We start from the raw sequence: 56,917 nt of genomic DNA, 5'->3' as shown, positions 1-56,917 counted from the left end.
AGGCGGCCGTGGCCATCGCAGCGCAGCTGATCGCCGAACGGCATCGTGCGACGGCGACACCCCTCCACGCGGGAACCGGCCCCATCCACCGCCGGTAGCGAGGTGCTCCGCTCAGGACCCGAGGAACCTGGGCGCGCGCTTCTCGGCGCGGGCCGCGCGGCCCTCCTGCAAGTCGGAACTCTCCCACGCCCGCATCATCGCCGCGGCCCGATCGTCGGGCGCCGCATCGCGGGCACCGTCGCCGTTGAGGACGAGCTTGTAGTGCTGGAGCGTCAGCGGGGCGAGGTCGGCGATCGTGTGCGCCCAGTGCTGGGCATCGACGAGATCGCCGATGCGGTTCGCGAAGCCCAGCGAGTGGGCTCGATCGGCACCGAGCGGGTCGCACCCGATCAGCATTCCCCGGGCCTGCCCCGCCCCGACCAGTGACACCAGCCGCCGGATCGTCCACTCGTCCACGGCGACACCGATTTTCGCAGCCGGTATGCCCGCGATGGCGTCCGGTGCCATCACGCGGAGATCGGCGGCCATCGCCAGCTGCAGCCCCGCGCCGATCGCCGACCCGTTCAACGCCGCGATCACGGGCACCGGCGCGGTCTCGATCTGCCGCAGGGTGCCGACGAGGATGTCGAGGAAACCCTTGTCGTACACCGGACCGGACAGGTCGGCACCGGCGCTGAAGACCGGCCCCCGACCGGTCACGACGATGGCGCGGGCACCCGCCCCGAGCGCGGCGTCGAATGCGTCGGACAAGCCCGACAGCATCTCCTCGTTCAGGGCGTTGCGCTTGTCTACCCGGTCCAACTCGATCGTGACGACCGATCCGTCGGTGGTGGAGTGGATCATGGGCCACCACCCTACCGACCACACCTCGCATCGGCCTGACAGCGGCACGGCGTGACAAGGTGGTGGCGTGCAGATCCCCCCGACCGGCGCACAGCCCGCCCCGCATACGGATGTGTTGATCATCGGCGGCGGACAAGCCGCCCTCTCGGCGGCCTACTTCCTCCACCGCTTCGGGCTCGGCGATCGGTACCAGATGCTCGACCACGCCCCCGGGCCCGGCGGCGCCTGGCAGTTCCGGTGGCCGACGCTGACCCTGGCCACCGCCAACCGCGTCCACGACCTACCGGGCTGGGGTCTGGTCGAGGCGCTCGGTCTGGACTGCGACGAGCTACCGGCCGCAACTGCGGTCCCCGCCTATTTCGGCCGCTACGAGGAGAAGTTCGGCCTCACCGTCCATCGGCCCGTGCATGTGCGCGCCGTGCGACGTGAGGGCGACGGCTTCCGCGCCGAGCTGGGTGGCGGCGGTTCGGTCACGTCGAATCTGATCGTCAACGCCACCGGCACCTGGGACCGGCCGTTCATCCCGCACATCCCGGGTGCAGCCGACTTCCGCGGCCGACAGCTGCACACACACGACTACACGTCGCCCGAGGAGTTCGAGGGCAAACGCGTCCTCGTCGTCGGTGCGGGCATCTCTGCGATCCAGTTGCTGATCGAGATCGCCCGGGAGGCACCTGGGAGCGAGACGTTCTGGTGCTCGCGGCGCGAACCGGTGTTCAACTCCGGGCCGTTCACCCCGGAACAGGGACGCGAGGCCGTCGCCCGTGTCGAACGGCGTGTGCGCGCCGGGCTGCCCCCCACGTCGGTGGTGTCGGTGACCGGGCTGGCGCTCACCCCGACGATCGCGGCGGCGAAACGGGACGGGATCCTGACATGGCGCCCGATGTTCACCCGGATCACCGAGACCGGCGTGTGCTGGGACTGCGACGGCGGGACCGGTGAGGGCCTCGATCGCGCGCGCGTACCCGACCACCTGGACCTCGACGTCATCTTCTGGAACACCGGATTCCGCAGCGCCATCGACCATCTCGCCCCGCTGCGGCTGCGCGCGCCGGGTGGGGGGATCACCATGACCGGGCGCCTCGCGACCGTCGTCGACGCCGATCCGCGAATTCAGCTACTCGGCTACGGCCCATCGGCATCCACGATCGGCGCCAATCGCGCCGGGCGTGAGGCGGCGCGGGTCGCGGCCGAGTTGCTCGGCGTGTCCGCGCACTGACCCGACGGCGGGACGGTTTGCCCGCTCTTGACAAGTTGTTGTGTTTTCACAACACTAAGTCACGTGAGTCCAATACGCCGTGGGGAAAAGCTTCCCATCTACAACCGCATCGGCGTCCTTCGCGCCGAGCGTCGGATGTCGCGGGCCGAACTCGCCGCCCTCGTGGGCATCAACGTGCAGTCGGTGGGCGCACTCGAACGCGGTGACAACTATCCCAGCCTCGACCTCGCCTTCCGTATCTGCGACGTCTTCGACCTCCCCGTCGAGGCGGTGTTCAGCCGTCGAGAGTTCGGGGCGATGTCGGCGGCGCTCTACCACCGCGAAACATCCCCGAAGTCACCAGAATCACCACCCGTCCACACCATCCACACCGACGACACCGGAGGTGAACGATGACCGACCCCTACTCGGCCATCCCCGAGGAGGCAACCCCCGCGCTCTGGCGACGCTATGAACAATGGCGCGGTCAGCGGCATCAGGAATTCAATGCCAAGAACTCCCACCGTCTGACCTCGTGGCGCACCCGGCGCACGTTCCGGCGCCTCGTCGTGGCGCAGGTGTTCTTCGCGACCGTGCTCCTCTTCAGCTCGATCATCGCGTTCTTCACATCCGGGTGGTTTCTCCTCCCGTTCATGATCGGCCTGTTCGGGATCATCACGACGCTCTACCTGCTCCGCATCGTCACGGGCTCGATCGCCGACACACCGGTGACGGCACTCGACGAGATCCAGGTGGCGCAACGCAACTCGGCACGCTCGATCGGCTTCACCGTGCTGTACTGCCTGATGTTCATCCCGTACGCGGTGCTGATCGTCCTCAGCTTCCGCGACGAGGTACCCGGGCAGGCCGTCTACGGCTCGGCGATCCTGCTGATCACCCTCGTCCTGTCCGCCATCTGCGTGCCGACCATGCTGACCGCCTGGTGGATGGCCGATCCCGACCCCGAAGACCTCGAAGCACTGTCATCCGACCCGACAACCATCCCCAGTGAGGAGGGTGCGCCGTGACCGCACCACTGATCGTCGACGGGCTCCACAAACGCTACGGAGACCTCGTCGCATTGCAGGACATGACCTTTCATGTCGAGCCCGGTGAGATCTTCGGCTTCGTCGGCAGCAACGGCGCCGGCAAGTCCACGACGATGCGCATCATCCTCGGCGTGCTCGCCGCCGACTCCGGCGAGGTGCGGCTCGGCGACCGCCGCATCGACCTCGACCTGCGCCGCCGGATCGGTTACATGCCCGAGGAGCGCGGCCTGTACCCGAAGATGAAAGTCGGTGAGCAACTCACGTTCCTGGCGCGCCTGCACGGCATGTCCGCCGCCGAGGCCGAGGAGTCGGTCCGGCGCTGGACCGACCGGCTGGGCGTCGGCGCGCGCTACGACGACAACGTCGCCGATCTCAGCCTCGGCAACCAGCAACGCGTGCAGCTCGCCGCCGCACTGGTCCACGATCCCACCGTCCTCGTGCTCGACGAGCCGTTCTCGGGTCTGGACCCGGTCGCCGTGGACGTGATGAGTGACGTGTTGAAAGAGAAAGCAGCCGAGGGCATTCCGGTCATCTTCTCCTCGCATCAGCTCGACCTGGTCCAGCGGCTGTGCAATCGCGTGGGCATCATCGCCAAGGGCCAGATGCGTGCGCTCGGCACCGTCGACGACCTTCGCGCCCGCGACGGGGTCAGCCTCGAGATCACCGGGCCGCGTGCCGACATCGCCTGGGCCGAAGGCCTTCCGGGCGTGCGGAACGTGGAGTACGGCGAGACGACCCGGCTCCTCATCGACCCGCAGACCGCCGACGATCAGCTGATCCTCTCCACCGCGCTGCAACACGGTCCCGTCCACCGCTTCGCGACCTCGACCCCGTCCCTGACCGACCTGTTCCGAGAGGTGGTTTCCGCATGACCACGCTACGCGACACCCCGCCGACACCCGCCACCGGCGACACCAGAGCCACTGCCGCACAGGCCATTCGTCTCGTCGCCGGCCGCGAGATCACCACGCGCGCCAAGACCAAGTCCTTCGTGGTGAGCACCGCACTGCTGATGGTCGTGATCATCGCCGGTGCCATCATCATCAACCTGTTCTCCGGCGGGGACGACACCGAGAAGGTCGCCGTCGTCGGTCAGCCGTCAGCGGTCACCGAGTCCATCGTGTCCGTCGGCGAGGCGTCGGGCACCACCATCGCCACCGAACCCGCCGACACCGTCGAACAGGCGCGGGATCGCGTGAACAGCGGCGACGTGGCCGCCGCGCTCGTGCCCGGTGAGGCACCCGGGTCGTACGTCATCATCACCAAGGACAGCCTCGAGCCCGCGCTCGAGGGGCCCATCAGAACCGCGGTGTCGCAGGCGAATCTGACGGCGGCACTGTCCGAACGCGGCGTCGACGCCGCCACCCTGCCGACCGTCGACATCAGCGTGACCCAGACCGAGCCGGACAAGCCCGATGAGGGACAGCGTCTGCTCATCGCCATGGTCGGCGTGGTGTTGCTGGTCACGGCGATCATGATGGGCGGCACGATGGTCGCCGTCGGCGTCGTCGAAGAGAAGACGTCGCGGGTCGTGGAGCTGTTGCTGGCGACCATCAAGCCGCTGCACCTGCTGTGGGGCAAGATCATCGGCATCGGCGTCGTCGCCCTGGGCCAGGTGGTGCTGCTCGGCGCCACCGCGTTGATCGCCGGTACCGCGACCGGAATACTCACCCTCCCGGGTGCCGCCCTCGGGATGTTCGCGGCGGTGATCGCGTGGTTCCTCCTCGGGTTCCTGTTCTTCTCTTCCCTCTACGCGGCGACCGGGGCCATCGTGTCCCGACAGGAAGAGCTGAACTCGTCGTCGGCTCCGCTGACGTTCCTCGCGGTCGCGGTCCTGTACTCAGGCATCTTCGGTGTCCAGGCGATGGATTCGACGCTGATCGAGGTGCTCAGCTGGATACCGCCGTTCAGCGCGGCCCTGATGCCGATGCGCATCGCCACCGGCGACACCGATGCCGTGCAGATCATCGTGACGTTCGGTCTGATGGGTGCGGCGTGCGCCGCCGCCACCTGGATCGCCGCGCGGATCTACCAGCGCTCCATCCTGCGCACCGGATCGCGCATCGGGTGGGGTGAGGTGCTCAAGCTCGCCCGCTGAGGAGCGAGCTTCACGAAGGGTCCTGTTGCAATGCGTGACAGGACCCTTCGTAACGCCCCCTGCTGGTTGAGAGCCCCGAGCGAACCCGCCGGGCCGAGCAAGCGACGAAGGAGCGCGTCGAGGTGGAGGCGCCCGCCCTCCGCTGGTTGAGCCGGCGCCCTCCCCCCGCTGGTTGAGCCGGCACCGAGCGAAGCGAGGCGCCGAGTCGAAACCACCTGGCGACCCGAGAAACTCAGCTAGCGACAATCAGGCCGGAGCAATTTCGCACTCCAAGATTTGTTTCGTCTGCCAGTGCCGTCCCCACCCCAGCTACGCCGACTCGTGAATCCGCAAGCGTCGCAACCAGTCACGACAATGATCCGATCTACTGTCGAGACTCATCAGGGTTTGTCGGTGGTCGGGTTTACATTGGTCTGTAGCGGATCACCCTGGTCAGGGTGGGTGACGAAACAGGCGTCGGGGGGCGTTGTGAGGATGTGGACCGATCTACCGGGCGAGTTCGTCGCCGGGGTCGATCCTGCCCGCGCGGCCGAGACCGACATGGTCATGTTGATGGGCGGCCTCGACGCCACCCGACGCGGAGAGTCCTATCTCGCCTGGCATCGATATCAGACGATCGCGGCGATGACCGACCGGCTCGTCACCACCAGCGCCTCAGGCTTCGTGATGGACGGCCACGCCGACTGCGCCGCCCGGATCGCCCGCCAAGGCGCGGTGTCACGACGGCAGGCCGAAATCTTGATCGACGAGGCAATCGCCCTGCGTGACCGGCTCCCCGACACCGCGGACACCCTGCGTGACGGGTTCCTGTCGCAGTGGCAGATCCGGCTGATCCTCTCCCGCACCGAGCTGATCCCCGCCGACGACCCCATCATCCCCGCCCTCGACGCCGAGATCGCCGGTACTCTGCGCCGCCGCAGCGGTGTGTGGGATCGGGCGCGGTTGCGGGACATGGTCGACCGCCTGGTGTTCCGCCACGATCCGGATGCGGTACGCCAACGCCGCAAAGACGCGATGGACCAACGTGGGGTGTGGACGCACGAACTGCCCGACGGCACCGCCGAACTCACCGCCGTCATGTCGGCAGAGAACGTGCGGATCTCAGCCAAAGCCGTCCGCGTCCTCGCTGATGCGGTATGCAAACGAGACGGGCGCAAGCGCGGGCACCGCCAGTCCGATGCGATGTTCGCGCTGTTGACCCGCACGGCATTCGAGTGCCAGTGCGCCGACGACGAGCCCTGCATTGCCGACATTCCCGACCCGCAGAGTGTCCTCGACGCGGTGCGCGCCGAGATAGTGATCCATGTGGTCACCGACGCCGCCACCCTCGCGGGGGCGCCTGGGGTGGGGTTCCTCGACGAGCACGGCATCATCAGCGACGAGCACGTCCGTGACCTCGCCGCCCGCCCCGACGCCACCCTCACCCCGGTCACCCCGGCCCGCACCCAACCCACCTACGTCGCCACCAACGACGACGATCACCGGCGGACCGCCCAACGCCCGGCATCAGCCGAAGACACACGAGCCGACGACGACAACGGTGGCGCCACAACTCGATCGGACGGTGAGCCCGGCGACACCACCGCATCAGTAGCAGTGGTTTACCCGGCAACCCATCCCGGCAACGGGTACCGGCCCACCGCGTCGTGCGCTGATTTCGTGCGGGTGCGGGACGGCTATTGCACCGAACCCGGCTGCACCCGTTCGGCATTTGCATGCGATCTCGACCACGTCACCGAGTACGACCACACCGACCCTGCCCGGGGTGGGGCGACGTCGAGTGAGAACCTCAACGCCAAGTGCCGCCCCAGTCATCTCCTCAAAACCCACGGTGACTCGGTCGACGTGCAATACCGCGACGAAGACGGACGCCTGGTCACCGAATACGAGACCCCTGAAGGGGTCACCCTGCCCGGGGATGCCGAAACCCTCGAAGACACCTTCCCCAACCTGCGGCGAATCCGGTTCGAACAGGCCGCTCAAGCCCCACCCACCCCACACATCATCGCCTCCGTCGACAACTCGGAGCGCACCACCAGCCGACTGGACGCCAAACTGGCCCGCCGGCGACAAGAGCGCGCCCGGAACAGGAAAGCCCGCGAAGAGCTCGACCGCCTCGACCCACCACCCTTCTGACGATCTCATCCCTCGCGGGACGGCCAGCGAAGCTGGATCGGGCCAGTGCAGTCCTCGTGTGCGGCAGGTGGTTTCGACACGCTCGACCAGCAGGGGACGTTGCGGGACTAGATCTGGCCGAATCGGCGGAGCGCCTCTTCACGCTCGGCCTTGTGATCGACCATCGGCTCGGGATAGTCGTCGGCGTCGATGTCGCCCACCCACCGGCGGACGTACTCGCCGTCTGGGTCGAACTTCTTGGCCTGGGCCTCGGGGTTGAACACCCGGAAGTACGGTGCCGCATCGGTTCCCGTGCCCGCAGCCCACTGCCAACCGTGGTTGTTCGACGCCATGTCACCGTCGATGAGTTGATCGAGGAACCATTCCGCTCCCCACCACCACGGCAGGTGCAGATCCTTGACGAGGAAGGACGCGGTGACCATGCGCACCCGGTTGTGCATATAGCCGGTCTCGGCCAGCTGACGCATCCCGGCGTCGACGAGCGGGAAGCCGGTACGCCCGGCCTTCCAGGCGTCGAACCGCTCGTAGGCCTTCTCGTCGGTATCCAGATCGATGCCGTCGAACTGGCGATTCCAGTTGTGCCACAAGCTGTGTGGCCAGTGATAGAGCACATCGGCATAGAAGTCACGGAACGCGAGCTCGCGGAGATAGGCTTGCGCTCCCCCCGACCTGCCCAGATCCGCGGCGAGCGTGCGGGGATGGATGTTGCCGTATTTGAGGTACGCCGACATCCGGCTGGTGCTGTCCCCGGCGGGATCGTTGCGGCCGGAGTCGTAGTCGGCGAGATCGCCGTCGACGAATTCGGCCCAGCGCTCCGTGGCCGCATCCTCGCCCGCGGGGATGGAGAGCGTCGTCGGCGCGGCAGGGACCCGGATGCGTCCGGTCTTCGTCAGATCCGATGGGTCGACGATCTTCTTCGCCGGCACCGACGAGTCGGCGGGTGCGCGCCACCCGTGGTCACGCCACCGCTTCGAGTACGGCGTGAACACCTTGTACGGCGACCCGTCGTCTTTGGTCACCCGACCCGGCGAGACGAGGTACGGCGACCCGGTCGCCACGAGTTCGACGTCGCCGAGCGCGTCGGCGACGGCCTCGTCGCGTCGTCGGCCGAACGGCGCGAAGTCCTCGGAGATGTGGACCCGTTCGGCGTCGACCGCCCGGGCCAGCTTCGGGATCTCATCCTCGGGGCGTCCCCGGACGACGAGCAGCTTGCCGTCGAGTTTGTCGTCGATCTCGCGCAGCGAGTCGAACAGGAAGGCCAGGCGCCGCTCACCCGAGGACTTCTCCAGTCGCGGGTCCAGCACAAAGCACACGAGGACCGACGAATCGGTCCCCGAGGCGGCCGCGGCGAGCGGCGGGAGGTCGCTCAGGCGCAGATCACGCCTGAGCCAGACCAGTGAGGTCGCGGACGTCAGCCCACTCCGAGCAGGTCGATGACGAACACGAGCGTCCGTCCCGAGAGACGGTGGCCCGCACCGGCTGAGCCGTAGGCGAGCTCGGGCGGAACGGTCAGCTGACGGCGTCCGCCGACCTTCATGCCGGGGATGCCCTCCTGCCAGCCCGGGATCAACCGGTCCAGCGGGAAGTTGGCCGACTGGCCGCGGTCCCACGACGAATCGAATTCTTCGCCCGTCTCGTAGTCGACCCCGACGTAGTGAACGTCGACGATGCCGCCGCGGGCGGCTTCGGCACCCTCGCCGACGATGAGGTCGGAGATGGTCAGGTCGGCCGGCGGGGGTCCCGCCTGGAACTCGACCGTGGGCTTCTCGGTGCTGGTCACTGGACTCTCCTTTGAGTCGGGTGTGCGGCGGTCAGACGTGTCCGGCGAGAGCGGTCGCTCAGCGATCGCCCATCTGGACGTAGTCGCGTTCGGTGTAGCCGGTGTAGAGCTGACGCGGACGGCCGATCTTGGTGGTCGGGTCCTCGTGCATCTCGCGCCAGTGGGCGATCCATCCCGGCAGGCGTCCCAGCGCGAACAGCACTGTGAACATGCGGGTGGGGAAGCCCATCGCACGGTAGATGACACCGGTGTAGAAATCCACGTTCGGGTACAGCTTGCGCTCGATGAAGTAGTCGTCGTTGAGCGCGACCTCTTCGAGACCCTTTGCGATGTCGAGCAGATCATCCTGCACGCCAAGCGATTCCAGGATCGTATCGGCGGTCTTCTTCACGATCGCGGCGCGCGGATCGTAGTTCTTGTAAACGCGGTGACCGAAGCCCATGAGCTTGACGCCGGCTTCCTTGTTCTTCACCCGCTTCATGAAGTCCTTGGTGTCGCCACCGTCGGCGCGGATGTCGTCGAGCATCTCGAGCACGGCCTGGTTGGCGCCGCCGTGCAGCGGACCCCAGAGTGCGTTGATGCCGCCGGAGATCGAGGTGAACAGGTTGGCCTGCGACGAGCCGACGAGGCGGACCGTCGAGGTCGAACAGTTCTGCTCGTGGTCGGCATGGAGGATGAACAGCATGTCGAGCGCCTTCGCGACCTCGGGGTTGACCTCGTAGGGCTCCGCGGGGAAGCCGAAGGTCATCCGCAGGAAGTTCTCGACCAGGCTCAGCGAGTTGTCCGGGTAGAGGAACGGCTGACCCGCCGACTTCTTGTACGCGTAGGCCGCGATGGTCGGCAGCTTCGCGAGGAGGCGGATGGTCGACAGCTCGACCTGCTCGTCGTCCTTGGGGTCGAGCGAGTCCTGGTAGTAGGCCGACAGCGCGTTGACCGCACTCGACAGCACCGGCATCGGGTGCGCGTTGCGGGGGAAGCCGTCGAAGAAGCGCTTGAGATCCTCGTGGAGGAGCGTGTGGCGCTGGATCTTGGTGGTGAAGTCCTCCAGCTGCGCCGGAGTCGGGAGCTCGCCGTAGATGAGCAGGTAGCTCACCTCGATGAAGGTCGACTTCTCGGCCAGCTGATCGATCGGGATCCCGCGGTAGCGCAGGATGCCGGCGTCACCGTCGATGTAGGTGATGGCCGACTTGGTCGACGCGGTGTTCACGAAGCCACCGTCGAAGGTGGTCAGATTGGTCTCGGCCAGGAATTTGCCGAGCGCGACCGAGTCGGTGCCCTCGGTGGCCTTCAGGATCGGGAGCTCCAGCTGTCCACCGGGGTAGGTGAAGGTCGCTGAGGCCGTGTCGGACGCCTGGTCGGCTGGGACTGTTTCAGCAGACACACGAACCCCTTATTCAGATCAGAGATTTTTACAGTGTCCGGGTAGGACACACAGGTACAACCTAGTCGCTTCTCAGCTCGCCCGCCCACGGAGGGTCGGCCCCGGGCCTCGACACCGTCACCGCAGCCACGTGAGCTGCGAATTCGGCCGCTTCTCGCCACTCTTCGACGGTCAGTGAACGCACCGCGTCCGGGGAGAGCCGACCGTGCCGGTCCAGGTGGTGGACAAGGCCTCCGAGGACGCTGTCCCCCGCGCCGATCGTGTCGACGACGTCGACGGACGGCGCCGGCGCGGTCACCTCACCGACCGCTGTACGAACAGTGATGCCCGATGCCCCGGCTGTGGTGACAACCGCTGCCACTCCGTCACCCAGCCAGTCCGCCGCCGAACTGCCCGCAGGCCCGTCGCCGAGCCAGGCCGCGTCCTCGTCGGAGAGTTTGACCAGGTCCACCGACGACATCCAGCTGCGGAAACGGCGTCGGTAGTCGTCGGGGTCGTCGATGACCGCGGGCCGGATGTTCGGGTCCAGCACCACGACTCGACCCTCGGCGCGGCAGCGACGCATCAGGTTCTCGTACACCGTGGCACCGGGTTCGAGCACGAGCGACAGGGTCCCGAACGTCACCGCCGCGACGGTGGGCGGCAGCGCGCCCGGATCGGTGACCGCCCGGTCTGCGGTCCCCTCCACGTAGAAGGAATAGCGTGCCGATCCGTCGTCGGCGATCGTCGCCAGAGCCAGCGAAGTGGGCTCGTCGCGACGTTGGACCAGCGCGGTTCCCACCCCGGCAGCGCGGAGCGCATCGACGATCGCATCGCCATAGCTGTCGGTGGACACCGCTGAGAGCAACGACACCGCACTCCCCAACCGCCCCAAGGTGATTGCGACATTGAATGGACCGCCGCCCAGGGCGGGCTGCAGGGGCGCCAGGCCTCCTCGGTTCGCCTCGTGACGACTTCCGCCCTGCTGCACGACATCGACCAGCGACTCGCCGCAGACGACGATCTCTCTCACGGTCTCTCCTCGCATTCGCATGGGCCACCGGGCACGGCACCTCCACCGAGTCTGCCACCGCAACGCGGGCGCACGTCTGGACTTCGCGGGGTGGGACACCATGTCGCCCGGGGTAGATTCGATCCATGCACGAGCTGCCGGCGGGCCCCGACGCGGTGGTCCTCGACTTCTCGGCCGATGACGCCCCGTCGGCCGCGGTGCTCGCCGCGACCAGGGCGTTGCGCGCCGCGATCGATCGCGGCGAGCTCGCCGAGGTGACCGATCTCGTGCCCAGCGCGCACACCCTCCTGGTCCAGGCGAATCCGGGTCGCGGTGTGGACGAACTCGGTGTCCGCCGCGCGCTGCGACACCGCGGAACCGACGCCGAGCACGACAACGACGAGCGTGTTTCCGACGAGATCGTCATCCCGGTCGAGTACGACGGCGCGGACCTCGCGGATGTCGCTGCGGCACTGGACATGACGAGCGACGAGGTCGTCGAGGTGCACTGCCACACCCGATGGCGCGTCCAGTTCATGGGTTTCGCACCGGGTTTCGGCTATCTCGTCGCCGACGACGAGGCATCGCACCCGTTCGACACGGTGGGTCGACGCCGGGAAGCACGCACCAACGTTCCGGAGGGGTCGGTCGCGATCGCCGCCGGGTACAGCGCGGTGTACCCGAGGTCGAGCCCCGGCGGCTGGCAGTTGCTGGGCCGCACCGATGTTCGCCTGTGGGACGCGCACGCCGATCCCCCCGCCCTGTTCACCGCGGGCCGGATGGTCCGCTTCGTCGACGCCGGGCGCGGACGCAGATGACCTCGCTGACCGTTCTCGCGACGGGGCCTCTGGCGACCGTCCAGGATGCTGGGCGGCCCGGGTACGCACACCTCGGCGTCCCGCGGTCGGGGGCTGCGGATCGTGCGGCCCACGCTCTGGCCAATCGTCTTGTGGGCAACGCGGAGTCGGCGGCGGTGGTCGAGACGACGCTTGGCGGGTTGCGGATTCGCGCCGATTCCGACGTACTGGTCGCGGCGACCGGGGCGGACACCGTGGTGCGTCGCAACGGGATTCCCGCGGGGCTCGCCGCGGCTCTCGTGCTTCGTGCCGGTGACGAGCTGTCGCTCGACGCGCCCACCTGGGGGTTGCGCAACTACGTCGCCGTGCGGGGCGGTATCGACGTCGAACCGGTGCTGGGCTCGCGGTCGACCGACACCCTCTCCGGACTCGGGCCGCCTCCACTCGACACCGGCGCGCTGTTGCCCCTGGGTCGCGCCGCCGATGACTGGCCCACTGTGTGGTCCGCCCCCGCCGACAACGAGCACCCGCAGGTCGTCGTTCTGGACTGCCACACCGGCCCCCGTGCCGACCATCTCGCTGCACCGGCCGACGTGTGCGTCGGATCCTGGGTGGTCGGAACCGACAGCAATCGCGTGGGCGTGCGGGTCGACCGCGCCGAGGGCTCGGGGCTTCCCCTCCTCACGCACCGTGACGACGCCGCGGAGCTCCGTTCCGAGGGCATCGCCCACGGGTCGATCCAGGTCCCGCCGAGTGGCCGTCCGGTCATCTTTCTCGCCGATCACCCGGTCACCGGCGGCTATCCGGTGGTGGCGGTCCTCACCGCCGAGGCGGTGGATCTCGCCGCGCAGGTCGCTCCCGGATCGGAGATCCGATTCCGGCAACGCTGATCGGAGATCCGATTCCGGCAACGCTGATCGGAGATCCGATTCCGGCAACGCTGATCGGAGATCCGATTCCGGCAACGCTGATCGGAGAATCGACGTTTCGGGATCGCCGACCGAGGGAAGCCATAGACCAGCGTCCCGATAGGAGGTACGAGCGTGAGTGATCCGTCTGTGAACGACCTGTCGACCGTGCAGCTCGTCGAACGTCTGCAGCAGCAGACGACGACCCTGGTGAAGACCGAGCTGCAGCACGCGGTCGCGGAGATGAAGGGCAAGGGCACCCGGATCGGGGTGGGCGCCGGCATCTCCGGTGCGGGCACCTTGCTGGTGCTGTTCGGCCTCGGCACTCTTGTCGCGGCAGCCGTGTTGGGGCTGGCGAACGCGGTACCGGCGTGGCTGGCCGCGGTGATCGTGGGGGTGATCCTGTTGGTCATCGGCGGGGCCGCCGCCGCGATCGGAGCCAAACGGGCCAAGTCCGCGGTGCCGCCGGCCCCGGAGCGCACCGTCGAGAGTGTCCAGCGCGACGTGGCGACTGTGAAGGAGCACCTGTAGATGAGTGAGACACCCGAGAACAACACTTCGGCCGACACCCCGCCCCCGGTGGAGCAGCAACGCCAGGAACTGGCCGAGACCGTCGACGCGCTGGCCGCCAAGCTGGATGTCCCGGCGCGGGTGAACGACGCGGCGTCGAGGACGGCGCACACCGCACAGGTGAAGGCCCAGGAGAACTCGACCGTGCTGATCGGCGCGGCGGTGACCGCCGTGCTGGCCGTCGGCACCATCGTCATCGTCCGTCGTCGACGCCGCTGACCTCCGACCACGATCCGCCCAGGGTCCACCACCGAATGAGCGAGGAATTCGCATGAGTGCCGTATCGAAGGCGATGTACAAACCGATGTCCTTGGCGACCAGCGTGCTCGGCGGTATCGCCGCGGGCGCGGTGTTCGGTCAGATCTGGAAACGGATCTCCGACGACGAGTCGGCACCCGATCCGAAGGACCTCGAGCGCTCGAACACCGAGGTCCTGGTGGCTGCCGCGTTGCAGGGTCTCGTCTTCGGACTCGTCAAGGCCGCGGTCGACCGGGCCGGCGCACGTGGCTACCGGGCCGTGACCCACGAGAATCCCGAGTGACCGACAGTTGACACCGGGGTGAGACGAACCTAGGGTTTCGTCTCATGACCGAGGTTATGGACGCTGCGACGGAGGCCTGTCCCGTTCACACCGACGACGCGGCGTCGGCACACGAGTACGAGCCTCTCGGTCCGGATTCGCTGACCTGGCAGATCTGGGGCACCTGGACGGGAATGTTCCAGGGTCTGTGGGCCGGGTCGATCCAGAACATGCACCCCAAACTGGGCGCCGCGGTGTGGGACCACTCGGACTTCTTCGGCGAGCGATGGCAGCGTCTGATGCGGTCGCTGTATCCCATCAGCGGGGTGGTCTTCGATTCCGTCGTGCCCGGCGCGCAGACCGGGCTGGAGGTACGCGACTACCACCGGACCGTCAAGGGGACGATGGACGACGGGTCCCGCTACCACGCGCTGGATCCCGATGTCTTCTACTGGGCCCACGCCACGTTCTGGTACGGCAACGTCCGGCTGTGCGAGCGATTCGGCCCCTTCCTGACCGAGGACCAGAAGCGCCAGCTGTTCGAGGAGTCGAAGGCCTGGTACGCCCAGTACGGCGTGTCGATGCGTCCCGTGCCGGACACCTACGAGGACTTCCTGGAGTACTGGGACTACATGTGCCGCAACGTGCTCCGCGATCACGTCTCGGTTCGCACGGTCCTCGACATCACCCAGTTGCCGCCGCCGCCCTTCCTCGGCTTCATACCGACGTGGCTGTGGGACCGGTATCTGGTGCCGCAGAACCAGAAGCTGTTCATGTGGCTGACCACCGGGTTCTACGACGAGCCGGTTCGCGAGATCCTCGGCCTCGAGTGGACCGACACGGACGAGCGACGATTCCGGTTGCTGGGCAAGGGCATCAACCTCGTGATGCACAAGCTCCTACCCAAGCGGGTGCTGCGCCATCCGCGGCCGCGCGACGCATGGGACCGCGTCACCGGAAGAGTCGCCGCGGACGCACCGATCGTGCACACGCCCACGCGGAACCTGCCCCCGGAGAGCGAGCGCGACAACCCGATGCACTACTGCCCGGTGACCGCCGCACGGCGGGCGTCCTACCCCGGCGTGCTCACCGCTGACTGAGACCCACGAGTCTCCTACTGCTGACCCTGGCTTCGTCGCATGGCCTGCCGGACCCGTCCGGCCTCCCGGGTGGCGTGCGGGTTCGGACGTCCGGCCCGCGAGCCTGCCAGTTTCGCACCGATGTGCTCGCCCACGGTGATCGGTGAATAGCGGCTGCCGGCCCCGACGCACGACGGCAAGGTCGTGATCATCGCGTCGAGGTTCCCGTCGTGGAAGTAGGCCGCGGATCGGCGCCGTTCCACCGTGCCGTCGACGACGGGTGGCTTGACCCGATGCAGGGTCGAGGTCCATCGCTCGTTGGTCCAGCGCGCCATCAGATCGCCCAGATTGATCAGCAGCGCACCGTCAGCCGGACTCACGTCGTGCCATTCGCCGTTCTGATCCAGCACCTGTAGGCCTCGCACCTGGTCGGCCCACAGCACCGTCACGATGCCGTAATCCGTGTGCTCGCCCATGCCGGTCAGCTCGCCGTCGAGTTCGATCTCACCCGGCGGCAGGGCGTAGTTGTTCATCCGGAGCACGTCGAGGGAATGGTCGGTGAATCCCTCGAAGAAGTCGGCCGGCAGGTCGAGGGCGTCGGCAAAGATCCTGGTCAGTGTGTGGGCGACGCGGCGGGCCTCGCTGAAGTACGCCGAGACCGCCGCCTGGAAATGGTCGACGGCCGGCCAGGTGTTGGTCGCGTACTGGTCGGCGGGCAGGTCGAGTTCGGGGTATTGCGTTGCCTCGACCCCGACGTTGTAGGCCTCGAAGAAGTCGTTCATGCGTCCCGCGGACTCGACGCCCAGCGAGAGTGACAGGGATTCCGATGTCGGCGGCGCGTACCCGCGATTGATCTCCGGCGGTGTGCGGTAGGTCTTCTTCAGTTCGAGCGGAAGGGCGAAGAAGTCGTCCATGACCGCGGTGAACTCGTCGATGACCGCAGCCGGGATCTCGTGCCCGACGACCTGGATGAAGCCGACCGAACTCGCCGCGTCGTCGAACCTCGCCGCCACCACGGCCCGGTCGGCGGGATCGCCGTTGCGTGTGTACGGCGAGATGTCGATGAGCGGCACGTCGAATCCGGTGGCGGCGGCGGTCATGGCGTCCATGGTGGCACCGATCGCCGGGTCGCGCTGGTCGGCGAACCGGGCCCTCAGGTGCGCTGACCGGCGCGATAGTGCACGAACGCCGGGATCATCAGTGCGGCCACGATCGTCGCGATCACGACCGCGATGCCCCCGAACGCCGTCGCCGCGGCGACCCCGATCGAGGCGGCCGCGGCGCCGTGGGCGACGTCGGCGATCCGCGGGCCGCCGGCCACCACGACGATGAACACGCCCTGCAGTCGGCCGCGCACCTCGTCGGTCGCGGCCGCCAGCAGGATCGTCTGCCGGAACGCCGCGGACGCCATGTCGGCCGCCCCACCGATCATCAGCAGCACGACCGCGACGACGAGCATCGGCATGGCGGCGCCGTCGGCGAACGACACCGCGATCCCCGTCCCGGTGATCGCCAGACCCCAGATGATGATGCACACGATGACCGCGAGACCCTGCCGCTGCACGCGGGCGACCCAACCCGAGAAGATCCCGCCGACGACGGCTCCCGCGGCGATCGCCGTGAACAGCAAGGCGAACGCGATGCCACCGCCTTCGGGGCCACCGAAGTACTCGTGGGCCATCTGTGGGAACAGCGCCCGCGGCATGCCGAAGATCATGGCGATGAGGTCGACGAGGAAGGATGCGAGGAGGATCTTGTGCCCGGCCAGGTACCGAAGGCCGTCGAGGACCGAGCGCAGGCCCGCGACCTTCGGCGCTGCCTCGCTCTCCGGTCGCAGGGACGGCAACATGATGACGGCGATGAGCGTCGGCACCAGGAACAGTGTGTCCACGAAGTACAGGAGCGAGTAGCCGAGAACCGGGATCAGGGAGCCGCCGACCAACGGCCCCGCGATGGCGCCCGCTTGCATCACCGTCATGTTCAGCGACAGCGCGGCGGGCAGGTCCTTGGTGTCGAGGAGTCGAGGTAGTACCGCCGTCCGCGTGGGCTGGTTCACGGCGAAGAAGGCCTGCTGAACGCCGAAGAGCACCAACACGATCCAGACGTTCTGCCCGCCCACCGCGGCCTGTGCCCAGAACAGTGCGCTGCAGACGATGAGGCCGATGGTCGTGATGATCAGCAGGGTCCGACGGTCGACGACGTCGGCCAGGGCCCCGCCCCACAAGCCGAAGACGACGAGCGGGACCAGACCGAACACCCCGGTCAGCCCGACGTACGCCGAACTCCCCGTGACCTCATAGATCTGAGCGGGTACCGCGACGACACTCAGCTGCGCGCCGATCACGGTGACGATGTTCGCGAGCCACAGCCGCCGGAAGTAGTGATTGCGCAGCGGCGCGGTGTCGGCGAGAAGGCGGGCCATTTCCACGATGCTATGACCGCCGCCCGGGGGCGGGTCACGCAGGCCGACGACTGCCCTGTGGAGAGTGACGTCGGCGATGCCGCCGCTGTCCGCTAGGGTCGTTTTTCGGTCTTCGCCCAGGCGCAGTGCGGCATCGCCGGACTCGACCCGAACCGCCTCGACTACCGCTGACGGGCCCCGACACTCACGGCTGCAGCCGCTCGGCACGCCAGGTGTGGTCGACGTGGGTCAGCCGAACCCGGTTGTGCAAGCGGTTCGCTCGACCCTGCCAGAACTCGACCTCGACCGGAACGATGCGGTACCCGCCCCACTCGGACGGGACCGGGACCTCGGCACCCTCGTCGAACCCGCCGTAGGCTTCGGCGAGTTCGGCGGCCTTCTGCTCGAGTTCGACGCGGCTGCCGATGGGCCGTGACTGCTCGGACGCGGCTGCCGACAGCTGCGAACCGCGGGGTCGGAGCTCCCAGTAGGCCTGGATCTCCTCGGCGCTGACATGCTCGACCGGGCCGCGGAAGTGCACCTGACGCTCCAGCGCGATCCAGGGAAACGTCACCGAGGCCCACGGATTCGCGGCCAGTTGCCGACCCTTGTCGGAGTCGTAGCCGGTGAAGAAGACCACCCCGTTCGCGTCGACTCCCTTGCACAGGACGGTTCGGGTCGACGGCCGGCCGTCCGCGTCGGCCGTGCCGAGGACCATCGCATTGGGTTCGGCGATACGGGCGTCGATGGCCTCGCGCAGCCAGACTCCGAAGAGGTCCAGCCACGGCGGGTCGCCACGCAGCCAGCTCGGGTCGAGGTTCTCGCGGATGCCGTCGGCGCCGGCGGCACGGTCACCCTCGCCGATGTTGGGTGGGATGCCGCCGCCGTATCCGACGCGCATGTTCGGCAGGTCGATGGGGTCGCGCGACTCGTCCAGCACTTTCCTGACGCTACTCCGACCTCACTCGTTACTCCGGGGTACACGCGGGGCGCCGCGCTGATCTACAGTTCCACGTGGATTGCATCCCCGCGGATGCACGACACAGACGTCGAGTGAGGTGGGTTGCCATGGCCAACACTGTTCCCGAGGATTTCGTCGCCGGTCTCGAGGGCGTGGTGGCCTTCACGACCGACATCGCCGAACCGGACAAGAACGGCGGCAATCTCCGTTACCGCGGCGTCGACATCGAAGACCTGGTCGAGAACAAGGTGACCTTCGCCGGTGTGTGGGCGCTCCTGGTCGACGGCAAGTTCGGCGACGGCCTGCCACCGGCAGAACCGTTCCCATTGCCGATTCACACCGGCGACGTGCGCGTCGACGTCCAGGCCGCACTCGCGATGCTCGCCCCGATCTGGGGCTACCAGCCGCTCCTCGACATCGACGACGAGACCGCCCGCGACAATCTCGCCCGCGCGTCGGTGATGGCACTGTCGTACGTGGCGCAGTCGGCGCGCGGCATCCATCAGCCCGCCGTCCCGCAGCACGTGATCGACGAATGCGACACCGTCACGGCACGTTTCATGACGCGCTGGAAGGGCGACCCCGATCCCCGGCACATCGCCGCGATCGACGCCTACTGGGTCAGCGCCGCCGAGCACGGGATGAACGCGTCGACGTTCACCGCGCGGGTCATCGCCTCCACCGGCGCCGACGTCGCGGCATCGCTGTCGGGCGCGATCGGCGCCATGTCCGGACCGCTGCACGGCGGCGCCCCCGCCCGCGTCCTGCCGATGATCGAAGAGGTCGAGAACACCGGCGACGCACGAGGACTCGTGAAGGGAATCCTCGACCGCAAGGAGAAGCTGATGGGCTTCGGGCACCGCGTGTACCGCGCAGAGGATCCGCGCGCCCGCGTGCTCCGCCGCACCGCACAGGAATTGGGCGTCCCTCGCTTCGAGATCGCTGCCGCACTCGAGCAGGCCGCGCTCACCGAACTGCGGGAACGACGCCCCGACCGCGCCATCGAGACCAACGTCGAGTTCTGGGCGGCGGTCATCCTCGACTTCGCCGAGGTGCCGACGCACATGATGCCGGCGATGTTCACCTGTGGCCGCACCGCCGGCTGGTGTGCGCACATCCTGGAGCAGAAGCGTCTCGGCAAGCTGGTCCGCCCCGCCGCGATATACACCGGCCCGAGCCCCCGACGCCCCGAGGACGTCGAGGGCTGGGGTGACGTCGTGAAGCCGGGTCTGTAGCCCGCAAGTCATCGATCGGCTCGCGAGTTCCACAGCGACGCATGGGAACCCGCGCCGAACCGGGACGGCGTCACCAACGTACGCCCCTCGGCGCCCGCCACGCGACGGGACCCGCCTGACGGGCGAACCACTGTTCCTCGCTCTGGTCCCCGCTCGGCGGTCACCGGCGCCGAGACGGCGCTGTCACCGGGTTTGCAGGGACCGAACCCGAGGTGGCGGGGACCACTCCCTAGAATTGCCGACATGAGCGAAGCCGCCACCGCACCCGTCACCCTGCCCGCCGACCTGCTGCCGTCGGACGGCCGCTTCGGTTGCGGACCGTCGAAGGTGCGCCCCGAGCAGTTGCAGTCCCTCGTCGACACCGGTGCGTCGGTGTTCGGCACCAGCCACCGTCAGGCCCCGGTGAAGAACGTCGTGGGCTCGATCCGCGAGGGCCTGTCGAACCTGTTCTCCCTGCCCGAGGGCTACGAGGTCGTGATCTCCAACGGTGGCACCACCGCGTTCTGGGATGCCGCGGCGTTCGGCCTGATCAAGCAGCGTTCGCTGCACCTCACCTACGGCGAGTTCTCGTCGAAGTTCGCGACGGTCGCGAAGAAGGCCCCCTTCCTCGACTCCCCGGCGGTCATCTCGACCGACCCCGGCACCGCACCCGATCCGGCCGCGCTGACCGCGGACGACTTCGGCGGCGTCGACCTCATCGGCTGGGCCCACAACGAGACCTCGACAGGTGTGGCGGTTCCCGTCGTGCGTCCCGCAGGCTCGGATGACGCGCTCATCGCCATCGATGCCACCTCGGGTGCGGGCGGCCTGCCCGTGAACGTCGCCGATGCCGACGTCTACTACTTCGCGCCGCAGAAGTGCTTCGCGTCCGACGGTGGACTCTGGGTCGCGCTGATGAGCCCGCGGGCGCTCGCGCGCATCGCCGAGATCGCCGAAACCGACCGGTGGTGCCCGGAGTTCCTGTCGCTGCCGACCGCGGTCGACAACAGCAGCAAGAACCAGACCTACAACACCCCGGCTGTCGGATCGCTGCTGCTGTTCGCCAACCAGATCGAGTGGATGAACAACAACGGCGGCCTGGACTGGTGCGTCTCGCGCACCGCCGATTCCAGCTCACGCCTCTACCGGTGGGCCGAGGCCAGCCAGTTCGCGACCCCGTTCGTCACCGAGGCAGCCAACCGCAGCCAGGTCGTCGGCACCATCGACTTCAACGACGATGTGGACGCCGCGGCCGTCGCCAAAATCCTTCGCGCGCACGGGGTCGTCGACACCGAGCCGTACCGCAAGCTGGGTCGGAACCAGCTGCGCATCGGCATGTTCCCGGCCATCGAGCCCGAGGACGTCAGCAAGCTCACCGAGTGCATCGACTACATCGTCGAGCGCCTCTGACCGCCTCGTAGATCCGTCGACCACCGGCGCGCCGCACAGATCGTTGCGGCGCGCCGGTCGTGGTTCACGAACCGGTAGCCTGGTTCCCACAGACCACATCCGACGCATCGACCGCTGGCGTCGCTTGAGCCCCACGCGTGCTGAACTGCGGTTTTGCCGCGTGTCCCACAGTGAATCGGCAGATCGGTGAGTTAGTGTGACCCCAATGCGTGCACCCACCGGAGGAGGAGCAGATGCGTGAGCTCCGCGTCGTCGGAGTGGAAACCGACGGCTCCCATGTCATCTGTCAAGACCCGCAATCGGGTGAGAAATTCCGGATCGCCTCCGACGAACGCCTCCGCGCCGCAGCCCGCGGCGACATCTCACGACTGGGACAGATCGAGATCGAGATGGAGAGTGCATTGCGGCCACGCGAGATCCAGGCACGAATCCGAGCGGGTGCAACCGTCGCCGAGGTGGCGGCCGCAGCAGGGGTGGGCGTCGACAAGATCGAACGCTTCGCCCACCCGGTCCTCCTCGAACGCAGCCGCGCCACCGAACTCGCCGGCGCCGCGCATCCCATCCGCCACGACGGCCCCGCCGTCGCGACGCTCGTCGAGTCGGTCACCGAGGGACTCCTCGCCTACGGCCAGAATCCGAACGACGCCGACTGGGACGCATGGAAGGGTGACGACGGCTACTGGGTGGTGCAGGTGGCCTGGAGCGTCGGACGAACCGACAACCTGGCGCACTGGCGCTACCAGCCCGGCTCGCACGGTGGCAGTGTCGACCCGCTCGACGATCTCGCCGACGAGCTCACCCACCCCGAGACCATCGCGCCCCGTCGCCGGCTGACCCCGGTGGCCACCCCCGAGGTCGCCGTCGAGACGACCCCGGACGGACGCGAAGAGGTCACCATCGACGCGAACTCGATCATCGGTGCACAACGCGCGCGCCACGACCGGCGGCCGGTCGACGAGGACGGCACCGTGCCGTTCGACTTCGGCTTCGACGACCAGCCCACCGATTCCGGCGACACAGCGGACACCCCGGACGAGCCCAGGCCCGCACCGGCAGACGACACCGACAGAGACGACGCGCCGTCGGCTCCCGCGGCCGGACCCGAACGTCCGCGCCGGAAGAAGACGCGTAAACCTGCTGTCCCGGCGTGGGAGGATGTCCTGCTCGGCGTGCGCAGCAACGGGAACAGCTGAGTGGCCTCGGCGCGCGCGGCCACCGTCTGGTTCATCGACTCCGACGATCCGGCCTCGATCCTCCGCACCGGTCCGGCCAATGACTCTCAGCACGCCCATCAGCTGGCCTCCGCCGTCTTCGGCGACAGTGTGCTCGTCCCCCTCGTGGACACCGATCTCGCGACCGCCGCCGCAGCCCGCGACACCCACGTCTACGCCGGCTTCTACGGCCCGCTGGCCGTCGTGTCCTGCTCGCTGTTCGAGACGAAAGCACCGTCGACACTGACCCGCGCACTCGCACGGATCCGCCCCAGCGCGACGACGACCCTGCTGTACGCCGAGCCGGACACCTCCCTCGGTGTGTTCGCTCGATGGGAGTCGGGGACGCTACGCCGCTCCTTCGCGGCCGACCCCGTGACCATCCACGAGGACCACGGCCTGCCGTTCACCTTCGAGAAACCGTTCTGGGGTGGTGAACACCCGCTGAGTCATGCCGAGGGCGTGCCCACCGCGCCGATGTCGCTGCCCTTTCACCCCGCACACCTCGCCGAGGAGTCGAATCGCGCGTGGCTCGGGTTCCGCTACACCCACCCGCTCGCGGAGTCCGATCTCGACCCTTCGTCGATCACCGTCACCTGCTTCGCCCTCCACCCGGCCGAGTACGAGCCGACCGCGGCCGACTACGACAACTACCGGGCGGCAACGGCTTCGCGCACGCAGGCGCGGACAGCCCCGCCGGACGAGCATGCCCGCAAGCGAGGCCGCATCCGCGAGTACTTCGGGTTCTGAGAGTCAGGCCGCGGGACGGCCCAGCGCGAGCAACGCGATCGACGACGCGACGCCGGCGAGGAAGCCGAGCAGCAACCCCCAGACGACCCAGCGCCACACGGGTCGCGCCCGGAACTCCCACAGGGTCCAGCCGAGTCCACCCGCGACGACCAGGACCGCGGCGATGCCGAGGACGCGGAATATCCCGCCGATGAGTTGATAGACGCCGACCAGGACGAACGCGGCGAACAACGCACTGAAGACGCCGACGATGATCCCCAGGGCCCACGGCGTCGGCTCGCCGCTCTCCGACTCGACGGTCACTCCCCCATCGTGCCCGATCGTGCGCGTTCGTAGAACGCAACGGCCGCCGCGGTCGCCACGTTCAGCGAGTCGGTGCCCCGGCTCATCGGAATCCGGGCCTTCACGTCGGTCGCCGCCATCGCCGACGCCGTCAGGCCGGGCCCCTCGGCCCCGACGAGGAAACCGACCTTCTCGGCGGTGACGGCTTCGGCGAGGGTCACGGCGTCGGGGTCGGGTGTCATCGAGACCAGTTGGAAGTCGCGATCCCGCAGGAGATCCAGACCGCGCGGCCAGTCGTCGAACCGCGCGAACGGCACGAGCAGCGCATGACCCATCGACACCCGCACGCACCGGCGGTACAGCGGATCGGCGCAACCCTGACCGAAAAGCACTGCGTCGACGCCCAATCCGGCGGCATTGCGAAAGATCGAACCGATGTTCTCGTGGTCGTTGACACCTTCGAGGATCGCGACGGTCCGTGCGCTGGAGAGGATGTCGGGCACCGTGAGCGCCACCGGGCGCCGGGCGACCGCGAGCACGCCCCGGTTGAGGTGGAAGCCGACGACCTCGGCCATCACCTCGGCGGTGGCACGGAAGAACGGCACGCCGGTCAGCGAGGGGTCCCGCAGATCGGCGTCGAGTTCGTCGAGCCGCTTGGCCACACCCAGGAATGCATGGGTCTCGAAGCGCGAGGCGATCATCCGCTGCGCGACGAGGACGCCCTCGGCGATGACGAGACCGCGACCGGGACGCCCACCGGGCAGGACCGGCAGGTCCGGTCGTCGGTCGACGGAGTTCAGATCGCGGAAGTCGTCGACCCGCGGGTCCGCCGGGTCGTTGATGTCGATCACGTTCACTGCGAGCCCGGGCACCGCAACAGTGTGCCACCCGGACGAAACCGGCAGCGCACGGGTGTGAAACTGTGGAAGGCGTGACCAGCGATTCGACTCCGATGTCACGTCTGTCCCTCGACCGCGCCACCGACGCGGACTGGGCCGACATCATCACCACCGATGCCCGTGCGTTCGCCATGCGCAACCCGCTGCCCGACGACGAGGTCGCCGATCTGCGGGGCAAGGTCGGCGACGACGACGTCGTGCTGGTGCGCGACACCGGTCTGGACGCCCGACCGCTCGTCGGGGTGGCGATGTTCTACCGGATGTCGATGTCGCTGCCCGGAGGCGGTGTGTCCGACGCGGCCGGACTGTCGTGGGTGTCGGTCGCCTCGACCCACCGGCGTCGCGGCATCCTGCGCCGCATGCTCACCGAACTCGTCGAGCAGTGGGAGGGGGAGAAGTACACCTTCGGGATCCTCACCGCCAGCGAGGGAACCATCTACGAACGGTTCGGCTTCGGCCCGGCGTGTTTCGCGAACTCGGTGTCGTTGACGCCGGGCGCGGCGATGCGGGCCGCGCAGCCCGAGGACGCCACCGTCCGGTACGCCGACGCCGATGCGGTGGCCGCGGCGATCCCCGACCTCCACGCCCGGTGGACCCTCACCACACCAGGCGCCCTCACCCGCACCCCTGCCTGGTGGAATCCCATCCTGGCCGACCGGGCGTCGGAGCGGCCCCTGTCGGCGAGCGGACTGCACTACCTGCTGCACGCCGACGGCTACGCGAGCTATCGCATCTACAAGGACGAGACCGGCGCGGTGCGCGGCGAGGTCAACGAGGTCTTCGCGGTCACCGACGACGCGCACACCGACCTGTGGCGCGTCCTGATCAACCTCGACCTCATCCCGTCGATCACCGCGACGATCCCGGTCGACGACCCGCTGGCGCAGAAGCTCGTCAATCCGCGGTCGGTGTCGGTGACCGGCACCGCCGACACGATGTGGCTGCGCATCCTCGACGTCCCGGCCGCGCTCGGCGCCCGCCACTATGCGGCCGATCTCGACGCCGTGATCGAGGTGACCGACGAGTTCCGCGGGCACGGAGGCGTTTTCGACATCTCGGTGCGCGAGGGCGGGGCGATCGTCGCGCCGGCGAAGGCGGGTGCGACGCCCACGGTGCGGCTGGACATCTCGGTGCTCTCCAGCATCTACCTGGGCGGGATCCGACCCTCGGCCTTCGCGGCGGCGGGACGCCTGCACGTCGACTCCCCGGCGACGCTGCGGGCCCTCGACCACGCGTTCATGACCGATCGCGCACCGTTCTCCGGCACGTTCTTCTGAGTCAGATCGCGCGTGAGCGCGGTACGTCGGTGTCGGCCTGTCCGAGGATCTTGTTGACGATCTGCACACCCTCGCGCAGGATCTCCCGCTCGTCGGCGGAGAGTTCGGCGAGTCGGTCGCTCAACCACGCCTTGCGTGCGGCGAGTTCGTCGATCACGACATCGACACCCTCCGGCGACAACGTCACGATGGCCTGGCGGCCGTCGGTCGGGTGCGGTTCGCGCTTGATCATCCCCAGATCCGACAGCGACGCGATCACCCGGGTCATGGACGGAGGGCGGACCCGCTCGGCGGCCGCGAGTGCGCCCGGCGTCATCGGTCCTTCGTGGTGGAGGGTGTTGAGGGCGGACAGCTGTGTGAGCGATACGAGTTTGTTCTCGCGCCGACCCCGAAGTCGGCGCGCGAGGCGCACCACGGCGAGGGACAGATCGCCCGACAGACTTCCGTCACCGTATGGTGAATGCATTCACAAAGGGTAGGCCAGGAAAACGGCACCCAGCCCCGACCGCAACCAAATTGCATCGGGCGGACGACACCGAATCGGGCAAACCCGGACGAACGTCGCGCGAGTCCGTCAGCCGATGAGGTCGGAGATGGGTCCGCGCGCGAAGTAGGCCACGAACACCGCGGCGACGAACCAGAGCAACGGGTGCACCGTACGCGCCTTGCCCGCCGCGGTCGCCATCACGACCCAGCTGATGAAGCCGATGCCGATGCCGTTGGCGATCGAGTAGGTGAAGGGCATCGTGACCACGGTCAGGAACGCCGGCAGCGCGAAGTCGAGCCGCTTGAAGTCGACGGTCGTGAGCTGGCCGATCATCATGGCACCGACGACCACCAGCGCGGGGGCGACCGCCTCGAGCGGGATCACCTCGTAGAGCGGTGTCAGGAACATCGCCACCAGGAACAGCACGCCGGTCACGACGTTGGCCAGGCCGGTGCGCGCACCTTCGGCGATACCGGACGCGGACTCGACGAACACGGTGTTCGACGACGCCGAGGCGGCACCGCCGGCAATGGCACCGGTGCCCTCGACCACCAGCGCGCGGCCGATCCCGGGCAGGTTGCCCTTCTCGTCGGCCAGCCCGGCCTCCTTGCCGAGGCCGGTCATCGTGCCCATCGCGTCGAAGAAGTTGGAGAGCACCAGGGCGAACACCAGCACCGACGCCGCCAGCACCCCGATCCGCGTGAATGCACCGAACAGGTCGACGTCGCCGACCAGGCTGAGATCGGGCAGACCGCCGAGGGCGTTCGGGATGTCGGGCACACTCAGGCCCCAGCCCGAAGGGTTGTCGACGCTCGACCCGTAGTCGAAGATCTGCTCCAGCACGATCGACAACACGGTCGTGATGGCGATGCCGATCAGCAGACCGCCGGGGACCCGGCGCACCACCAGGACACCCATCAGCAGCACGCCGACGGCGAAGATCAGGGTGGGGATGGTCGAGATCGAGTTGTCGCTGCCCAGCTGCACGGGCACGGTGGTCCCGGCGGCGTCGGGGATGCGCTTGACGAACCCGGCGTCGACGAAACCGATGAAGGCGATGAACAGACCGATCCCGGCCGCGATCGCAGCCTTCAGTTCCGGGGGCACCGCGTTGAACACCGCGGTGCGGAATCCGGTCACGGCCAGCAACACGATGATGATGCCGTCGACGACCACCAGACCCATCGCCTCGGGCCACGTCACCTGCGGGGCGATCGACACCGCCAGCAGACTGTTGATGCCCAGTCCCGCGGCGATCGCGAACGGATAGTTGGCGACGAGGCCGAACAGGATCGACATCACGCCCGCGACAAGCGCGGTGACCGCGGCGACCTGCGCCAGCGGCAGGACGTTGCCCAGGACGTCGGCGTTCTTGTCGCCGCCCGGGATACCGCCGATGATGATCGGGTTGAGCACCACGATGTAGGCCATCGTGAAGAACGTGACCAGACCGCCGCGGAACTCGCGGTTGAGCGTCGAACCGCGTTCGGAGATCTTGAAGAACCGGTCGAGCGGGCCGTGCGGAACGGCGGAGTCCGGCCCCGGCGTGGTCGCCGGGAAGTCGGGTTCGGTGGGCAGGTGCCCCGTCGGTGCGTCGGCACCCGGGGTGTCGGAGGACCTCAGATCGCGAGACTCACTCGGCTCATCGTGTGGCACGTTCCGAAAGCTACCCTGTTGTCCATGTCCGCGACACCTGAGATCCCCGAACTACCCCGCGCACTGCGCGCCCCGGAGCCGGTGATCGTGGTCGGGATGGTCGCGTGGGTGATCGCCACTGTGCTCGTGGCCGTCACCGATCTCGGCGGCGACCGCGCGCTCCAGATCTGTCTGGTCGGGCTGGCCGTCGGTCTGCTCGGGACGACGATCGTCCTCGTGCAGCGTGCCGGCGTCCGACGCGGTGACCGCGGCGCGCAGGAGGGGCTCGACTAGGGTTCTCGCGGCGCGAACTCGTCGGCGCCCGGTTCGTGATCGAGCACAGCGCGATTGCGGACCATCATCACCGCGAAGTAGAGCGCACCCACGACGATGAGACCGCCGACGATCAGGGTGGGGACCGTCGCCTCGTCGGGCGTGACGAGGACGAAGAGCGCGAAGCACACCCAGATCAGTGCGGCGACGGCGACGGGAAGCTCGTACCGGCCGAGGCTGAAACCGCCCTCCTTGTGGTCCAACCGCTTGCGCACTCCCAGATAGAGGAGAACGATGCCGCCATAGATCAGGGCGGGCAGGATCGTCGAGGCGATGATGAGTTCGATGAGTGCGTCACCGGGCAGGGCCACCATGAGCACCACCCCCACGGCGAGGATGAGCAGGGTCGCCGGGACCGGCGTCTGGGTCGCCGGGTTGACCCGGCGCATCAACCGGTGGGCCGGGAACCGCTGGTCGCGCGCCATCGCGAACACTTGCCGCGAACATGCGGCCATCACCACCATGCCGGCACCGAACATCGCAAACGCTATGCACGCCAGCAGGACTCGCTCAGCAAAAGGACCCAGTTGGTCGCGGATGATCGCCGCGACCGGAGACCCCCCGGCACTCACCGTCGTGACGTCCTTGATGGCGATGGTGAGCACGATCAGGAAGATCAGACCCACCACGGCAGCGGCGACCACCGATGCGACGATGGCGCGCGGGACACTGCGGAACGGGTCCTTGGCCTCCTCGGCGAGGTTGGCCGCGGAATCGAAACCGACCAGCGTGGTCAGGCCCATGACCATCGCGGCCATCACCCCGCCACCGATGGCCCAGTAGTCGGCGGCGCCCTCGGCGACCCCGCGCGAGGCGAGATTGTCGAGATCTCCGCTGCCGGTGAAGATCATCACCGCGCCGAGCCCGATCACCAGGACCGCGACGATGGCCAGCTCGACGGCCACCGCAGCCGAGGTGAACAGACCGAGCAACCGGGTGGACGCGATCACGAGGACCGCCTGCACGACGAGGATGACCAACGTGATCACCCTCGCGGTGTCCTCGTTCTCGGCCATCCCCACCAGTGGCATGAACGCCTGGCTCGCCAGTGCGTTGTCCATCGCCACCACGGCGATCGCGAGATACCAGAAGCTCAGCCAACCGAAGAACCAGCCGATCTTCGGGCCGGCCAGTCTCGATGCCCACTGATACGACGAACCGCTCAGCGCGATTCGCGCGGCGAACTGGGCCACCACGAGCGCGATGAGGGTCTGACCGATCGCCGCGACAATCCACAACCAGATACCGACGGGGCCGGCCGTGGTGAGCACGTCGCCGTAGGTGGCGAACACACCGACGGCGACCGAGATGAACGCGAAGGAGATCGCGAACACCGCGAAACCGCCCAGTGTCCTGCGTAATTCCGGCGCATATCCGCTGTCCTGGAACTCCTCGTCCACACCGGCCGGGGTGGTCAGGTCTTCGGCCATGGTCTGAGTTCCTCTCGGCGGCAACGTGTCAGTCGGGCAGGAGCTCGTCCAACCGCCCGCCGAGGATGCCCACGGCATAACCTAACCGCTCGAACGCCTTGTTCGTGGTCTGTCCGTGGTAATAGCGGTAGTAGATCTGCTGGGCGATGACACCCGCCCGGAAGAGTCCGAACACCTCGTACCAACGCCAGCGTTCGGGAGTCATGTCGAACCCCATCCGCTCGCAGTACTTCTCGACGAATTCTGCGCGACTGATCATGCCGGGCAGGTGCGTCGGGACGCGCCGCATGAGTTGCATGGCCTCCGGATCGTCGGCCTGGATCCAATAGGCCATCGACCCCGCGACATCCATGAGCGGATCGCCCAGAGTCGCCATCTCCCAGTCCAGGATGCCGATGACACGGGTGGGATCGTCGTGGTCGAGGACGACGTTGTCGAGCTTGAAATCGTTGTGGATGACGCAGTTCGCAACATCGTCGGGTTGGTTCTCGGCCAGCCAGGCCATCGTCGGCTCGAAGTCGGGCACGTCGTCGGTGTGGGCGTTGCGGAAACGTGCGGTCCATCCGTCGACCTGGCGGCGTACGTAGCCGTGCCCCTTGCCGAGGTCGGCGAGTCCGGTGCCGCTCGGATCGACCGAGTGGACCTCGACCAGGGTGTCGATGAAGTTGAGGCAGAGCCGGCGCGCCTGCTCGGCATCGAGCGGCACGTCGGCGGGCCATTCGGTCCGCGGGATCACACCGTCGATGCGGCCCATGACGTAGAAGTCCGCGCCGAGCACCGATTCGTCGTCGCAGAACGCGATCATGGGCGCGATGTACCGGATGGCCGTCGCGAGCTCGGACTGAATCCGGTACTCCCGTCCCATGTCGTGCGCGCCACGCGCCTTGGTCCCCCGCGGCGCCCGGCGCAGAATCAGATCCTTTGCCGGATAACGCAGCAGGAATGTGAGGTTCGATGCGCCGCCGCCGAATTGGCGAACCTCCGGGACGGCGTCGAGACCGGCCGGATCCGCAGCGTTGGCCTCGAGCCACTTCGCCACCGCCTCGACGTCGAATGCGTCTTCGGTGCGGACCTCGCTTGCACCCGCGACTTCGTCAGTCATCTCGTTCCCCCGATCAGCGGTACTTGCCGAACTCGATGCGCGCAACGACGTTGCGGTGCACCTCGTCCGGGCCGTCGGCCAGGCGCAGCGATCGTGCGCCCACCCAGGCCTGGGCCAGCGGGAAATCATCGGTCATGCCGGCACCGCCGTGCAGTTGGATGGCGAGGTCGATGACGCCGAGCGCCATGTTGGGCACCTCGACCTTGATCTCGCTGACCGCCGACACGGCTTCGCGGGACAGGCCCTGGTCGAGAAGCCACGCCGCGTGATGGACGAGGAGTCGCGACCGGTTGATCGCGATCCGGGCGTCGGCGATGCGCTCGCTGTTGCCGCCGAGACGGGCGAGCTGTTTGCCGAAGGCCTCGCGTGAGAGCGCCCGCCGCACACCGAGTTCCAATGACTTCTCGGCGAGCCCGATCGCCCGCATGCAGTGGTGCACCCGGCCCGGACCGAGCCGCCCCTGCGCGATCTCGAAGGCGCGGCCGGGTCCGAGCAGAATGTTCGACGCGGGGACGCGCACGTTGTCGAAGCTGACCTCACCGTGACCGAACGGCTCGTCGAAATAGCCCATGGTGGTCAGCATCCGGTCAACGGTCACGCCGGGAGCGTCGATCGGGATGAGCACCATGGTGTGACGCGACTTCCGGTCGGCCTCGGCATCGGTGACGCCCATGAAGATGAGGACCTTGCAGTCGGGATGGCCCACGCCGGTGGAGAACCACTTGGTTCCGTTGATGACGACGTCGTCGCCGTCGAGCACGGCGGTCGCGGCCATGTTGGTGGCATCCGACGACGCGACGGCCGGCTCCGTCATGCAGAAGGCGCTGCGGATCTCCGCGGTCAGCAATGGCTCGAGCCACTGCTTGCGCTGCTCCTCGGTGCCGTACCGGAGCAGCACCTCCATGTTGCCGGTGTCGGGTGCGTTGCAGTTGAAGATGACGGGCGCGAGCCCCGACGATCCCATCGCCTCGGCAATCGGCGCGTAGTCGGCGTTGGACAGTCCCGCACCGCCGTCGGTGCCGAAGTCCGCGGCATAACGACCGGCGTGCTCAGCAGGCAGGAAGAGGTTCCACAGCCCCTGCGAGCGTGCCTTCTTCTGCAGGTCGGCGATGATCGGCGACGGCGTCCAGGGGTTGCCGTCCCCGTCGCGACGGGCCTTGATGTCCCGATGGATCTCGGGTTCGACCGGCTCGATCTCGGTGGTCACGAAGTTGCGCACGCGTTCGGTGAGTTCGGCCGACCGCGCTGACGGGGAGAAATCCATACCCGACCGTATCGCGATGAACCGATTACTCGTCATCGTTCCGAGCAAACCGGCGCGCCCCGTCGGATGACTGCCTGCGCATCACTTCCAGTACAGGGTGGTCCGCTCCGGGCCGGCCGTCGTGCTCACGAGCTTCGCGAAGCAGTTGTCGGGACCGAATCCTTGAGCACGACACCAGTTGTTGGCCTCCACCGGCCCCGGGAAGGTCGCCGCGGCCACCGTCACCCACCAGCCGCGGTAGGAGAACACCGGCCACTCGTCACTCCACAGGAGCCGAACGTCGTTGAAGCGCAGCCGAAGTGCCAGGAACTCGTCGAGAATCGCCTGATCGGTCCAGGTGCGTCCCTCGGCGACGAGGCCCGGTTGTTTGGAGCTCAGCTGTGCGACCCACCGATTGTTCAGGTTCGCCAGGATGAAGGACCGATCGGCGTCGGCTTGCAGGCGCAGAGCGCTGACGCTGCTCGCGGTCACGTCGGCGCCGGCCGGGAACGAGGGGCTGGTGGCGGTGGAGGATGCCGACGAGCCCGCTTGCGGTGTCGCGAGCTTCGGCGCGGAACCGGGGGTCGGGCCCTTGTCGCAGTCGACGAGATATCGATCGGCGCCGCCGGGCGTTGCGCCCTGCGTACCGAGAGTGTCCGGCAGTCGGAAGAAGCTCCCGGGCGGATAGGTGAGTTCCATCGTGAGTGCCTCACCCGCGGCATCGAGCGACGGCACCGCCACCGGCGCCCGCTGGAAGTCGAAGTTGCCCGACGCGACAATGCCGTTGCCGTCGGTGACGGTGATGCGAGTCTGCGGCTCGTACAACACGTCGCCGCCCGGACACTGTGCGGTGACCTTCATGGAGATGCCCAGCCCGCCCGCGGACGTCCGGAACGACTGCGGCGTGAAGACCGGCGGCGCCCCGCACGGCGTGACGTACTCGGGATCGCCCTCGCCGCCGGTGGGGTCCGCGGTGCGCGTCGATCCGGGAACGATGGCCGCCGGACCGGTCGGTGCGAACCCGGTGATCGTGGTGGCGGACATCGTGAGCAGCCGATCGCCGACGGCGAACGTCAGCGCCGGGCGAGGGTCGGCGCCGTCCGCCCCCGGGACGTTGCCGATCGCGGTCGACGGCAACGACCACACCGGCGAGCCACTCACCAGATCGAGCGCTGACACCCCGCCGTCGGCCGTGGGCGCGATCAGGTGCTCGCCGTCGGTGACGGCGTGGCCCGAGTAGGTCGAACTCGAACCGCTGGACGACCTCCACAGCTGTTCTCCCGACGTCGGGTCAAGGGCCAGGTACTCGCCGGCACCCCGGTCGAACAGGACGATCTCGCGATCGTCGGCGAGCACGATCCGCGATCCGAACTGGTCGATATCCGTCAGGACGGTCGGCCACATACTGGCGCCGTCATCGCTGTCGACATACTGACCGTCCAGCAGGAACCGGCCGCGCTGTCCGGGCGTGGCGACCGACGGCACGATGGCCGACTCGCCGGGAAAGGCCGTGGTCGTGCCGTCCGGATCGACCACCGTCACCCGGCGGTCGGACATGGCCAGGCCCCTGACTGTTCCGGTCTCGAGCGCCACCGAGCCGTCCTCGAACCGGCCGATCTCGCTCGTGCCTGCACTCGCGATGATCGAGCGTCCGTCGTCGGCGGAGACCACGAGAGTTCGGAGATTCGCAGACGCGACCACCTCGTCGGTCGCGGTGAACTGCGACGCGTCACCGCTCCCGAGGGCAGGTTCTGGTAACCCGGTCAACACGCGCGACCACTCGGTTCCCGATTCGGTGATCTTGTGGAACATGACCGAATCGTCTGCCGCGTACTGAGTCATGAACGCGGCCGCGCCGTTGAACGCGATTTCCGACGACTGTGCAGGCGCGGCGACAGTCGCGATGGCGTCGCCGGTCCGGGTGTCGAGGAAGTGCACCTTTCCGTTGCCGACGCACGCGATCCGGTGATCGACGATGGTGTCGGCACAGGATCGCACCGGCTCGTCGAACCTCCATGCTGCGCCGGTGCGTGCATCGATGCCCACTGCGTACGCGTTTCCGACACTCGAGAACTGTTCTCCGACAATCGAGACGAGGACCTCACCATCGCTGACACCGCCCGGGCTGCCGTATTGCCCTTCGGAACTCTGCGGCGACAGGAAGCTCATCCCACCGAGCGAACTCGCATCGACGCTCCAGGCGGGACTCGGCACGGTGGGAAACGAGCCGGTGAGCTGGCCGGCGACGAGGCTCGGGGTGTCGTCGGAACCGCCATCCGACGACGACAGCTTCCACCACACCACCCCGCCCAGGACCAGCGCGAGCACACAGACCAACGCGACGCCCGTGATGACGTAGGCGCGCCGATTGGATCGGCGCGGCGGGGGTGGATACCACCCGGGCTGGGGAGGACCCGGTGGCGGGTAGCCCGGTACCGGATATCCGGGCGGCCGGTAGTCGACCGGTATCTGCTGATACGGCGGAGGGTCCGGAGCCGGACCCGGTTGTGTGGCGTCGAACGGGTTCTGCGACGGGCCCTTGTTCAGCGACACCCCCGGGACCACCGTCGGGCGGGCAGGTTGGATCGTCGTCGGCGACTCGTCCCCGTCGGGCGATCCGGGCATGGTCGCGTCATCGTCGGGTGGCCCCGCATTCGACATCCGTCCAGTGAATCCCAGTCCGACGTCGTTCGACTGTCCCCCACCCGGGGGAATTTCGGCACCGCTGACGCCGACCGAGCAGCTTCCGCATCTGCAGAGCGAGCCCCGGGTCCGCCCCGCCGGCCGAGCAGCTCGCGCTCGCGAAGCGAGCCCGAGCGTCCGTCGAGGCCATCATTAGTGCGCAAAACCGGCACTTTTCGACCGGAACTCGAAACGGGTGTGACTGGAGTTGATCACTGTCCACAATGCACGCACAGTCAACGCGAATAGATGCACAGTCAACGAAAAACGGTGCACAGTGGATGAATTCGTGGCTCGAGCCTGTGGAGGAACCTCGAAATCGAACGCATGTTCCGGTACCTTGGAGTCATGCCAGAGCTAGCCACTCTCCTCGACCATCTCATCGAGATCACCCCACCCGCCGACGACCCCACCGGCAGAAAAACATTCGACGCCCTCGATACATGGCGTCTGATCCGCAACCTTGCCGACCATCAGATCGTCGCGCACGCAGCGCAACTCGACCTTCTCGGCGTCGCACAGAAATCCGGGAGCACCACCAAGAAGTTGCTGATCGAATCCGGCCACGCACCGGCCGCCGCCCACCGCACCATGCGAAGCGTCGACGCCCTGCCCACGCTGCCGGCGGTGGCGCGTCACGCCGCTGATGGGCGACTGACCAGCGAGATCGTCGACGCGATCGTGCGCGGACTGAGCGAGATCGAGAAGCGTTGTCGCGACGCTCTTTCCGACGACGACATGAGTTCGTACGAGTTGGAAATCCTCGCCCAGGCGCTGTCCGGTGCGACGCCAACAGAAGTACTCAAGCACGCCCGAGCCATCGCCAACAGCCTTGCCGGCGCTTCCGACACCGGTGTACCCGCGGCCGACGACGCAGCGCTGAACTCAGTCAACGCGCACACCACTGACGACGGCCGTGTCGACATCCGGGTCGACGTCACCCAGGTGGTCGGGGAAAAGTTCCTGTCGATGATCGACGAACGATCCTGCCCGCGCCCCGAACCCGACGGCGCCGATGATCGACGTACCGCAGAGCAGCGTCGAGCGGATGCGTTCGAGTTGATCCTCGATCAAGCCGATTTCGGCGCCACACTCGACAGCGTCGGCTCTCCCCGTACGCAACTCATGGTGACCATCCCCGCCGCCGGCGCTGATCCCGCATCATTGCCGTGGACCGGATCGGTGTCGCAGGCGGTCGCCAAACAGGTGTCGTGTGACGGGTCGCTGACGGAGATCATCCTCGACGGCGAGGGCGTACCGCTACAGATGGGGCACACCCACCGCCTGTTCCCGGCTCATCTACGTAGAGCAGTGATCGTGCGCGACACCTGCTGCATCAAATGCGGTGCGCCACCGTCACATACGCAGGTGCACCACGTCGCACACTGGACCGATGGCGGTCCGACCGACCTCGACAATGGTTGCCTGCTGTGCCAGCGCTGTCACACCCAGGTGCATCACCATGGCTGGGACGTCGTGATGGGCTTCGACCGACACCCCTGGCTTGTCCCGCCCGCCACCATCGACCCACAACGCCGACCACTCCCCGCCTACAACCGACGCACCATGCGACTCGACAACGCCGCCTGACCACACCACCGACCGCAGACTGCCGACACACATTTTCGCGTAGCACCTTCGCACCCGGACCTTGCCCGGGACCGCAGCCGTCCTTTGACAACTCCACAGTGCCCCAGGCGTGTGAGGTCCTCTGGAAAGTGGACGCAGTGAGCTTGGTTGTTGGCTTGCATCCGGTCTGACGATGTTGACATCACTCTGATCGAACTGTCGGCCACAGTTCCCCTGCCACCCGACCGAGCCGCAAAGAGCAGGGGGCAGCATGAGTCGCATATCGAACCGAACTGCCCCTTCCTGGAAATGGAGAGGCGGATACGGCTCAGCCTGACCTATTGCCGATCCCCGGCGAGATCGCCCGTGCCGCGTCGCGATTCGTACCGAAGCAGGACCCACGTGCACAGTACGACCCAGATCGCCCCGAACAACCATCCGGCCACGACGTCGGTGGCCCAGTGCACCGCGAGCTGTATTCGGGTGAGTCCGACGAGGATCGACAGCACAGGTGCGATCACCAGGACCCAGCGATGCGATCGCACCCAGGCGAAGCAGCGATACGCCGAGACGGCGAACAGCCCGAACACGACCATCGTCATCATCGCGTGCCCGGAGGGGAACGAGAAGGTGTCGATGTTGAGCAGGCGGTCCTCGACGGGCGGGCGGTCCCGCGCGAACGAGTACTTGAGCGCTTGCATCACCGCATAACCGGAAAGCACTCCGGCGCCGACGAAGACGGCGTCGACCCGGTGTCGTGTCGCGGCGAGCGCGACCACGGCCGCCAAGGTCAACACCGTCATCGTCACGGTGTTCCCGAGCAGAGTCACCACTTCGGCGATCGAGATCCATGGCTCCGAACGGTTCTCGACGACCCAGTTCAGGATGTTCTGGTCGATCGTCGTCGGAGAGATGAACATTCCGCCACCCTATCCGGGCGCGATCAGTCGTCTGTTCGATCGACACGCACCGCGGGACACCGGTCCGAATCAGGCGTCGCCCAAGTCGCCTGCAAGTACGTCACAAGCGTCACCGCCGACAGTTGTCATCGACACAGCCCGACCCCGTACCGATGAGGACACCGCCGATGACCACGCACCCCGCCCACACCGCCCACCCGATCCAGCTGTTCCTCCCCGGGCAGGCCGCAGCGCCCGACGGGCCGATCGACCCGTTCATGATGTACGTCCTGCATCACGGGTTCCGGCGCGACCTCGCCGACTTCGCCGCCACCGTGCCGGTCACACCCGTCGACGACGCTGGGACGTGGCGAGCACTCGCCCGGCGATGGACGATGTTCGCGCACGCGCTGCACCACCACCACACCGGCGAAGATCTCGAACTGTGGCCGCTGCTGCTCGAGCGATGCGACAGCACCGAGCGGGAGGTACTCGAGGCCATGGAGGCCGAGCACGACGAGATCGATCCACTGCTCGAGGAGTGCGCGGCCGGCTTCGCGCGGATGGCCGAACACGCCGACGCCGCCGGCCGCGCCGCTCTCGCGGAGGCGTTGCTGCGCACCGAGGAGGTTCTCGGCCGGCACCTCGCCCACGAGGAGACCGACGCGATCGCGATCGTGCAGCGTCGGCTGACACTGCCGGACTGGGACGCCTTCGAGGAGAAGATGAGCAGACGCGCCGGTCTGGCCGAGACACTTCGTACGTGCCCGCTGATGGCGAAGGGACTCGTCGGCGCCGACCGCGATGCGGTGTACGCCCGCATCCCCGCGATCCTGCGCCTGATGATCAGGCTCGGCGGACCGAGGTTCCGGCGACTCGACGACCGCGCGTTCTACTACAACCCGCGCTGAACAGCGATGCTCGGCGAACTCACCGCGCCAGCGACCGACCGATCACCAGTCGCTGAATCTGATTGGTGCCCTCGAAGATCTGGGTGATCTTGGCCTCGCGCATGTAGCGTTCCACCGGGAAGTCGCGCGTGTAGCCGTACCCGCCGAACACCTGGACCGCGTCGGTGGTCACCTTCATCGCGGCGTCGGTGGCGACGAGCTTGGCGGTCGCGGCCGCGCGCGTGTAGTCGATGCCGGCGTCGCGGCGCCGAGCGGCGTCGAGATAGGTCGCGCGGGCCGAATCGACCGCGGCGGCCATGTCGGCCAGCACGAACGACAGACCCTGGTGGTCGATGATCTTGCGGCCGAACGCGGCTCGCTCCTGGGCGTAATCGACGGCGGCGTCGAGCGCAGCCTGCGCCAGACCGGTCGCCACCGCCGCGATGCCCAGACGCCCCGAATCCAAAGCGGAGAAGGCGATCTGAAGCCCCTGTCCCTCCGACCCGAGCCGACGGCCCTCCTCGATGAACGCGTCGTCGTAGGTGGCGCCGGTCGTCGGGACCGCGTGCAGGCCCATCTTGTCCTCGGGCTTGCCGAAGCTGAGCCCGTCGGTGTCCCGAGCGACGAAGAAGCAGGACACCCCCTTGGAACCCTCACCCGTACGAGCGAAGACGTTGTACACATCGGCGATACCACCGTGCGTGATCCACGCCTTCGCACCGGTCATCGAATAGCCGCCATCGCCGGGCACGGCGCGGCACGCGAGCGCTGCGGCGTCTGAGCCGGCCTGGGGTTCGCTGAGACTGTAGGCGCCGATCAGCTTGCCGTTCAACAGATCCGGCAACCACTGCTGCTTCTGCTCGTCGGTACCGAAGTTGAACAGCGGGTGGCAGGCCAGCCCGTGGACACTCACCGCGACCGCGACCGCGGCCCAGCGCGCGCCGAGTTCCTCGAGCACCTGGAGGTAGACCTCGTACGGCTGGCCGCCACCGTCCCACTCCGTCGGGTACGGCAGGCCGAGCAGCCCCGCCTCGCCCAGTTCGGCGAACAGCCCCTCGGGATACTGACGGTCCTTCTCGTGCTGATCGACGATGGGCGCCATGCGCTTGTCGGCGATGTCGCGGACCAGCGCGATCAGGTCGCGCGCCTCGTCGTTGGGGAGCAGACGATCGACCGGCATCTCAGACCTCCAGGTAACAGCAACAGATAACCAAACTAGTACTCAAGTCCTTCTCGCGGTACTATTCTTGCATGCCGAACCAGGGTTTCGCGACCCGCCGCCGGGCAGCGCTGTTCGACGCCCTGCTCGAACTGATCCTGCGCGAGGGATTCGCCCACCTGTCGATCGGCTCCATCGCGGCCGAACTCCGATGCTCGAAGTCGACGCTCTACACGCTCGCAGCCAGCAAGGAACAACTGGTCACCGCGACCGTGACCCACTTCTTCCGCACCGCGACCGAGCAGGTCGAGGCCCGGGTCGCAGCGTCGACGGGTCCGCGCGACCGGGTCGTCGCCTACCTCGTCGCGGTCGGCGAGGCACTCGCACCGGCATCGGAGGCGTTCATGCGCGACCTCGACGCGTTCGAACCCGCTCGCGCACTGTACGAGCGCAACACCGCGGCAGCGTCCTCGCGAGTCCAGGCGCTGATCGCAGACGGGGTCGCGGCGGGTGAGTTCCGCAACGTCGACGCCGCGTTCGCCGCCGACCTGGCGTCATCGATGATGAGCCGGATCCAACGCCGCGAGGTGTGGGCGGCGACCGGGCTCGACGACGCGGCCGCCTACCGCCAGCTCGCGTCGATTCTCACCGCCGGGATCGATGCCGGCGCTTCTCGAGGTGCGTGACACCCGCGGCGTCGACCCACCACTCGAGCCGGGCCTCACGGTCGGTGTCGTTGCCGCGCACCGTGACCCACAGTTCGTCGTGCAGCCGGACCTCCGCGTGCGACACCTCGACACCGCGGAGGGCCCCGAAACGCACCACGTCGGGGTGAGACCAACTCACCGCCTCACCGGGCGAGGACACCGACGCCGAATACTCCTCGCTCGCGAGCGGCAGGTCCAGCAGCGTGCCCAGGAGGTCGGCGTCGGACGCGACCACCGTCGAGCCGGCGAGCACGCACTCGTCGTCGGCGAGCACCTGGAGGAGCCAGGGCCGGTCGACGACCACCGCGCGGTCGGCGGCCTCACCGGCCAGCGTGCGCACGCGTTCCGGCACCTCGACCTCATGCGGGTCGACGACACCGCGCCGGCATGCGGCCACGACGGCCGCGTGCACCGACACCGCGGCACCCGAGCTGATCGCCCGGGCCCGATCGCCGAGTCGGGTCAGCAGCAACGTCGCGTCGTCGGCGGAGTCGGGTTCCAGACGGGCGAGGGCGCCGCCGAGTTCGTCGGCGTACGGGTGGTCGAGGGGGTCGATGATGTTCTGCAGGACGTCATCCGACGGCGATCGGTACTCCCCCAGCAGCAGCCCGTCGACCTCGGCGTGGCGTCGTAACCACCAGGCGGTGTAACCGGCGCGGTCGGCCAACAGCGGCCTGATCCTCTCGTCGGTGGCCATCATGGTCAGCGCCGCCGGCCAGCTCCCTTCGTCGATCAGATCGAGATCCCGGACCGCACTGAGCTTCTCCGGAGCATCGGCGAGTGTTTCCCACCAGTCCTCCTCATCGGGGAGGTCATGCTCGGGCCCGACGGGCAGGTCGTCGTCGACGGTGACGAACCCCCATCCGACGCCGATCCGGCGCAACGGCTCCGCCCCGCACTCCGCGACCATCTCGGTGTCGACGACACCGAACGGGTGGTCGTCGACGAGGACCTCGAGCAGCGGACTGCCGGGCAGCAGGAGTTCATCGGCCGGCCGCAGCTCACCGTCGGCGTCGGGCAGCGCGAGCGCCGACAGCCACGACGGGACCGGCGCATCCGGGTCGGCACGGAGCACGGCGCACACCTCGGCGGCGAGTCCGTCGTCGGCCGCCTCGAAGTCGACCTCCTCGACGAGACTGCGCAACGCCGGGTCCGCGAGCGCCTCGGCCACGGTCAGGTCCGCGACACCGAGTCGCGTCAGCAACTCGTGGCGGGCCTCGGGATGCACAGTGGGAATCCACCGCATCGGCGTCGAGATCCGGTCGCTGACGAACAGGCCGCGAACCCCGATCGCGGTCCGCCCGTCCGACCGCGGGATGGGCAGGGCACCGAGCTCCTCGACCTCGCGCCCGGTCGACACCAGCGGCGCCAGGGCGTCGTACAGGTCGTACCACCACGCCGGGTCGCGTTCGATGCCGACGAGCCGTTCGGCCAGCTCCGCAAGTCCCAGTTCCGACACCCCCAGCCGACCCAGCGCCGGGAGGCGCTGTGTCAGTGAGAGATCCGGATGAAGCAGGTCGCCGAAGAGTTCGCCCAGGGTGTCCGCGAGCCGATCGGTCACACCCACGAGCATCACCGTACGCGGCGGCACCAGGTCGGCACCGGCTGCGGCCGGAAGCCAAGCGGCGTCCCGGAGTTCGCGCCGGACCGCCTCGATGAGCCGCGCGTCGTCGGGGTTCCGCGCCAGATGCAGCTCCGGGATCAGGCGCACTCGGCGTGTCGGTTCGACGAGCCGGATCAGATCGACGTATCCCGCTGCCGCGTCGCCGATCTCGGCACGCGGATGGAGGTGTCGCCGGTCCGGTGTGAGGGCGAGGTCGGTGATGCACCGGCACGGCAGGCTGAGTTCGATGTCGGTGGGGGTGGGTGCGCGCAGGACGTCACCGGCCGGCCCGGGTTCACCGTCGGCGTCGACGAGCCAGCGTGTGCCGCCTCGTGCGACCTCGAGCCACCGACGTGTCGCCGGCAGGCCGGTCGATGCGAGATCGCCGGCGATGGACACCGTCGTCAGCACCGACCGCGCAGCCTCGTCGTCGACGTCCGGACCGGCCGTCCGCTCCGCCGACACCTCGATGTCGCCGACCGTGATCCGTTGTAGTGCAGTCAGTTCGACGATGAGGTCCGACGCCTGCGCCGGCATCGTCGCGAGGAGCGGACCGGGATCCTCGCGGAGGTGCAGGACCACCTCGGTGTCGAAACCCGGTGCCGGTTCCCGGTTCATCGGCCACACCAGACGGAGGACCGGCACGTCCGCGCTCGAACCGACGCTGATCCCCGCTTCGCGCACCGCGTCCAGCGTTGCGGCCCGGTCGAAGACCACCGACCCCGTGCGGGAACGTATCTCGACACGATCGGCAACCGTCGCGGTCGCGGTGAAACCGACTCCGAACCGACCGATCTGCCGGTCACCCGGTTCGCCGGACACCTTCGCCGAGACCCGCAGCGCGGCAAGCGAACGCACGCCCGCGTCGGTCAGCGGGGCGCCCGTGTTCGCGACATGCAGTTCGTCACCGTCCACCCAGACGGCGAGATGCCCCGCGACACCGGCCGCCGATGCGGCGTCGGCGGCGTTCGCGGCCAGTTCGGTCAACAGCCGATCGCGATACCCGACGGTCACCAGATCCGACTCGGCCGCCGCGTCCTCCGCGAGCCGCGTGGGCGATGCGGCCCAGGCGTCCAGGGTCGACGACCGGAGTACCGCGGTGCCGAACGGGTCGTCGCTCACGGTCGGGGTGCGCCGGATCAGGTCCGCGCCGGTTCCGCGTCCCGGGAGATGGCGACGACCTCGATCGCGCCGTCGTCGTAGGCGTCGTAGGCCGGCGAGCCGTTGCCCTTGGGCCCCTGCACGTCCGAATGCGCACCGCAGCCGTACTCGGCCGAGACCACGCGTCCGTCGGCGGCGAATTCGTTGGTGCACGCACCGAACCCGGCCCGCAGCGCACCGGCGAGGGGAACATAGAAGCCGCACGTGCAGCAGGAGAACGGCGCGGCCTGGGCCATCTCCGAGCCGGGCCCGAAGTCGCCGTCATACCAGCGCTGCGCGGCGTCGGCGCGTCCCTCCGGGCTCAGCAGCCGCTTGCGGCCGAGTCCCAGCTCGCCCGCGACCTGACCGATGTCGTCGGGTTCGACGGACTCGGAATCGAAGCGGAACTCGTCGCCGGTGTCGATCTGATTCGGCACCAGCCGCGGATCATCGGGTTCGGCGGCGAGCAGATCACCCGGGGCCAGGTCTCCGGAGGCGACCCGCTCCGCCCACGGCACCCACGGCGGCGCGAGCAACGAACCGTCACCGGGAAGCAACACGACCTCGCTGAGCGTGATCTCGTCACTGCCCGGGGAGCCCGCCAGCACGACGCACCACTGCCAGCCCCGGTAACCCGCGAGCTCGGCGTCGAAGTAGTGCGCGGCGGCCCAGTCGCCCTCGGCCACACTGCGCCGATGCGCGCCCGGCCGCTGACCTTCGTCGAGCAGCGCGGCACGCGCGATGTCGACGGCCGCCAGGAGCCGTTCGCCGTCACCGTGTCGTTCGCCGTCACCAACCAGAGTCACCGCTCCAGTGTGCAATATCGCCGACGTGTGCCACACAACCGACCCGCTTCAAGCGACCTCGGCCGGAGATGAGGAACAATCGTCAGCGTGATCCCACGGAGTTCCCGACACGACGAGGGGCGCGGGGCCCCCAGGGGTCCCGCGAACCAGCATCCCCAGCAGCCACCACCCGACGGTCGCGCACGCCGCGCCGCGCAGCACCCCGGTTCGACCAACTATCCGGCCGACGAGACTCGACAGATGCGCACCCGTCGACCGGCACCGGGATGGGGAGAGCCACCGGCCGGCCCGGGCCCCGGCCGCAATGCCTACCTCCCCCCGCCCACGCACAATCCGCATCTCCCGCCGCTCGACGACCGCGGCCGGCCGCCCTCGGAGGACCAGACCCGGGCGATGCCGACCGAGCACGGGCCCCAGAACGGTGGCGGCCCGACGCCGAAGAAGCTGACGGTGATGCGGGTCGCGGCGATGCGGAGCCGCGAGTTGACCGGCAAGGGAATCGGCAAGATCCATCAGGCGGCCACCGCCGACGGCGCCGACCAGTCGGGCCTCACCGCGCTGACGCTGCCGGTGATCGCCAACTTCGCCGCCGACGCCGCGATGGCCGTCGCGCTCGCCAACACGCTGTTCTTCGCCGCGGCAACCGGCGAGTCGAAGACCAACGTGGCCCTGTACCTGGCGCTGACGATCGCGCCCTTCGCGCTGATCGCGCCACTGATCGGACCCCTCCTCGACCGGCTGCAGCGTGGCCGCCGGATCGCCATGGCCACGACCTTCGGTCTGCGTGTCGTCCTGGCCCTGCTGATCATGGCCAACGTCCAGTGGAACGACGTGACGCAGCAGCTGGAGTACGACCCGTGGGTCCTCTATCCCTGCGCCCTGGGCCTGCTGGTGCTGTCGAAATCCTTCGGCGTCCTCAAGTCGGCGGTCACGCCGCGCGTGGTGCCGCCGACCATCGATCTGCCGCGGGTGAACTCCCGGCTGACCACCTTCGGTCTGATCGGCGGCACGATCGTGGGCGGCGCGGTCGCCGCCGCCATCGAGTTCCTGCTCGGCCAGGCGCTCCCGGTGCATCTGCCGGGCGCCATGGTGTGGCTGGCCGTGGTCGCGGGCGCCGGTGCCTATCTGTGCATGCGCATCCCCTCGTGGGTGGAGTCCACCGAAGGTGAGATCCCGACGACCCTCACCTACCACGGTGAACCCGCCCGGTCCGCCCCCGGCGACTCCGATCAGCCGACGAGCGCCCGGGACGGCGCCAAGATGCTCGCCGCCAAGATGCGCCAGCCACTCGGCCGCAAGGTCGTCGCAGGGTTGTGGGGCAACGGCACGATCCGCATCCTGACGGGCTTCCTGACGCTCTTCGTGGCGTTCTACGCCAAGGCCCAGCAGGGCGACGCCTCCGACTGGACCCAGCTGCTGCTGCTCGGTGCCGTCGGTGCCGCCGCCGGTGTCGGCAACCTGATCGGCAACGGCGTCGGCACCCGCCTCGAACTGAAGAACCCGCCGAGCATCGTCGTCGGCGCGACAGCGGCCTGCTTCGTCGTCGCGGTACTGGCGGCCATCTTCGGCAACATCGCCGCAGCCGCAGTCGCGGCCCTGGTCGCCTCCGGCACCAGCGCGATCGGCAAGGTGTGCCTCGACTCTTCCATCCAGGACGATCTCCCCGACGAGTCCCGCGCCTCGGCGTTCGGCCGGTCGGAGACGGTGCTGCAGTTGTCGTGGGTCTTCGGCGCCTCGCTCGGGGTCCTGTTGCCGCCGACCCTGTGGATCGGGTTCACCGTCGTGTCCGTGCTGCTCGGACTCGGGCTGCTGCAGACCGTGATGACCACCCGCGGCAGGTCACTGGTCCCCGGTCTGGGCGGTCGTCGCCCCGACCACGCCGCGCCGACCGTCGCCTTCCGTGCCGCCGGAGCCCGATCGGACATCCGGACCGGCCCGGCCGACGCCGACACCCGGCCGCACAGCCAACGGCCGTCGACGGCTCGCATGCCCACCCGGACACCGTCGACCGCCCCCTTCGAGAACCGGGGTGAGCGCCCGTACAGCCCCGGCGACCACCCGCCGAACGACCAGACAGGACAGCGACGTCAGTGATCAGCAGTGGTGAGAAGAAGGCTCTGTCGATCATCGCGATCGTCGTCGTGCTGTTCGTGGCGGTGGTGGGGACGTCGGTGTTCCTGCTGACCCGCAACGCGAGCTCCGACGACCAGCCCTACCTGCACGTCGCGGTCGGCGACGACTTGCACACGGTCGATCCGCGCTGGTGGTGCGACCTGATGCTGATCGCCTGTGATCCGGAGATCACCGCTCCGCGCGAGACCGCGACGGTCCCGGTGCCGGTCGGGTCGACGGTCATGCTGACCGTCTCGAGCGAGATCGCGCAGGGCCCGTGGAATCTCGCGGCCGTCTACCAGACGCCGCGCGGGCTCGTCGAAGACGAGCAGCCGCAGGGGTCGGACAGCACCTACACGCTGACATTGCGGTCGGTGCCGGACCGGGTGCTGATCGGATTCACCGTCATCTCCGCGTCCGCGCGACTCTCCCCCGCCGACGAGGTCCTGCCCCGCGGCGAACTCGCGGTGCAGACCGCGCCGGACGCCTAGACCGTCAGGAGTCGAGCTCCCGCGCGACGGCCCGCACGACCTCGGAGATCCGCTGCGCGGTCTTGCGGTCGGGGTACCGGCCCTTGCGCAGGTCCGGCTGGACCTTGCCCTCCAGAAGGGTGATGAGGTCGGCGACCATGCCGTGCAGCTCGTCGGGTGTGTGCCGCTTGACGTCCTTGCGGGCGGCTTCACGCACGTTCTTGGAGACGCTGGGTGCGGGCTCGAGGACCTTCACGCTCAATGCCTGCGGTCCGCGACGACCGGCGGCCATGCCGAACTCGACGCGCTGCCCCGGCTTGAGCGCCTCGACCCCGTCGGGCAACGCTGCCGAACGCACGTAGACGTCCTCACCGCTCTCCTGGGAGAGAAAGCCGAAGCCCTTGTCCGCGTCGTACCACTTCACCTTGCCGGTCGGCACTGTGCTCACCCTCATCTGTTCTCGAACTGTCGAAAAACGACCTGTCACGACAAAAGACGCCGTCACCCATCTCGGCGGTCCGGACGGCGGATGCCGTGCGGGCCCAGACGGATGCAAGGCGCCTGCATCGACCATCGTAGCCAACGCCCCACCCCGGGGTCACACCATTACCCGGCGGGCGCGTATCGCGCGGCGTCGAAGCGCTCGGCGTTGCACTACCGTGGCAGGTATGCAGAAGACGTCGTCCCCGCGATTGCTGCAGGCGGCCGGGGTTGTGTTCGGAGTCGGAATTCTGGCGATCGTGGCGTTGTTCCTCACACCGTTGGTCACCGACGGCGACACCGCACCGACCGCCGTCTACCTGCTGACCATGTGCGCACCGCTGGGTTTCGTCCTGGGCCTGGTGTACGCACTCCGTGCCGGACGCCGAGCCAGGTGAGGACCGTGACCACAACCATCGACACCACCCCCGACCTCTCCCCCGTCTCCGACGGGCGGGCACTGCGGGATGCCTACAGCTGCTTCCCGTCCGGCGTCGTGGCGGTGTGTTGCGAACAGCGCGACGGGGATTCGACCACCCTGATCGGAATGGCGGCGAGTTCGTTCACCACCGTCTCGCTCGACCCGCCACTCGTCTCGGTCTGCGTGCAGAACACCTCGACGACCTGGCCGCGGATCCGCACCGCACCGGCCATCGGGGTCAGCGTGTTCGCCGGCGACCAGATCGAGCTGTGCAAGCAGCTCGCGGGATCGTCGGAGCACCGCTTCGACGGCATCACGCCGCTGAGCACCGACCGGGGTGCGGTGTTCGTGCCCGACGCCGCCGCACACCTGTCGTGCACGATCCACAACGAGATCCAGGCCGGCGACCACACCGTCGTACTGCTGGAGATCGAGTCCCTGCGCGCCGATCCCGATGTCGAACCCCTGGTCTTCCACGCCAGCACCTTCCGCGCCCTCGAGGCACGTAAGGACCCCACCCGGAAGTGAGTCTCCCCGCAGCATGACGGCAACCACATGAGCACGGTCGGCCTCGGCCTGCCACTGCCCCGCTCTCCGCGGGAGGCAGCGGCATCCGACGTGCCGTCCGAGGGTCCGCTGCGCGACACATTCGGCCGGGTGGCGAAGGATCTCCGGGTCTCGGTCACCGACCGCTGCAATCTGCGCTGCTCGTACTGCATGCCGGCCGAGGGACTCGACTGGATGCCCACCGACCAGGTGCTGTCCACCGACGAACTGATCCGGGTCCTGACGGTCGCGGTCCGCGACCTCGGCATCGAACGCATCCGGTTCACCGGCGGTGAACCACTGCTGCGCCGCGACCTGGAGGACATCATCGCGGCCGTGGCCTGCCTGCCGCAGGCCCCCGAGATCGCGATGACCACGAATGGCCTGGGACTGCCCCGGCGGGTCGACGGCCTGGTCGACGCCGGGCTCGACCGCATCAACGTCTCGCTGGACACCGTCGACCCGGCCCGCTTCGCGGAGATCACACGCCGGGACCGTCTGACCGACGTGCTCGACGGCCTGGCCGCGGCACGGCGCGCGGGACTCGATCCGGTCAAGGTCAACGCCGTGGTGCCCGACCGCGCGGACCTCGCGGGAGTGCCCGACCTGCTCGCCTACTGCCTCGAGCACGGTTATGAGCTGCGGATCATCGAGCAGATGCCGCTCGACGCCGACCACGCGTGGCAGCGGGCGCAGATGGTCACGGCCCGAGAGATCCTGACGACGCTGCGCGAGCGTTTCACGCTGCTTCCCGACCCCGCGCCACGCGGGAGCGCTCCGGCCGCCACCTGGCTCGTGGACGACCACGACGGGCCGCAGGGGCCCGCCCGTGTCGGAGTCATCGCCTCGGTCACCCAGCCGTTCTGCGGCGACTGCGACCGCACCCGCCTCACCGCCGACGGCTCGCTGCGAAACTGCCTCTTCGCGACGACGGAGACCGACATCCGGACCGCACTGCGCACTCTCCCCGACGACGAGATCGACGCTGCCCTGGCGCAGCTCTGGCGCGCGAGCATGTGGGCGAAGGCCCCCGGCCACGAGGTGAACGTCGCCGGCTTCCGGCAACCGGATCGACCGATGTCGGCGATCGGCGGCTAGGCTCGCGTCCGATGCAGCTCACAGTGCGATTCTTCGCGGCCGCGCGCGCCGCGGCCGGCGCCGAGGAGACGGTGGTCGACGTCGACCCGTCGACCACCCTCCGCGCCCTGGAGGAGACCCTCGCGGCCGGAAACCCCTCCCTCGCCACGGTTCTCGAACGCTGCTCATATCTACGCGACGAGGTCGCGTTCTCCGATCGGACGCGTGCGCTCGGCGCGTGCACGACACTCGACGTCCTCCCCCCGTTTGCCGGTGGCTGACGCCACAGCCCCCTTGTGACCTTAGTCACATCACGGCCCGGTAACAGGATGGGCACGGGACGGCCACTAACCCGTTGAACTGGGATGACGGCCGAAGTGGGTCGGAAGACCCGGATCGGGGCCGAAAATCGCTTGCGTTCAAGCAGGTGATTCAGTCCAACGAACGACGTACTGTACGAAGCGTCCTCCTCGGAGGTCACGACACAGCAACCAAGACATAACGTCCCACCGGCCGCGCCGAGCCTCGTTCCGCCGGTGGGAACGACAAGCAATCTAGGAACGAGGACGGGGGACCCAACCTCATCCCCTGAGACCGGACACCACACCAGGTGTCCTCGGGGTTAAGTCCCGGAAGTCGCGGTAGCCGCCACGACAACCGGGGCCGAGCACCTCTCGCTCGAACCCGACAGCTGACTTCGTAGGCGCGTGGAGAGAGGAAATACACACATGTCCGGACGTCATCGCAAGCAGACGACCAGCACGGCCGCCAAGACCATCACCAAGGTTGCCCTCACCGGCGCAGTCCTCGGCGGCGGAGCAGCCCTCCTGGGCACCGGTACCGCCAACGCGGCCACCGACGCCGAGTGGAACCAGGTCGCGCAGTGCGAGTCCGGTGGCAACTGGGCCATCGCGACCGGCAACGGCTACCACGGCGGCCTGCAGTTCTCCCCGAGCACCTGGTCCGGCCACGGTGGCGGCGAGTTCGCCCCGACCGCCGATCAGGCCTCGCGCGAAGAGCAGATCGTCGTCGCCGAGCGCGTCCTCGGATCGCAGGGCAAGGGCGCATGGCCCACCTGCGGCACCGGCCTCTCGGGCTCGACCCCGCGCAGCGCGCCGACCGACACCCCGCGTGAGATCGCTCCGGTCCTCCCCGGCGGCAACGGCAGCGTCGACCTGGCCAAGACCACCGACGACGTCGCCAAGCAGGTCACCGACGCCCTCACCGAGGCCGGCGTCAGCCCCGAGATCAAGAACCTCTGGCAGGCGGCCAAGGACAGCGGAGTCTCGCTGAACCAGGACCAGATCAAGCTGTTCAACGACAACAAGCACCTGCTGCCCAACCCCTGATCCCTGCTCCACGCCCGATCTGGGACCCAGACGAAGGGCGCCGCACGATGAACCATCCGTGCGGGGCCCTTTTCCAATGGGGGAGCGAACTTCTAGGCCGAATTGACCCATTCGTCGGTGCCGTCGTCGAAGAACTGATGTTTCCAGACCGGTAGCCGGGCCTTGACCTCGTCGACGAGGCGCGAGCAGGTCTCGAACGCGGCTCGGCGATGGTCGGCAGCCACCGCCACCACGAACGCGATGTCGCCGATCGCGAGGTCGCCGACCCGATGGGACACGGCGACCGCGCGCACGCCGTCGACCGCGGAGACCTGTTCGACGACCTCGGCCAGGACCGTCGCGGCCGTGGGATGTCCCGAATAGTGCAGGGCGGTCACGGTTCGTCCGCCGTCGTGGTCGCGGACGGCGCCGACGAATCCGACCACCGCCCCGGCCTTGCCGTCGGCGGCGTCGGCAACCATCGCCTCGTGCTCGGCCAGCGTGATCGCCTCGTCCACGACCCCGGTGTGCACCACCCGGGTGGCGGGATCTCCGGTCATCGGTGGTCGCCTCCGCGGATCTGATCGAGTGCGTGGTGGACGACGCCGGCGAGCACGCCCAGTCCGTCACGGACCCCGCCCGTCGAGCCGGGCAGGTTCACGACGAGCGTCGTCCCGGACACTCCGGCCAGCCCGCGTGAGAGGACGGCGGTCGGCACCTTCGGCAGGCCCGCCGAGCGGATCGCGTCGGCCAGACCCGGGATCTCGACGTCGAGCAGCGGACGGGTCTGTTCGGGTGTCCGGTCGGTGGGGGTCAAGCCCGTTCCGCCCGTGGTGATCACGAGATCGACCTCGGCGTAGACCGCGGCGCGGATGGCGTCGCCGACCGGCGGGCCGTCGGCCACGACGTCGCACTCGTCGACCGAAAACCCCTGCTCGGCAAGCCAGGCCTCGATGATCGGACCGGAACGGTCGGCGTAGACGCCGGTGCTGGCGCGGTTCGATGCGACGACGACGCGCGCGACGCGAGGGCGCTTCGGGTCAGTCATCGGCGGGGTCAGCCGGATCGCGATACCAGTCCCCCGACTTGCCCCCGGTCTTGGCGAGCAGGCGGATCCCGTCCATCTGCGCCCGCCGGTCCACGGCCTTGACCATGTCGTGCAAGGTCAGTCCGGTGACGGCGACCGCGGTCAAGGCCTCCATCTCGACGCCCGTCTGGCCGGAGGTGGCCACGGTGGCGGTCACCTCGATCGTCTCGGTACCGATCGCGAAGTCGACCTCGACCGACGACAGCGCCAGCTGATGGCACAGCGGGATCAGCTCGTCGGTCCGTTTTGCCGCCATGATCCCGGCGATGCGAGCCGTGGCGAGCACATCCCCCTTGGGCAGCCTCGACTCACTGAGGAGGCCGATCACCTCGGCGGTGGTCCGGAACGTACCGGCGGCGACGGCGCGACGCCTCGTCGACGCCTTGGCACCGACGTCGACCATGCGGGCCGACCCGGAGGCGTCGAGGTGGCTCAGTCGTGAGCCGCCGGCCTCTGCGAGCCCGCGCGAGTCCGACCCACCTTCGTCAGTTCCGGTGGGCGGCATCGGTGTCAGCGGTTGACGACGGTCTTCGACTGCACGAACGGCAGGTCGTCGACCGGAAGGGGGAACTCGGTGTCGCCGAACGGCGACAGCGCACCGGGGATGTGCGTCGCGAGTTCGGAGACGGCGTGCTCGGCCGCGTCGCCGTTGTCGTCCTGCGGCCAGCCGTTGTCGACATACTGCTTCTTGCCCTTGGCAGATTCGACGACCTTGCCGGTGCCGGCACCCGCTTCGCCGGGGGTGGATGTGTCAGCGCCAGTTTTGTTTGCCACGTCGAGCATTGTGCCATGACGTTCGGATGAACAAGTGCCGTGTCCGGGCAGGACGGCCTCGGGAGGGGCTATCGTCGTCGCAACACAGGTCACGCCACCAGGAGGCGCTCATGGCCGCCCAGCCAGTCCAGGTCGCCGGCTACCCGGTGATCACCCGGTTGGGCAGCGGCGGGATGGGCACCGTGTACCTGGTCGAGAATCCGCAACTGCGTCGTCGTGAGGCGCTGAAGGTGATCTCGATCGCCGACACCGTCGACGAGGAGTTCGCGCGGCGATTCAGCCGTGAGGCGCAGACCGCGGCGGCCCTGGACCACCCCGCGATCGTGACGATCTACCACTACGGCGTCACCGACGGCGACCCCTGGTTCACGATGACCTACCTCGACGGCCGGGACCTCCGCCGCGCCTCGCTGCGCCCGGACGAGGTGGTGGCCGTGGTCTACCGGGTGGCCGATGCGCTCGACTACGCGCACGAACACGGCGTGATCCACCGCGACATCAAGCCCGGCAACATCATGGTCACGCGCCGCGCGATGGACGACGCCCTCGACCGCGTGGTCGTCCTCGACTTCGGGATCGCGAAGCTGACCACCGCCACCACGCTGACCGCGCCGTCGTCGTTCGTGGGAACTCTCGTGTACGCCGCGCCGGAGATCCTCGACGGCAAACCGGCGGGCCCCGCGTCGGACCAATACGCCCTGGCCTGCACGGCCTACGAACTCCTCTCCGGCGCAACGCCGTTCGACGCCGATACGCAGACCCGGCTCATCGTCGCGAAGCTCACGACGCGCCCGGCGCCGATCAGCAGCCACCGACCGGAGCTCGGCGCTCTCGACCCCGTCTTCGACCGTGCGCTCGCTCGCGGCCCCCTGGACCGATACCCCACCTGCCGCGCATTCGCCGCAGAGCTACACGCCGCGCTCCAACGGGCCGGAACCGACGAACGGTCACGCACGCTCGTCACACCTGCGACGCAGGTCATCACACCGCGACCACAGACGACGCCGCCGCCGGCATCGTCTCCGCCGCCGCGCCGCCGCCGGTGGCCGCTCGCGTTGGCCGCGGTCGTCGCGGTCGCTCTCCTCGCGACGGCGGTCGCGATCGGGGTCGTCACCCTCGGCGGCGACGACGGGACCACCTCCGACGCCGCGTCGTCACCCCTGGCGGCCACGGACGCCCAGGCGCAGCTGAGCGCCGGCCTCGGGGCCACCTGTTCGATCCGGGACGGGACCGCCTACTGCTGGGGCGACAACACCGCAGGCCAACTCGGCGACGGCACCACCGAAGCCCGCCAGACAACCACCCGGGTGGCCGATCTCAACGATGTCACCGCGATCAGCACCGGTGGCCCCAACAGTTGCGCGATCGCCGGGGGACTCGCCTACTGCTGGGGCAACAACGACTACGGGCAGGTCGGCGACGGCACGACCGACGCGCGCCTGACGCCGACCCGGGTCGCCGGTCTCGCCGACGTCACCGCCATCTCGACCGCCAACTGGGCCACCTGCGCGATCTCGGCAGGCGCGGCCTACTGCTGGGGCACCAACGACTTCGACCAGCTCGGTGACGGCTCCACCGCGAACCAGTACCGGCCCGTTCGCGTCGCCGGGCTCGACGACGTGACCGCGATCAGCGTCGGGGTGAACTTCACCTGCGCCGTCGCGGCCGGCGACGCCTACTGCTGGGGACTCAACGACAACGGTCAGGTCGGCGACGGCACGACCACGAACCGGGCCCGCCCGACCCGCGTCGGCGATCTCGACGGCGCGACCACGGTCTCCGCCGGTGCCGCCACCGCCTGCGCGATCGCCGGGGCGAGCGCGTATTGCTGGGGCAACAACGACTTCGGGCAGCTCGGCGACGGCACCACCTACGGGCGCCGGACGGCGACGCCCGTGACCGGCCTCGACGGGGTCGACGCCGTCAGCACCGGAACGGCGAACACCACCTGCGCGGTGGCGGGTGGCGTCGCGTACTGCTGGGGAGCCAACGCCTGGGGGTCGGTCGGCGACGGCACCCTGACCGACCACCCCGCGCCCACCCGGGTGCCCCAATTGTCCGATGTGAGTGCGATTTCGACCGGCGAGCGAACCTCGTGCGCGTACGCGGCGTCGTACCTCTGGTGCTGGGGCTTCAACGCCACCGGGCAGCTCGGCGTCGGCGGTACCGACGATCGTCCCACCCCTACCCAGGTCACGTTCTAGCGACGCGTTCCGTCATCCGGTTGAAGGGTGCCCCGGACCCCTTCGGCTTCGGTATCGTCCCTGCATACGTCTGCGAGAGCGGCCATTTGGGCGCCGTTCATTCGCCAAGCTCAGGAAGAGGTGACGCCGTGCCGTTGAGTCCCGGCACCCACATCGCCGGCTATCGGGTGGTCTCCCAGCTCGGTGCGGGCGGTATGGGCGAGGTGTACCTCGTCGAGAACCTGCAGCTGGAGCGGCGCGAGGCCCTGAAGGTGATCTCGACGGCGGTCAGCGCCCAGCCCGGGTTCAACCAGCGCTTCACCAACGAGGCACGCACCACCGCGAAGCTCGACCACCGCAGCATCATCACCATCCACCAGTACGGCATCGAGGACGGGTCCCCGTGGTTCTCGATGAGCTACGTCGACGGCAAGGACCTCACCGACGAACGCCTGACGCCCGCCGAGGTGTCGACGGTCGTCTCGCAGGTGGCCGACGCTCTCGACTACGCGCACCGCCATCATGTGGTGCACCGGGACATCAAGCCGGCCAACATCCTCGTCACCCGCGATCCGGCGACGAATGCCGTCGAGCGCGCCCTCGTACTCGACTTCGGCATCGCCAAACTCGCCGGCTCGGCGAATCTGACCGGTACCCACTCCTTCATCGGCACGGTCGCCTTCTCGGCCCCGGAGACACTCGAGGGAGCCGACGCCACCGCGCGATCGGATCAGTACTCGTTGGCCTGCACGGCCTACGCACTGCTCGCGGGGCAGCCTCCGTTCGTCGGTCAGTCCGAGCCGTCGGTGATGCTGGGACACATCCAGCGTCCGGTCCCCCACATCGGCCGGCTGCGCGGAGACCTCGCCCACCTCGACCCGGTGTTCCAGCGCGCGTTGTCGAAGAACCCCGCGGCCCGGTACCCCGATTGCCGCAGTTTCGCGGCGGCATTGCAGGCGGCTCTCGATTCGCCTGCCGCACAGGGCAACACGATGGTCGCCGGCTCGGTGCCCCCACCCACTCTCGTCGGTGGCGGCACGGGTGGCGCGCCGGCCCCGCACCCCTCGGGACCCCAGCAACAGTTCGGCCCACCCCACGGCCAGTACACGCCTCCTCCCCAGGCGACGATGACCGGGCCGTCCGGCCCGCAACCGCTGATGAACAAACCGTCGGGGCCGCAGCCCATGTACTCGTCGGCACCGCACCTCTCTGGCCCGCACGCCCAGCCGGTCCACCCCCAGCCCGGTTACCCCGGCATGCCCCCGGTCCCGCCGAAAAAGAAGAAGCGGACCGGGCTGATCGTCGCCGGCGTGCTCGGCGCCGTGCTGCTGCTCGTGGTCGCGGCCGTCGTCGGGCTGGCCGTCATCGGCAGCACCGTCGACGACCCCGAGAAGGCCGCCGTCGCCCAGCCGGTGGTGAGCACCAACTTCGGCAGCAGCTGCGCCGTGGTCAACGGCAGCGTGCACTGCTGGGGCGACAACGACACCGGGCAGCTCGGCGACGGCACGACGACCCCGCACACCCGCCCGGTCGCGGTGACCGGGGTCTCGAACGCCACCGCGGTCACCACGGGCGGCTACCTCACCGGCGAGAACGCCTACGTCTCGACGGCATGCGCCATCGCCGCGGGCGACGCATTCTGTTGGGGCAACAACCATTACGGCGAGGTCGGCAACGGCGCCAGCGGATCGACGGTGGATGCCGCGACCAAGGTCGGCACCATCTCCGACGTCAAGGCGATCTCCACCGGGTGGGGCACCACGTGCGCCGTCGCCGGCACCGACGCCTACTGCTGGGGCAACAACGAATACGGCCAGCTCGGCAACGGCGGCGGCACCGACCCGGTGTCGGCCCCGGTCAAGGTGCCCGGACTCGGCGTCGTCACCGACATCGCGACCGCCTACGGCACCACCTGCGCGGTGTCGGACGGCTCGGCGTTCTGCTGGGGAGCCAACGACAACGGGCAGATCGGTGACGGCACCACGACCGCGCGATCGGCACCGGTCAAGGTCGGCTCGCTGACCGACGTCACCGACATCGCCATCGGCGGTTATCACGAGGCGGCCGATGACGACGACCCGAACACCAACACCAGCACCTACTTCCAGACGACCTGCGCGGTCGCCGGCGGTGACGCGTGGTGCTGGGGTTCCAACGCCTACGGTCAGATCGGTGACGGCACCAGCGAGACCCGACAGACACCGGTCCAGGTCGGCAATCTGGGCGGGGTCTCGGCCATCTCCACCGACTGGGGCACCACCTGTGCGGTCTCCGACGACCGGGCCTTCTGCTGGGGCGACGACGACCGCAGCCAGCTCGGTTCCACCGGCGGCTCGGTGAAGATCCCCCGCGAGGTCTCGACCCTGACCGACGTCACGTCGATCTCGACCGGCAACGGGACGTCCTGCGCGATGTCGGCGGCGTCGGTGTACTGCTGGGGCTTCAACAACGACGGTCAGATCGGTGACGGTTCGAGCGGCGACGGCGCGAACCGCACGACGCCGACGAAGCTCACCATCTGACTACGGCTCGCGCGACCCGATCAACGCCTCGGAGACGGTTCCGGCCGCGGTCCGCAGGGCGCCGACCGCGCGAGCGCGCAGGTCGTCGTCGAACCGGGCGACCGGCCCGGAGATGCCGACCGCCATGGGCGTGGGGGCGCCGGGCACCGCGACGGCCATCCCGCAGACCCCGACCTCGTGTTCCTGTTCGTCCGTGGCGACGCCCTGGGCGCGGACCTGCTCGACGGCGGCGAACACACCGGACAACGACGTGACACTCCACTCGGTGGCCGCGGTCAGCCCGGCCTGCGTGACGTGTTTGAGGATGCGCGCGTCGTCGAGCTCGGCGAGCACGGCCTTGCCCACTGCGGTGTTGTGCATCGTCACCCGGCGGCCGACCTCGTTGTTGGTGCGCATGCTGTGCGGGGACGGCACCTGAGCCACGTAGATGACCATGTCGCCGTCGAGGACGGCGAGACTCGCGGTCTCGCTGAGCTC

At 68.6% G+C, this 56,917-nt stretch carries 57 protein-coding genes and 1 riboswitch (2 of these 58 cut by a window edge); of the genes, 31 read left to right on the top strand and 26 right to left on the bottom strand.

What is annotated here, in order from left to right; genetic code table 11:
• Positions 1 to 98, top strand: the 3' portion of a protein-coding gene (locus tag MHN80_RS17985) for an XdhC family protein (protein ID WP_239402862.1). 997 nt of this gene lie to the left of the window's left edge; only the last 98 of its 1,095 coding nucleotides appear in the window; its start codon lies off the left edge, out of view; the stop codon is at positions 96 to 98.
• A gap of 13 nt (positions 99 to 111) precedes the next feature.
• On the opposite strand, the gene MHN80_RS17980 is transcribed toward MHN80_RS17985, so the two are convergent.
• Positions 112 to 843, bottom strand: a complete 732-nt coding sequence (locus MHN80_RS17980; protein WP_239402861.1) for an enoyl-CoA hydratase — start codon at positions 841 to 843, stop codon at positions 112 to 114.
• A gap of 67 nt (positions 844 to 910) precedes the next feature.
• Here MHN80_RS17980 and MHN80_RS17975 point away from each other — a divergent pair, with 67 nt between their 5' ends.
• From MHN80_RS17975 to MHN80_RS17950, 6 genes are all read left to right on the top strand, one after another.
• On the top strand, positions 911 to 2,062 hold the full coding sequence (locus tag MHN80_RS17975; RefSeq protein ID WP_239402860.1) for an NAD(P)-binding domain-containing protein: 1,152 nt from the start codon (positions 911 to 913) through the stop codon (positions 2,060 to 2,062).
• A gap of 63 nt (positions 2,063 to 2,125) precedes the next feature.
• Positions 2,126 to 2,458, top strand: a complete 333-nt coding sequence (locus MHN80_RS17970; protein ID WP_033203714.1) for a helix-turn-helix transcriptional regulator — start codon at positions 2,126 to 2,128, stop codon at positions 2,456 to 2,458.
• Positions 2,455 to 3,069, top strand: coding sequence for a hypothetical protein (locus tag MHN80_RS17965; RefSeq protein WP_004020152.1), 615 nt, complete (start codon positions 2,455 to 2,457; stop codon positions 3,067 to 3,069). The genes MHN80_RS17970 and MHN80_RS17965 overlap by 4 nt, the downstream gene beginning before the upstream one ends.
• Positions 3,066 to 3,962 (top strand): ABC transporter ATP-binding protein, encoded by an 897-nt coding sequence (locus MHN80_RS17960; RefSeq protein ID WP_004020153.1) that lies wholly within the window; start codon positions 3,066 to 3,068, stop codon positions 3,960 to 3,962. Before MHN80_RS17965 ends, MHN80_RS17960 begins: the two co-directional genes overlap by 4 nt.
• Positions 3,959 to 5,188: an ABC transporter permease gene (locus MHN80_RS17955; protein ID WP_101820312.1), complete on the top strand. Its 1,230-nt coding sequence runs from the start codon at positions 3,959 to 3,961 to the stop codon at positions 5,186 to 5,188. The genes MHN80_RS17960 and MHN80_RS17955 overlap by 4 nt, the downstream gene beginning before the upstream one ends.
• A gap of 474 nt (positions 5,189 to 5,662) precedes the next feature.
• A complete protein-coding gene (locus tag MHN80_RS17950; protein ID WP_239402859.1) occupies positions 5,663 to 7,324 on the top strand; it encodes an HNH endonuclease signature motif containing protein in 1,662 nt (553 codons plus the stop codon).
• A gap of 107 nt (positions 7,325 to 7,431) precedes the next feature.
• Here MHN80_RS17950 and MHN80_RS17945 read toward each other — a convergent pair whose 3' ends face one another.
• The 4 genes from MHN80_RS17945 to MHN80_RS17930 form a co-directional block, all read right to left on the bottom strand.
• A complete protein-coding gene (locus MHN80_RS17945) occupies positions 7,432 to 8,721 on the bottom strand; it encodes a deoxyribodipyrimidine photo-lyase (RefSeq protein WP_101820385.1) in 1,290 nt (429 codons plus the stop codon).
• A 14-nt stretch (positions 8,722 to 8,735) separates the two neighbouring features.
• Positions 8,736 to 9,104, bottom strand: coding sequence for an FKBP-type peptidyl-prolyl cis-trans isomerase (locus MHN80_RS17940; protein WP_004020157.1), 369 nt, complete (start codon positions 9,102 to 9,104; stop codon positions 8,736 to 8,738).
• A gap of 58 nt (positions 9,105 to 9,162) precedes the next feature.
• Positions 9,163 to 10,485 carry a citrate synthase gene (locus tag MHN80_RS17935; protein WP_004020158.1) on the bottom strand — a complete coding sequence of 441 codons (1,323 nt, stop codon included), beginning with the start codon at positions 10,483 to 10,485 and terminating at the stop codon, positions 9,163 to 9,165.
• A gap of 61 nt (positions 10,486 to 10,546) precedes the next feature.
• Entirely contained in the window at positions 10,547 to 11,497 is a 951-nt protein-coding gene (locus MHN80_RS17930) for a carbohydrate kinase (RefSeq protein WP_239402858.1), read from the bottom strand.
• Between the two features lie 125 nt (positions 11,498 to 11,622).
• Between MHN80_RS17930 and MHN80_RS17925 the strand changes: the two genes are divergently transcribed.
• From MHN80_RS17925 to MHN80_RS17900, 6 genes are all read left to right on the top strand, one after another.
• Complete coding sequence (locus MHN80_RS17925; protein ID WP_239402857.1) at positions 11,623 to 12,294, top strand: allophanate hydrolase subunit 1; 672 nt, start codon at positions 11,623 to 11,625, stop codon at positions 12,292 to 12,294.
• A complete protein-coding gene (locus MHN80_RS17920) occupies positions 12,291 to 13,163 on the top strand; it encodes a biotin-dependent carboxyltransferase family protein (protein ID WP_239402856.1) in 873 nt (290 codons plus the stop codon). Before MHN80_RS17925 ends, MHN80_RS17920 begins: the two co-directional genes overlap by 4 nt.
• A 153-nt stretch (positions 13,164 to 13,316) precedes the next feature.
• Entirely contained in the window at positions 13,317 to 13,712 is a 396-nt protein-coding gene (locus MHN80_RS17915; protein WP_004020162.1) for a phage holin family protein, read from the top strand.
• A complete protein-coding gene (locus MHN80_RS17910) occupies positions 13,713 to 13,970 on the top strand; it encodes a DUF3618 domain-containing protein (RefSeq protein ID WP_239402855.1) in 258 nt (85 codons plus the stop codon). It abuts the gene before it with no gap.
• Between the two features lie 52 nt (positions 13,971 to 14,022).
• Complete coding sequence (locus MHN80_RS17905) at positions 14,023 to 14,292, top strand: DUF4235 domain-containing protein (protein WP_004020164.1); 270 nt, start codon at positions 14,023 to 14,025, stop codon at positions 14,290 to 14,292.
• A gap of 44 nt (positions 14,293 to 14,336) precedes the next feature.
• Complete coding sequence (locus tag MHN80_RS17900; protein ID WP_064571262.1) at positions 14,337 to 15,371, top strand: oxygenase MpaB family protein; 1,035 nt, start codon at positions 14,337 to 14,339, stop codon at positions 15,369 to 15,371.
• A 14-nt stretch (positions 15,372 to 15,385) separates the two neighbouring features.
• Here the strand turns inward: MHN80_RS17900 and MHN80_RS17895 are convergent, their stop codons facing one another.
• The 3 genes from MHN80_RS17895 to pdxH form a co-directional block, all read right to left on the bottom strand.
• Entirely contained in the window at positions 15,386 to 16,459 is a 1,074-nt protein-coding gene (locus MHN80_RS17895) for an isopenicillin N synthase family oxygenase (RefSeq protein ID WP_239402854.1), read from the bottom strand.
• Positions 16,460 to 16,503: 44 nt separating this feature from the next.
• On the bottom strand, positions 16,504 to 17,772 hold the full coding sequence (locus MHN80_RS17890; protein ID WP_239402853.1) for an MFS transporter: 1,269 nt from the start codon (positions 17,770 to 17,772) through the stop codon (positions 16,504 to 16,506).
• Between the two features lie 184 nt (positions 17,773 to 17,956).
• A complete protein-coding gene (gene pdxH, locus MHN80_RS17885; protein ID WP_275447889.1) occupies positions 17,957 to 18,652 on the bottom strand; it encodes a pyridoxamine 5'-phosphate oxidase in 696 nt (231 codons plus the stop codon).
• Between the two features lie 167 nt (positions 18,653 to 18,819).
• On the opposite strand from pdxH, the gene MHN80_RS17880 reads away from it, so the two are divergent.
• The 4 genes from MHN80_RS17880 (at position 18,820) to MHN80_RS17865 (ending at position 23,297) form a co-directional block, all read left to right on the top strand.
• A complete protein-coding gene (locus MHN80_RS17880; protein ID WP_239402851.1) occupies positions 18,820 to 19,947 on the top strand; it encodes a citrate synthase 2 in 1,128 nt (375 codons plus the stop codon).
• A gap of 243 nt (positions 19,948 to 20,190) precedes the next feature.
• Positions 20,191 to 21,336, top strand: a complete 1,146-nt coding sequence (gene serC, locus MHN80_RS17875; RefSeq protein WP_239402850.1) for a phosphoserine transaminase — start codon at positions 20,191 to 20,193, stop codon at positions 21,334 to 21,336.
• A 233-nt stretch (positions 21,337 to 21,569) separates the two neighbouring features.
• The gene (sepH, locus tag MHN80_RS17870; protein WP_239402849.1) at positions 21,570 to 22,529 is read left to right on the top strand and encodes a septation protein SepH; all 960 of its coding nucleotides are present in this window, start codon (positions 21,570 to 21,572) and stop codon (positions 22,527 to 22,529) included.
• Positions 22,530 to 23,297: a hypothetical protein gene (locus MHN80_RS17865; RefSeq protein ID WP_239402848.1), complete on the top strand. Its 768-nt coding sequence runs from the start codon at positions 22,530 to 22,532 to the stop codon at positions 23,295 to 23,297.
• Between the two features lie 3 nt (positions 23,298 to 23,300).
• Here the strand turns inward: MHN80_RS17865 and MHN80_RS17860 are convergent, their stop codons facing one another.
• Together MHN80_RS17860 and MHN80_RS17855 are read right to left on the bottom strand one after the other, a co-directional pair.
• Entirely contained in the window at positions 23,301 to 23,600 is a 300-nt protein-coding gene (locus tag MHN80_RS17860; protein WP_239402847.1) for a DUF2537 domain-containing protein, read from the bottom strand.
• Positions 23,597 to 24,451 (bottom strand): RNA methyltransferase, encoded by an 855-nt coding sequence (locus MHN80_RS17855; RefSeq protein ID WP_239402846.1) that lies wholly within the window; start codon positions 24,449 to 24,451, stop codon positions 23,597 to 23,599. Before MHN80_RS17855 ends, MHN80_RS17860 begins: the two co-directional genes overlap by 4 nt.
• 80 nt (positions 24,452 to 24,531) lie before the next feature.
• On the opposite strand from MHN80_RS17855, the gene MHN80_RS17850 reads away from it, so the two are divergent.
• Positions 24,532 to 25,755, top strand: a complete 1,224-nt coding sequence (locus MHN80_RS17850; RefSeq protein WP_239402919.1) for a GNAT family N-acetyltransferase — start codon at positions 24,532 to 24,534, stop codon at positions 25,753 to 25,755.
• 1 nt (position 25,756) lies between these two features.
• Here the strand turns inward: MHN80_RS17850 and MHN80_RS17845 are convergent, their stop codons facing one another.
• Together MHN80_RS17845 and MHN80_RS17840 are read right to left on the bottom strand one after the other, a co-directional pair.
• Complete coding sequence (locus tag MHN80_RS17845) at positions 25,757 to 26,221, bottom strand: MarR family winged helix-turn-helix transcriptional regulator (RefSeq protein WP_004020183.1); 465 nt, start codon at positions 26,219 to 26,221, stop codon at positions 25,757 to 25,759.
• 108 nt (positions 26,222 to 26,329) lie between these two features.
• Positions 26,330 to 27,898, bottom strand: coding sequence for an NCS2 family permease (locus MHN80_RS17840; RefSeq protein WP_064571275.1), 1,569 nt, complete (start codon positions 27,896 to 27,898; stop codon positions 26,330 to 26,332).
• 24 nt (positions 27,899 to 27,922) lie between these two features.
• Between MHN80_RS17840 and MHN80_RS17835 the strand changes: the two genes are divergently transcribed.
• The gene (locus MHN80_RS17835) at positions 27,923 to 28,171 is read left to right on the top strand and encodes a DUF2530 domain-containing protein (protein WP_064571276.1); all 249 of its coding nucleotides are present in this window, start codon (positions 27,923 to 27,925) and stop codon (positions 28,169 to 28,171) included.
• Here MHN80_RS17835 and MHN80_RS17830 read toward each other — a convergent pair.
• The 4 genes from MHN80_RS17830 to MHN80_RS17815 form a co-directional block, all read right to left on the bottom strand.
• Positions 28,168 to 29,640 (bottom strand): APC family permease, encoded by a 1,473-nt coding sequence (locus MHN80_RS17830; protein ID WP_239402845.1) that lies wholly within the window; start codon positions 29,638 to 29,640, stop codon positions 28,168 to 28,170. The genes MHN80_RS17835 and MHN80_RS17830 overlap by 4 nt on opposite strands.
• Before the next feature lie 28 nt (positions 29,641 to 29,668).
• Positions 29,669 to 30,742 (bottom strand): phosphotransferase family protein, encoded by a 1,074-nt coding sequence (locus MHN80_RS17825; RefSeq protein WP_239402844.1) that lies wholly within the window; start codon positions 30,740 to 30,742, stop codon positions 29,669 to 29,671.
• Between the two features lie 13 nt (positions 30,743 to 30,755).
• Positions 30,756 to 32,006 carry an acyl-CoA dehydrogenase family protein gene (locus MHN80_RS17820; RefSeq protein ID WP_004020188.1) on the bottom strand — a complete coding sequence of 417 codons (1,251 nt, stop codon included), beginning with the start codon at positions 32,004 to 32,006 and terminating at the stop codon, positions 30,756 to 30,758.
• An 81-nt stretch (positions 32,007 to 32,087) separates the two neighbouring features.
• Positions 32,088 to 34,646 (bottom strand): PQQ-binding-like beta-propeller repeat protein, encoded by a 2,559-nt coding sequence (locus tag MHN80_RS17815; protein WP_239402843.1) that lies wholly within the window; start codon positions 34,644 to 34,646, stop codon positions 32,088 to 32,090.
• A 348-nt stretch (positions 34,647 to 34,994) separates the two neighbouring features.
• Here MHN80_RS17815 and MHN80_RS17810 point away from each other — a divergent pair, with 348 nt between their 5' ends.
• Positions 34,995 to 36,257, top strand: a complete 1,263-nt coding sequence (locus MHN80_RS17810) for an HNH endonuclease signature motif containing protein (RefSeq protein ID WP_239402842.1) — start codon at positions 34,995 to 34,997, stop codon at positions 36,255 to 36,257.
• A gap of 317 nt (positions 36,258 to 36,574) precedes the next feature.
• Here MHN80_RS17810 and MHN80_RS17805 read toward each other — a convergent pair whose 3' ends face one another.
• On the bottom strand, positions 36,575 to 37,156 hold the full coding sequence (locus tag MHN80_RS17805) for a phosphatase PAP2 family protein (protein WP_239402841.1): 582 nt from the start codon (positions 37,154 to 37,156) through the stop codon (positions 36,575 to 36,577).
• Between the two features lie 167 nt (positions 37,157 to 37,323).
• Here MHN80_RS17805 and MHN80_RS17800 point away from each other — a divergent pair, with 167 nt between their 5' ends.
• On the top strand, positions 37,324 to 38,046 hold the full coding sequence (locus MHN80_RS17800) for a hemerythrin domain-containing protein (RefSeq protein ID WP_239402840.1): 723 nt from the start codon (positions 37,324 to 37,326) through the stop codon (positions 38,044 to 38,046).
• A 19-nt stretch (positions 38,047 to 38,065) separates the two neighbouring features.
• Here MHN80_RS17800 and MHN80_RS17795 read toward each other — a convergent pair whose 3' ends face one another.
• Positions 38,066 to 39,205, bottom strand: coding sequence for an acyl-CoA dehydrogenase family protein (locus tag MHN80_RS17795; RefSeq protein WP_239402839.1), 1,140 nt, complete (start codon positions 39,203 to 39,205; stop codon positions 38,066 to 38,068).
• 71 nt (positions 39,206 to 39,276) lie between these two features.
• Between MHN80_RS17795 and MHN80_RS17790 the strand changes: the two genes are divergently transcribed.
• A complete protein-coding gene (locus MHN80_RS17790; protein ID WP_101820293.1) occupies positions 39,277 to 39,870 on the top strand; it encodes a TetR/AcrR family transcriptional regulator in 594 nt (197 codons plus the stop codon).
• Here the strand turns inward: MHN80_RS17790 and MHN80_RS17785 are convergent.
• Entirely contained in the window at positions 39,830 to 42,616 is a 2,787-nt protein-coding gene (locus MHN80_RS17785; protein WP_239402838.1) for a sacsin N-terminal ATP-binding-like domain-containing protein, read from the bottom strand. The genes MHN80_RS17790 and MHN80_RS17785 overlap by 41 nt on opposite strands.
• A gap of 17 nt (positions 42,617 to 42,633) precedes the next feature.
• Positions 42,634 to 43,440: a DUF3027 domain-containing protein gene (locus MHN80_RS17780; RefSeq protein ID WP_004020194.1), complete on the bottom strand. Its 807-nt coding sequence runs from the start codon at positions 43,438 to 43,440 to the stop codon at positions 42,634 to 42,636.
• 87 nt (positions 43,441 to 43,527) lie between these two features.
• On the opposite strand from MHN80_RS17780, the gene MHN80_RS17775 reads away from it, so the two are divergent.
• Positions 43,528 to 45,534 (top strand): MFS transporter, encoded by a 2,007-nt coding sequence (locus tag MHN80_RS17775; RefSeq protein WP_374206387.1) that lies wholly within the window; start codon positions 43,528 to 43,530, stop codon positions 45,532 to 45,534.
• On the top strand, positions 45,531 to 46,043 hold the full coding sequence (locus tag MHN80_RS17770; protein ID WP_239402836.1) for a DUF2771 family protein: 513 nt from the start codon (positions 45,531 to 45,533) through the stop codon (positions 46,041 to 46,043). Before MHN80_RS17775 ends, MHN80_RS17770 begins: the two co-directional genes overlap by 4 nt.
• Positions 46,044 to 46,047: 4 nt before the next feature.
• Here the strand turns inward: MHN80_RS17770 and MHN80_RS17765 are convergent, their stop codons facing one another.
• Entirely contained in the window at positions 46,048 to 46,461 is a 414-nt protein-coding gene (locus tag MHN80_RS17765) for a cold-shock protein (protein WP_004020198.1), read from the bottom strand.
• A 229-nt stretch (positions 46,462 to 46,690) separates the two neighbouring features.
• Here MHN80_RS17765 and MHN80_RS17760 point away from each other — a divergent pair, with 229 nt between their 5' ends.
• The 5 genes from MHN80_RS17760 (at position 46,691) to MHN80_RS17740 (ending at position 49,895) form a co-directional block, all read left to right on the top strand.
• Positions 46,691 to 46,900 carry a hypothetical protein gene (locus tag MHN80_RS17760; RefSeq protein WP_239402835.1) on the top strand — a complete coding sequence of 70 codons (210 nt, stop codon included), beginning with the start codon at positions 46,691 to 46,693 and terminating at the stop codon, positions 46,898 to 46,900.
• A 5-nt stretch (positions 46,901 to 46,905) separates the two neighbouring features.
• Complete coding sequence (locus MHN80_RS17755) at positions 46,906 to 47,451, top strand: flavin reductase family protein (protein WP_004020200.1); 546 nt, start codon at positions 46,906 to 46,908, stop codon at positions 47,449 to 47,451.
• Positions 47,452 to 47,478: 27 nt separating this feature from the next.
• Positions 47,479 to 48,567 (top strand): GTP 3',8-cyclase MoaA, encoded by a 1,089-nt coding sequence (gene moaA, locus MHN80_RS17750; RefSeq protein WP_239402834.1) that lies wholly within the window; start codon positions 47,479 to 47,481, stop codon positions 48,565 to 48,567.
• Between the two features lie 11 nt (positions 48,568 to 48,578).
• Positions 48,579 to 48,827, top strand: a complete 249-nt coding sequence (locus MHN80_RS17745; RefSeq protein ID WP_004020202.1) for a MoaD/ThiS family protein — start codon at positions 48,579 to 48,581, stop codon at positions 48,825 to 48,827.
• A 225-nt stretch (positions 48,828 to 49,052) separates the two neighbouring features.
• Positions 49,053 to 49,268, top strand: a riboswitch (cyclic di-AMP (ydaO/yuaA leader).
• Between the two features lie 6 nt (positions 49,269 to 49,274).
• On the top strand, positions 49,275 to 49,895 hold the full coding sequence (locus tag MHN80_RS17740; RefSeq protein WP_239402833.1) for a transglycosylase family protein: 621 nt from the start codon (positions 49,275 to 49,277) through the stop codon (positions 49,893 to 49,895).
• Positions 49,896 to 49,987: 92 nt separating this feature from the next.
• On the opposite strand, the gene MHN80_RS17735 is transcribed toward MHN80_RS17740, so the two are convergent.
• The 4 genes from MHN80_RS17735 to MHN80_RS17720 are packed head-to-tail and all read right to left on the bottom strand — an operon-like array spanning position 49,988 to position 51,744.
• Complete coding sequence (locus MHN80_RS17735; protein WP_064571286.1) at positions 49,988 to 50,434, bottom strand: molybdenum cofactor biosynthesis protein MoaE; 447 nt, start codon at positions 50,432 to 50,434, stop codon at positions 49,988 to 49,990.
• Complete coding sequence (locus tag MHN80_RS17730; protein ID WP_239402832.1) at positions 50,431 to 50,922, bottom strand: molybdenum cofactor biosynthesis protein B; 492 nt, start codon at positions 50,920 to 50,922, stop codon at positions 50,431 to 50,433. The genes MHN80_RS17735 and MHN80_RS17730 overlap by 4 nt, the downstream gene beginning before the upstream one ends.
• Positions 50,915 to 51,466, bottom strand: coding sequence for a cyclic pyranopterin monophosphate synthase MoaC (gene moaC, locus MHN80_RS17725; RefSeq protein ID WP_101820285.1), 552 nt, complete (start codon positions 51,464 to 51,466; stop codon positions 50,915 to 50,917). Before moaC ends, MHN80_RS17730 begins: the two co-directional genes overlap by 8 nt.
• A gap of 5 nt (positions 51,467 to 51,471) precedes the next feature.
• Entirely contained in the window at positions 51,472 to 51,744 is a 273-nt protein-coding gene (locus tag MHN80_RS17720; RefSeq protein ID WP_101820284.1) for a hypothetical protein, read from the bottom strand.
• A 101-nt stretch (positions 51,745 to 51,845) separates the two neighbouring features.
• Between MHN80_RS17720 and MHN80_RS17715 the strand changes: the two genes are divergently transcribed.
• A complete protein-coding gene (locus MHN80_RS17715; protein WP_239402830.1) occupies positions 51,846 to 53,939 on the top strand; it encodes a protein kinase in 2,094 nt (697 codons plus the stop codon).
• Positions 53,940 to 54,067: 128 nt separating this feature from the next.
• Entirely contained in the window at positions 54,068 to 56,440 is a 2,373-nt protein-coding gene (locus tag MHN80_RS17710; RefSeq protein WP_239402829.1) for a protein kinase, read from the top strand.
• Here the strand turns inward: MHN80_RS17710 and MHN80_RS17705 are convergent, their stop codons facing one another.
• Positions 56,441 to 56,917, bottom strand: the 3' portion of a protein-coding gene (locus tag MHN80_RS17705; protein ID WP_239402828.1) for an IclR family transcriptional regulator. 285 nt of this gene lie beyond the right edge of the window; only the last 477 of its 762 coding nucleotides appear in the window; the start codon falls outside the window, past its right edge; it ends in the stop codon at positions 56,441 to 56,443. It lies immediately after the preceding gene.

Source organism: Gordonia sp. McavH-238-E (assembly GCF_022348225.1).
GTDB lineage: Bacteria > Actinomycetota > Actinomycetes > Mycobacteriales > Mycobacteriaceae > Gordonia > Gordonia terrae.
This window is presented reverse-complemented; position numbering and strand designations above follow the sequence as displayed.

Bases quoted from the DNA above. Each gene is read 5' to 3' on its own strand.
- MHN80_RS17980 (WP_239402861.1), bottom strand. From the start codon at position 843: ATGATCCACTCCACCACCGACGGATCGGTCGTCACGATCGAGTTGGAC.
- MHN80_RS17965 (WP_004020152.1), top strand. From the start codon at position 2,455: ATGACCGACCCCTACTCGGCCATCCCCGAGGAGGCAACCCCCGCGCTC.
- MHN80_RS17955 (WP_101820312.1), top strand. From the start codon at position 3,959: ATGACCACGCTACGCGACACCCCGCCGACACCCGCCACCGGCGACACC.
- MHN80_RS17950 (WP_239402859.1), top strand. From the start codon at position 5,663: ATGTGGACCGATCTACCGGGCGAGTTCGTCGCCGGGGTCGATCCTGCC.
- MHN80_RS17925 (WP_239402857.1), top strand. From the start codon at position 11,623: ATGCACGAGCTGCCGGCGGGCCCCGACGCGGTGGTCCTCGACTTCTCG.
- MHN80_RS17920 (WP_239402856.1), top strand. From the start codon at position 12,291: ATGACCTCGCTGACCGTTCTCGCGACGGGGCCTCTGGCGACCGTCCAG.
- MHN80_RS17910 (WP_239402855.1), top strand. From the start codon at position 13,713: ATGAGTGAGACACCCGAGAACAACACTTCGGCCGACACCCCGCCCCCG.
- MHN80_RS17905 (WP_004020164.1), top strand. From the start codon at position 14,023: ATGAGTGCCGTATCGAAGGCGATGTACAAACCGATGTCCTTGGCGACC.
- MHN80_RS17900 (WP_064571262.1), top strand. From the start codon at position 14,337: ATGACCGAGGTTATGGACGCTGCGACGGAGGCCTGTCCCGTTCACACC.
- MHN80_RS17895 (WP_239402854.1), bottom strand. From the start codon at position 16,459: ATGGACGCCATGACCGCCGCCGCCACCGGATTCGACGTGCCGCTCATC.
- MHN80_RS17890 (WP_239402853.1), bottom strand. From the start codon at position 17,772: ATGGCCCGCCTTCTCGCCGACACCGCGCCGCTGCGCAATCACTACTTC.
- pdxH (WP_275447889.1), bottom strand. From the start codon at position 18,652: ATGCGCGTCGGATACGGCGGCGGCATCCCACCCAACATCGGCGAGGGT.
- MHN80_RS17880 (WP_239402851.1), top strand. From the start codon at position 18,820: ATGGCCAACACTGTTCCCGAGGATTTCGTCGCCGGTCTCGAGGGCGTG.
- serC (WP_239402850.1), top strand. From the start codon at position 20,191: ATGAGCGAAGCCGCCACCGCACCCGTCACCCTGCCCGCCGACCTGCTG.
- sepH (WP_239402849.1), top strand. From the start codon at position 21,570: ATGCGTGAGCTCCGCGTCGTCGGAGTGGAAACCGACGGCTCCCATGTC.
- MHN80_RS17850 (WP_239402919.1), top strand. From the start codon at position 24,532: ATGTCACGTCTGTCCCTCGACCGCGCCACCGACGCGGACTGGGCCGAC.
- MHN80_RS17845 (WP_004020183.1), bottom strand. From the start codon at position 26,221: ATGCATTCACCATACGGTGACGGAAGTCTGTCGGGCGATCTGTCCCTC.
- MHN80_RS17835 (WP_064571276.1), top strand. From the start codon at position 27,923: ATGTCCGCGACACCTGAGATCCCCGAACTACCCCGCGCACTGCGCGCC.
- MHN80_RS17830 (WP_239402845.1), bottom strand. From the start codon at position 29,640: ATGGCCGAAGACCTGACCACCCCGGCCGGTGTGGACGAGGAGTTCCAG.
- MHN80_RS17825 (WP_239402844.1), bottom strand. From the start codon at position 30,742: ATGACTGACGAAGTCGCGGGTGCAAGCGAGGTCCGCACCGAAGACGCA.
- MHN80_RS17820 (WP_004020188.1), bottom strand. From the start codon at position 32,006: ATGGATTTCTCCCCGTCAGCGCGGTCGGCCGAACTCACCGAACGCGTG.
- MHN80_RS17815 (WP_239402843.1), bottom strand. From the start codon at position 34,646: ATGTCGAATGCGGGGCCACCCGACGATGACGCGACCATGCCCGGATCG.
- MHN80_RS17810 (WP_239402842.1), top strand. From the start codon at position 34,995: ATGTTCCGGTACCTTGGAGTCATGCCAGAGCTAGCCACTCTCCTCGAC.
- MHN80_RS17805 (WP_239402841.1), bottom strand. From the start codon at position 37,156: ATGTTCATCTCTCCGACGACGATCGACCAGAACATCCTGAACTGGGTC.
- MHN80_RS17800 (WP_239402840.1), top strand. From the start codon at position 37,324: ATGACCACGCACCCCGCCCACACCGCCCACCCGATCCAGCTGTTCCTC.
- MHN80_RS17795 (WP_239402839.1), bottom strand. From the start codon at position 39,205: ATGCCGGTCGATCGTCTGCTCCCCAACGACGAGGCGCGCGACCTGATC.
- MHN80_RS17790 (WP_101820293.1), top strand. From the start codon at position 39,277: ATGCCGAACCAGGGTTTCGCGACCCGCCGCCGGGCAGCGCTGTTCGAC.
- MHN80_RS17760 (WP_239402835.1), top strand. From the start codon at position 46,691: ATGCAGAAGACGTCGTCCCCGCGATTGCTGCAGGCGGCCGGGGTTGTG.
- moaA (WP_239402834.1), top strand. From the start codon at position 47,479: ATGAGCACGGTCGGCCTCGGCCTGCCACTGCCCCGCTCTCCGCGGGAG.
- MHN80_RS17745 (WP_004020202.1), top strand. From the start codon at position 48,579: ATGCAGCTCACAGTGCGATTCTTCGCGGCCGCGCGCGCCGCGGCCGGC.
- MHN80_RS17740 (WP_239402833.1), top strand. From the start codon at position 49,275: ATGTCCGGACGTCATCGCAAGCAGACGACCAGCACGGCCGCCAAGACC.
- MHN80_RS17735 (WP_064571286.1), bottom strand. From the start codon at position 50,434: ATGACCGGAGATCCCGCCACCCGGGTGGTGCACACCGGGGTCGTGGAC.
- MHN80_RS17730 (WP_239402832.1), bottom strand. From the start codon at position 50,922: ATGACTGACCCGAAGCGCCCTCGCGTCGCGCGCGTCGTCGTCGCATCG.
- moaC (WP_101820285.1), bottom strand. From the start codon at position 51,466: ATGCCGCCCACCGGAACTGACGAAGGTGGGTCGGACTCGCGCGGGCTC.
- MHN80_RS17720 (WP_101820284.1), bottom strand. From the start codon at position 51,744: ATGCTCGACGTGGCAAACAAAACTGGCGCTGACACATCCACCCCCGGC.
- MHN80_RS17715 (WP_239402830.1), top strand. From the start codon at position 51,846: ATGGCCGCCCAGCCAGTCCAGGTCGCCGGCTACCCGGTGATCACCCGG.